Source organism: Sphingomonas sp. Leaf4 (genome assembly GCF_920939515.1).
Classification (GTDB): Bacteria; Pseudomonadota; Alphaproteobacteria; order Sphingomonadales; family Sphingomonadaceae; genus Sphingomonas.
The window spans coordinates 113,350-171,020 of sequence record NZ_CAKLBB010000005.1 but is presented as its reverse complement, the minus strand read 5'-3'; the positions used below and the strand labels follow the sequence as shown (position 1 = coordinate 171,020).

The window sequence follows — 57,671 nt, the reverse complement described above, 5'->3', positions numbered from 1 at the left end:
CCGCGCGCCAGACCGGGCTGGCGCGTGACGATGACGATGAAGAACGCCGCACCGGCGATCAGCCCCAGCGTGAGGAACCCCGCCCCCGCCGCCAGCGGCGACAGGATCGCCAGCGGCACCATCAACGCATATTGCGCCAGCCGCTTGTGCTGGCGCGACACGCGGTACAGGTCGGCCCATTCCGCCATCATGAACAGGCTGCCGATCGCGACCAGCAGCCAGAAGGCGAATTGCCCGAACCACAATGCCAGCGCGGCGACGCCGATCATGCCGATACTCGCCACCGTACGGACGGCAAGGTCCGACTTGCGGCGTTTGACGGGGTCCGGTTCGCTCACAGGCCCCCGAAGCGCCGCTGCCGCTGGCCATAGGCGGCGATGGCATCGGCAAGCGCCTCGCCATCGAAATCAGGCCACAGCGTATCGACGAACAGCAGTTCGGAATAGGCCGCCTGCCACAGCAGGAAATTCGACAGCCGCTGTTCGCCCGAGGTGCGGATCATCAGGTCGAGCGGCGGCAGGTCGTGCGTGTCGAGTTCGCGCTCGATCGCCGCTTCGTCGATCGCGCCGACCGGCATCCCCGCCGCGACCTTTTCCGCCAGTCGCCGCGCGGCGGCGGCCAGTTCGGCCTGCGCGCCGTAGTTGAGCGCGATGGCGAGGATCGGGCCGGTGTTCTCGACGGTCCGCGCGACCGCGTCGTCGATCAACTCGACCAGATCGCCCTTCAGCGCGCGATAATTGCCGAGGATGCGCAACCGCACCCCCTCGCGCACCAGTTCGGCGAGTTCGTTGCGCAGGAAATGGCGCAGCAACCCCATCAGGTCGCCGATCTCTTCCTCCGGGCGACGCCAGTTCTCCGAGGAGAAGGCGTAGAGGGTCAGCGCCTCGATACCCTGCTCGCGCGCGGCGCGGGTGATGCGGCGGACCGCCTCCACCCCCTGGCGATGGCCGGCGATGCGCGGCAGTCGCCGGGCCTTCGCCCAGCGGCCGTTGCCGTCCATGATGATCGCGACGTGGCGGGGAACGGGCAGGCCCGGCTCCGGGCGCTGGACCGAGGGAGCCGAGGCGCGCGCGGCGAACGGCGTCACTTGCCGAGGATTTCCTTTTCCTTCGCGCTCGCCGCCGCATCGAGGTCGGCGATGGTCGCGTCGGTCATCTTCTGCACTTCGGTCTCCAAGCGCTTCCGCTCGTCTTCCGAATAGACGCCCTTCTTCTCGTCGGTCTTCAGGCTCTCCATCCCGTCGCGGCGCACGTTGCGCACCGCGATCCGCGCGGATTCGGCATATTTGCCGGCAAGCTTGGCCAGTTCCTTGCGCCGGTCCTCGGTCAGATCGGGGATTGGCAGACGCAGCGTCTGGCCGTCGACGATCGGGTTGAGGCCGAGACCGGCCGAGCGGATCGCCTTGTCGGCAGGGCCGACGTTCGACTTGTCCCACACCTGCACCGACAACATGCGCGGCTCGGGCACCGAGACGGTGGCGATGGTGTTGAGCGGCATGTGCGAGCCATAGACCTCGACCGTCACCGGATCGAGCAGCGACACCGAGGCGCGACCGGTGCGCAGGCCGCCCAAATCGCCCTTCAGCGATTCGACGGCACCGGCCATGCGGCGCTCCAGATCGGCCTTGTTATAGGCGGCCATAACGATCTTCCTTATCTATCAAGCGTTGTTCTGAACGATCGTCGACGTGCCATCGCCCGCCAAGACGGCGGCAAGGTTGCCCTCGTCACGGATGTTGAAAACGACGATCGGAATATTGTTATCGCGGCACAACGCAACCGCCGATGCGTCCATGACCTTCAGGTCGTCGGCCAGCACTTGGCCGAAGCCGAGCGTGTCGTAGCGGGTCGCGGTCGGCACCTTCTTGGGATCGGCATCGTACACGCCGTCGACGCTGGTACCCTTGAACAGCGCTTCGCAGCCCATTTCGGCGGCGCGCAACGCGGCGGTGGTGTCGGTGGTGAAGAACGGGCTGCCGGTGCCGGCGGCGAAGATCACGACGCGGCCCTTTTCCATATGCCGCACCGCACGACGGCGGATATAGGGCTCGCACACCGATGCCATCGGGATCGCCGACTGGACGCGGGTTTCGACGCCGATCTGCTCGAGCGCATTCTGCATGGCGAGCGCGTTCATCACGGTCGCCAGCATGCCCATGTAATCGGCGCTGGCGCGCTCGAAGCCCTGCGCCGCGCCCGCGACACCACGGAAGATATTGCCGCCGCCGACGACGATGCAGACCTCATGCCCCTCGCTGCGGGCCGCCTGAATCTCGCGCGCGACACGGTCGCACATCGCCGGATCAATGCCGAACTGTTGCGATCCCATCAGGACTTCGCCCGACAATTTCAGGAGGATGCGATTGAAACGGGGACGGGTCATGGAACCTGCAAGATGATCTGTCGGGAGCGCGGCGGACCCTAGACGGGGCCGCCCACAAAGCCAAGCGACGTTATGCCGATGCGAAACGGGCCGCAGGGACGGTCTGTCCCCACGGCCCGCGGCGCGCACGAAAAGCCCGGACCTTATTTGGTCAGGCCGGCCGTTGCGGCGACTTCGGCGGCGAAATCGCTCTCTTCCTTCTCGATGCCTTCACCGAGCTGGAAGCGGACATAGTCCTTGAGCACGATCGTCGTGCCGGCATCCTTGGCGGCGCTGGCGACCACGTCGGCGACCGGCGTCTTGCCGTCCATGACGAACGCCTGCGTCAGCAGCGCGTTCTCTTTCTTGAACTTCTCGATCGGGCCGTTGAGAATCTTCTCGGCGACCTCGGCCGACTTGCCGACGATCTTTTCGGCGTTCTTCTCGCGCAGGATCGCCGCTTCGCGTTCCACGACCTCGGGGTCCAGCGCCTCGACCGACAGCGCCAGCGGGAAGGCAGCCGCGATGTGCATCGCGATCTGCTTGCCGAGCGGTTCGAGCACGTCGACGCCCGCATCCGATTCGAGTGCGACGAGCACGCCGATCTTGCCGAGGCCCGGAGCTGCGGCGTTGTGGACGTACGGGATCACCGCGCCCTGCGACACTTCGACCGCCTTCGCGCGACGCAGCACCTGGTTCTCACCGATCGTCGAGATGCTCGCGACCAGCGCGTCCTCGACGGTGCCGCCGTTCGGCATCGGCTGCGCCTTCAGCGCTTCAATATCGTCGCCCGATTCGAGCGCGATCGCGACGACGCTGCGCACGAAGCCCTGGAACTGCTCGTTCTTGGCGACGAAATCGGTCTGGCTGTTCACTTCGACCGCGACACCCTTGGTGCCGGCAACGGCGAGGCCGACGAGACCTTCGGCGGCGGTGCGGCTCGACTTCTTGGCGACGGCGGCGAGGCCCTTGGTACGCAGCCAGTCGACGGCGGCTTCCATGTCACCGTTGTTCTCGGACAGCGCCTTCTTGCAGTCCATCATGCCGGCGCCCGAGCGCTCACGCAGTTCCTTGACGGCGGCGGCGGTAACTTCTGCCATGGCTTGGCTCCTAGGAATATCAGGTGTTGAATATAGTTGCGGGCGAGGCAGCGCGTGTCCCGCCCTGCCCCGCCCGCACGTCAGTTCCGTGACAGGTCAGGCGTCGATCTGACGCTCGCCCTCACCCGCGGTTTCCGGGGTGGTCGCGGCGGCCGGATGTTCCGGCTCGGCGGTCAGCGCCTCTTCCGCCGGCGGTTCGTCCATCGCACCGAGGTCACGGCCCGAATGCGCCATCGCCTGCTGGCCGCCACGGGTCGCGGCGATCGCGATCGCTTCGCAATACAGGCGGATCGCACGGCTTGCGTCGTCGTTCGCGGGAACCGGGAAGGCGATGCCGTCCGGCGACACGTTCGAATCGAGGATCGCGACGACCGGGATACCGAGCGTGTTGGCTTCCTTGATCGCCAGCTCTTCCTTGTTCGCGTCGATCACGAACATGATGTCGGGAATGCCGCCCAGATCACGGATGCCGCCGAGCGACATCTCGAGCTTGTCCTTCTCGCGCGTCAGGTTCAGCACTTCCTTCTTGGTTAGGCCGTGCGTGTCGCCCGAGAGCTGCTCTTCGAGCGCCTTGAGACGCTTGATCGAGTTGCTGATCGTCTTCCAGTTGGTGAGCATGCCGCCCAGCCAGCGGTGGTTGACGAAATGCTGGCCCGACTTGCGCGCGGACTCGGCGATCGGCTCCTGCGCCTGACGCTTGGTGCCGACGAACAGGACCTTGCCGCCCGACGCCACGGTCGACGACACGAATTCCAGTGCGCGCGCGAACAGCGGCACGGTCTGCGACAGGTCGAGGATGTGAACGCCGTTGCGGTCGCCGAAGATATACGGCTTCATCTTCGGGTTCCAGCGGTGGGTCTGGTGGCCGAAGTGCGCGCCCGATTCGAGCAGGGCCTGCATGGTGACGACAGGTGCCGCCATAGGATAATTCCTTCCGGTTGATCCTCTGGGAAGCAGGAACCCTTGATTGGACCGAAGGTCCGGGCACCGGTATGTGCGCTTCCCATGTGGGGTTGAGGGGAGCGCCCTTAGCGCACGCTGCCGTACCGATCAAGTCTTGACCGATGGAACGATATGAGAACATAAAGCGATCGGAAGCGGATTGCGGAACCCGGGCAGAACCCGGTGGTTCAATCCGCCGCGGGCATGATCGTCAGCCCGCAACTCGGGGAGTTACGAGATGGCCCTGTTTGCCTCGCTGGTTTTCGCCATCGCCTTCTTTATCGCCATTGGCGCGATCGTCGGCACGATCCTTCCCGCTCGCGGGCGCATCATCGACCTGCTGCGTCAGGGATCGGGGCAGACGATGGTCGACCCGCTTCCCTCGGTACGGCTGACCTCGCGGCGCGGCGTTATCCGCCAGCGCGCGGTTACGCCTGCGGCAGTGCGGCTTCGCGCTGCCGCCTGACCTTGGCGAAGCTGCGGATGCTCAAGGGGATCGTCGCCAGATAGGCGACGCACACCAGCGTCAACGTCTGCCAGGGCGCCGATACCAGTGCTGCCGCGACGACGACAACCAGACCTATCGCCTCGAACCGGATGTTCCGGCGCAGTTTCAGCGACGACCAACTATAGGTCGCCACGCTGGACACCATCAGGAACGCGATCAGCGCGATCCATGGCGCGACGATCCACGGCGAGCGGAACAGTTCCTCGCCACTCCAGATCCAGACATAGAGCGGCAGCATCGCCAGACCGGCGCCAGCCGGTGCCGGAATGCCGGTCAGGAACCCCGCCGACTTGTGTGGCTGGTCCGCGATGTCGATCCGGGCGTTGAACCGGGCGAGTCGCAGCGCGGTGAAGACCGCATAGACGAGGCAGACGATCCAGCCGATGCGGGGTTCGGCCAGCAACGCCCATAAATAGATGATGAGCGCCGGCGACACCCCGAACGAAATCGCGTCGGACAGCGAATCGAGCTCGGCGCCGAAGCGGCTTTCGCCGCGCACCATTCGTGCCACTCGCCCGTCGATCCCGTCGAGGACTCCGGCCAGCAGCACCATCAGGACGGCGCGCTCCCAGTCCTGCCCGATGGCGAAGCGGATGCCGGTCAGGCCGGAACACAGCGCGAGTGCGGTGACGGCATTGGGCGCGATCGCGCGCAGCGGGATACCCCGGCCGGGAAGCGGTGGTCGCATGGTTATTGCGCGATCCCGGTCGCGGCGGCGATCCCGGGCCGCCCAAGCACGGTTTCCCCGGCGACGCTGCGCTGGCCGAGCGCCACCTGTGGCTCGATCCCGTCGGGCAGATAGACGTCGACCCGGCTGCCGAAGCGGATCAGGCCGATCCGCTGACCCGCCGCGACGATGTCTCCGGGCTTCACGAAACCGACGATCCGCCGGGCGACGAGGCCCGCGATCTGGGTGAAGCCGACGCGCTGGCCGTTCAGCCCCTCGACCACGATATGCTGGCGTTCGTTCTCGTCGCTCGCCTTGTCGAGATCGGCGTTGAGGAACTTGCCCGAGATATAGACGACCTGCCGGATGGTCCCGGCGATCGGGGTGCGGTTGATATGGACGTCGAACACCGACATGAAGATCGACACGCGCACCAGCGGCGCATCGCCCAGGCCGTTGGCCCCGCGCAGCTCGGGCGGCAGTTCCACCCGCTGGATCATGGTGACGAGCCCGTCGGCCGGCGCCACGATCAATCCCTCGCCCTGCGGGGTGGTACGAACGGGATCGCGGAAGAACGATGCGACCCACAGCGTCACGAGGCCCATCGGCCATGCCAGCGTTTCCCACGCCATGGCGGCGAAGAAGGCGGTGATGCCGGCGGCGATGAGGACGTATTTGTACCCTTCGGGATGAACCGAGGGCCAGCGCCACTTGACGGTCGTGGTGCCGACCGCGGGCTTTTCGAGCGATGCCATGAAGCGTGGTGTACCCAAGGCAAGCCGTGCTGACAACCGCCCCATGGCGCGATGCGGTTGATCGAAGCCGATCCAGTCCGTAAGGCCCGTCCAACTCCAACGAAATCGAGAGAGCTATATGGCGAAGATCAAGGTCAAAACCCCCGTCGTCGAGATCGACGGCGACGAGATGACCCGCATCATCTGGGCATGGATTCGCGAACGCCTGATCCAGCCCTATCTCGAGATCGACCTCGACTATTACGATCTCGGCATCGAGAAGCGCGACGAGACCGACGACAAGATCACCGTCGACAGCGCCAAGGCGATCCAGAAGTATGGCGTGGGCGTGAAGTGCGCCACCATCACCCCCGACGAACAGCGCGTCGAGGAATTCGGCCTGAAGAAGATGTGGCGTTCGCCCAACGGGACGATCCGCAACATCCTCGGCGGCGTGGTCTTCCGCGAGCCGATCGTGATCTCGAACGTGCCGCGCCTGATCCCCGGCTGGACCAAGCCGATCGTCGTCGGCCGTCATGCGTTCGGCGACCAGTACAAGGCAACCGATTTCAAGGTGCCCGGTGCCGGCAAGCTGACCATGAAGTGGGAAGGCACCGACGGACAGGTCATCGAGGAGGAAGTGTTCGACTTCCCCGCCGCCGGCGTCGCCATGGGCATGTACAATCTCGACGAATCGATCCGCGACTTCGCGCGTGCGTCGATGAACTATGGTCTGGGTCGCGGCTGGCCGGTGTATCTGTCGACCAAGAACACGATCCTCAAGGCCTATGACGGCCGCTTCAAGGACATTTTCGAGGAAGTGTTCGCCGCCGAGTTCAAGGACAAGTTCCAGACCGCCGGCATCGAATATCAGCACCGCCTGATCGACGACATGGTCGCATCGGCGCTCAAGTGGCACGGCGAGTTCGTCTGGGCCTGCAAGAACTATGACGGCGACGTGCAGTCGGATCAGGTCGCGCAAGGGTTCGGTTCGCTGGGCCTCATGACCTCGGTGCTCATGTCGCCGGACGGCAAGACGATCGAGGCGGAAGCGGCGCACGGCACCGTCACCCGCCATTATCGCCAGCACCAGCAGGGCAAGGCGACCTCGACCAACCCGATCGCGTCGATCTTCGCATGGACCGGCGGCCTGAAGTATCGCGGCAAGTTCGACGACACGCCTGAGGTGACGAAGTTCGCCGAGACGCTCGAGCGGGTCTGCATCGAGACGGTCGAGGCCGGCCACATGACCAAGGATCTCGCGATCCTGATCGGGCCGAACCAGCCGTGGATGACGACCGAGCAGTTCTTCGAGCAGGTTCGCCTGAACCTCGAAGCGGCGATGGGGTCGCAGGGCTGATCCACACGCCCTGGCGATGACGGCACGGCGTCCACTCCGACGGGGTGGGCGCCGTTCCTGCGTTTGGGCGGTTGCCGCGGCCGTGCCGCATCCGCAACAATGCGCCCATGCCGCTTCCGATCGATTCGACGCCGTTCAGCGATTCGCTGGTCATCCTGGGGGCCGCCGGCCTCGTCATCCCCGCCTTCGCGCGGTTCCGGGTCAATCCGGTTATCGGGTTCATTTTGGTGGGCGTATTGGTCGGCCCGTTCGGGCTGGGCGCGCTGGTGTCGCGTCTGCCGTGGCTCTATCACGTCACCATCACCGATCGCCATTCGATCGAGCCGTTCGCCGAGTTCGGCATCATCCTGTTGTTGTTTTCCATTGGCCTGGAGCTTTCGTTCAAGCGCCTGTTCGCGATGCGGCGGCTGGTTTTCGGGCTGGGCGCGGCCGAACTGATCGGGTCGGGGCTGCTGATCGGCATCGCGCTGATGCTGCTGGGTCAGGGGACCGCCGGGGCGATCGGCCTCGGCCTTGCGCTCGCCTTGTCGTCGACCGCGCTGGTGCTGCCGATGGCGGGGACGACCGGGCCGGTCGGACGCACCGCCTTCGCGATGCTGTTGTTCGAGGATTTGGCGCTGGTGCCGATCATCTTCGCATTGGGCGCGCTGGCCCCGACCGCGAGCGAGGATGGCTGGACCAACCTTGCCACCACCGCGATGTGGGGCGGTTTGAGCGTCGTCGGCCTGTATGTGGCGGGACGGCTGGTGCTGCCCAAGCTGTTCGCGCAGGCGGCGCGGACCAAGAGCCCCGAGCTGTTTCTTTCGGCCAGCCTGCTGGTTGTGATCGTCGCCAGTCTGGTGACGACCGCCGCCGGGCTGTCCCCGATCGTCGGCGCGCTGCTCGCCGGCCTGCTGATCGCCGAGACCGAATATCACAGCGAGGTCGAGGTCATCACCGCGCCGTTCAAGGGGCTGGCGCTGGGCGTGTTCCTCATCACCATCGGCATGAGCCTCGACATCGCGACGATCATCGACAATTGGGGGTCGCTGCTCGGCGCGATCGCCGGGGTCGTGGTGGTCAAGGCGCTGGTGACGAGCGGGCTGTTGTGGCTGAACGGCGTGCGGCCGGGCACCGCGACCGAAACCGGGCTGCTGATGGCGAGTCCCTCGGAAACCACGCTGATCGTGCTGGCGGCGGCGACGCAGGCGCAGCTCATCCTGCCGTCGACCGCCGCCTTCTGGCAGACGGTGACGGCGATCGGCCTGACGATCACCCCGCTGCTGGCGATGATCGGCAAGCGCGCGTCGCGGCGGATCGAGACGCGCACCGGCGGCGAGGAGCCCCCTGCCCCGGAAGCTGCCGGATCGGGCGTGGTCATCATCGGCTTCGGCCGGGTCGGGCGGCTGGTGGCCGAGATGCTCAAGACCCACGGCAAACCGTATATCGCGGTCGATTCGGACATCGACAATGTCGCGCAGGCGCGGGCCGAGGGGCATCCGATCCTGTTCGGCGACGTGTCGCGATCCGAGCTGGTCGACCGGCTCGATCTGGGGCGGGCGACTGCGCTGGTGCTGACGATGGACGATCCGGTGCTGACCGTCCGGCTGACGCGGCGGGTGCGTGGATGGGTGCCGGGGCTGACGATCCTCGCCCGCGCCCGCGATGCGGCGCATGCGGCGGAACTCTATGCCGCCGGAGTCAGCGACGCGGTGCCCGAGACGCTGGAATCATCGCTGCAACTGTCGGAAGCGGTGCTGGTCGATCTGGGCGTGGCGATGGGGCCGGTGATCGCATCGATCCACGAAAAGCGCGACGAATTGCGCCAGTCGATCCGCGCGCAGGCCAGTCTGGAGCGCGAACCGCGGATTCGGCGGTTGCGGCGGGTGGGGGAGAGCTAAGGATACCCTGTGCTGACGGTCCAAAGTTTACAAAGTTTACACTTGCGATGCGAATGTAGGCGAAATTGGGGCAGGTTTCGGGGCTGCGAAATACGACGGTGGGAAAGAGCTGCGGTCAGGATAGCGGCGCTCGGGGGTGTAGGACAGCCACCGTCGTCGGCGGTCGGCCGTGCGCCGGCTTGTTTGCTTGCTGGTCGTAGACCGATCCACCCCAAAGCAGGCGTCATCCCGGCGAAGGCCGGGATCTCCCGGGTGGATACAGGGCAGGAGCCGCTGGAGGCCCCAGCCTTCGCTGGGGCGACGTTTCGGTGCAGGTGAGCCAAAAGCTGGCGCGCATTGAGCGAGCCGAAGGCTCGCGCGCTTGCGATGCAAGCGCCTGCCCCTCTCCCAGCTTCGACTAGGCCTTTGCTTCTGCAAAGACCAAGTCTTCGCATCCCTCTCCCCTTTCGGGGGAGAGGGAAAGGTTAGCCGGTGATCAGGGACTTGATCGCGGCGATCGCTTCGCCGGCCTTGGTGCCGTCAGGACCGCCGCCCTGCGCCATGTCGGGGCGGCCGCCGCCGCCCTGTCCGCCGAGTGCCGCCACCGCCGCCTTGACCAGATCGACCGCGCTGATGCGGGCGGTGAGGTTGCTCGACACGCCGACGCCGACCGAGGCGCGGCCGTCGTTGACCGCGACCAGCGCGACGACGCCGCTGGGCACGCGGGTGCGGGCTTCGTCGATCGTGCCGCGCAGCGCCTTCGCATCGAGGCCGTCGATGACTTGGCCCAAGAACGCCACGTCGCCGACCTGTTCGGGGCCGGCGGGTGCGGCCCCTGCCCCGCCGCCCATGGCGAGCGCCTTTTTGGCATCGGCGAGTTCACGCTCCAGCCGGCGGCGGTCCTCGACGAGTTGCGCGACGCGCGCGGGGACTTCGTCGGGAGTGGCCTTCAAGGCAGCGGCGGCTTCGCGCAGCTTCGCGTCGCGGTTGCCGAGCCACTGGCGCGCGGCTTCGCCGGTCAGCGCCTCGACGCGGCGGATGCCCGAGGACACCGCGCCTTCGGACACGATCTTGAAGACGCCGATCTCGCCCAGCGCGCGGACATGGGTGCCGCCGCACAGTTCGATCGAATAGGTGCCGTCGGCATCCTCGCCCATCGCGACGACGCGAACCTCATCGCCGTATTTCTCGCCGAACAGCGCCATCGCGCCCATCGCGATCGCGTCGTCGGGGGTCATCAGCCGGGTGGTGACGCTGCCGTTGCCGCGCACCTGCGCATTGACGTCGGTTTCGACCAGGGCGAGCGCGTCCGCCGCGATCGGCGAGGGCTGCGAAAAGTCGAAGCGCAGGCGTTCGGGGGCGACCATCGATCCCTTTTGCGCGACATGGGTGCCGAGCCGCTGGCGCAGCGCCTCGTGCAGCAAATGCGTTGCCGAATGGTTGGCGCGGATTGCGGCGCGCCGCTGGGTGTCGATTGTTAGCGCGACGCTGTCGCCGAGCTTCACGCTGCCGGCGCCGATCGTCACGACATGAGCGTGGAGCTTGCCGAGCTGCTTGGCGGTGTCGGTGACGGTCGCCTGCAAGCCGGCGTCGGTGGTCATCGTGCCGGCGTCGCCGACCTGACCGCCGCTTTCGGCGTAGAACGGCGTCTGGTTGGTGAGGATCAGGACCTCGTCGCCCGCCGCCGCGTGCTCGACGCGCTCGCCGTCCTTCAGGATCGCGACGACCTGTCCCTCGCCCGCTTCGACCGAATAGCCGATGAACTCGGTCGGCCCGGCGGTTTCGAGTACGTCGAACCACACCTCGTCGGACGCCTTGGCCCCCGATCCCTTCCATGCCGCGCGCGCGGCGCGCTTCTGTTCGGCCATCGCCGCGTCGAAGCCGGCACGATCGACTGCGAACCCCTGCGCGCGCAGCGCATCCTCGGTCAGATCATAGGGGAAACCGAAGGTGTCATAGAGCTTGAACGCGGTTTCGCCGGCCAGCGTCGCGCCGGGCGCGAAGCCGGTGGTCGCCTCGTCGAGCAGTTTCAGCCCCTTGTCGAGCGTACGGCGGAACTGGGTTTCCTCCTGGTTCAGCGTCGCTTCGATCAGCGGCTGCGCGCGAACCAGCTCGGGATAGGCCGCGCCCATTTCCGACACCAGCGACCCGACGAGGCGGTGCATCAACGGGTCCTTGGCGCCGAGCAGATGGGCATGGCGCATCGCGCGTCGCATGATGCGGCGGAGCACATAGCCCCGGCCATCGGCGGCGGGCAGGACGCCATCGGCGATCAGGAAGCCCGACGCGCGCAGGTGATCGGCGATGACGCGGTGGCTGGCCTGCGTCTCGCCTTGCGCGCGCGTGCCGGTCAATTCGCACGATGCGGCGATCAGCGCCTTGAACGTGTCGGTGTCGTAATTGTCCGAGACGCCCTGCATGACGGCGGCGATGCGCTCCAGCCCCATGCCGGTGTCGATCGACTTCTTGGGCAGTTCGCCGACGATCTCGTTGGCGTCCTGCTCGAACTGCATGAACACGAGGTTCCAGATCTCGACGAAACGGTCGCCGTCCTCGTCGGGGCTGCCCGGAGGACCACCGGGGATGTGGTCGCCGTGGTCGTAGAAGATTTCCGAACACGGGCCGCACGGGCCGCTGTCGCCCATCGCCCAGAAATTGTCCTTGGTGGGGATGCGGATGATCTTGTGATCGGGGAGGCCGGCGATCTTCTTCCACAGGTCGAACGCTTCGTCGTCGGTGTGATAGACGGTCGCGGTCAGCTTCTCCGGGGCCAGCCCCCAGTCGCGGGTGAGCAGCGTCCAGGCGTTCAGGATCGCCTGTTCCTTGAAATAATCGCCGAACGAGAAATTGCCGAGCATCTCGAAGAAGGTGTGATGCCGCGCGGTATAGCCGACATTGTCGAGGTCGTTGTGCTTGCCGCCGGCGCGGACGCATTTCTGCGAAGAGGTGGCGGTGGTGTAGGGCCGGCTTTCGAGGCCGGTGAACACGTTCTTGAACGGCACCATGCCCGCATTGACGAACATCAGCGTCGGATCGTTCTGCGGCACCAGCGGCGCCGAGGGCACGCGGGCATGGCCTTCGCTGGCAAAGAAGTCGAGGAACGAGCGGCGGACATCGTTGGTGGAGGTCATGACCACGCTCGATACGCAGCGGCGGGCGACTTGCCAAGCGGGGGTTGACCTTGGAGCCGCAATCCCGTCCCTTTGCGCGCGACATCGACCGGGAAACCTTTGAATGGCCAAGCGGCTCACGACCTATATCCTCATCGCGCTGGTGGCGGGCCTCGTGCTCGGCTGGGCGCTGAACGCGGGGATCGACGACGGCGGCGGGGCGGGCAGCGCGCGGTTGAAGGAAATCGCGGGCTATTTCTCGATCGTGACGACGCTGTTCCTGCGGCTCATCAAGATGATTATCGCGCCGCTGGTATTCTCGACGCTGGTCGTCGGGATCGCGCATATGGGCGACAGTTCGGCGCTGGGGCGCGTGGGGCTGCGGTCGCTGACGTGGTTCATCGGCGCGAGCCTCGTGTCGCTGACGCTGGGCCTGTTGCTGGTCAATCTGTTGCAGCCGGGCGTGGGCCTGGGGCTGCCGTTGCCGCCGGTAGCAGCGGATGCCGGGGTGGCGAAGGCGGCGTTCAATCTCAAGGACTTCGTGGCGCATCTTGTGCCCGCGTCGAGCTTCGAGGCGATGGCGACCAACGAGATCTTGCAGATCGTCGTCTTTTCGGTGTTCGTCGGCGTTGCGCTGACGGCGGTGGGCGACAAGGGCGCGCCGCTCGTCCGCGCGCTCGAAGGGCTGGTGGCGGTGATGCTCCAGATCACCGACTATGTGATGCGCGTCGCGCCGCTGGCGGTGTTCGCCGCCGTGGCGGGCACGCTGGCCGAGCGCGGGCCGGGGGTGATCGGCGACCTCGCCTATTTCATGGGCAGCTTCTATCTGGGGCTTGCCGTGCTGTGGGCGGCGCTGATCGGCGTCGCGTTCCTCATCATCGGGCCGCGCACGGGGATGTTGCTGCGCTATCTGCGCGATCCGATCCTGCTCGGCTTTTCGACCGCGTCGTCGGAGGCCGCCTATCCGCGCACGCTGGAGGCATTGGACCGGTTCGGGGTGCCGCCGCGCATCGCCAGCTTCGTGCTGCCGCTGGGCTATTCGTTCAACCTCGACGGGTCGATGATGTACATGACGTTCGCGTCGATCTTCATCGCGCAGGCGTACGGCATCGACCTGAGCTGGACGCAGATGATTACCATGCTGCTGGTGCTGATGGTGACGTCCAAGGGCATCGCCGGCGTGCCGCGCGCCAGCCTGGTCGTGATCGCCGCGACCCTGGGCATGTTCAATATCCCCGAGGCGGGGTTGCTGCTGATCCTCGCGGTCGACCACTTCCTCGACATGGGGCGCACCGCGACCAACGTGATCGGCAACGCGATTGCCGCCAGCGTCGTCGCGAAATGGGAGGGCGGGTTCGACAAGCCCGAGAGCGCGGTGATCGAGCCGCTGCCGACCCCCTCGGGCCATCCGCGCACCGACGTGCCCGACAGCTTCCGCGACATCGGTGGGCCGACCGGCCACTGAGATGGAGACCCGCGAAACCGACCGCCCTGCCCCGCCCCGGCAAGGCCCGACCTATTCGAGCTATCTGCGGCTCGACAAGGTGCTGGACGCGCAGGAGCCGCTGTCGGAAACGCATGACGAACTGCTGTTCATCGTTATCCATCAGACGTCCGAACTGTGGATCAAGCTGTGCCTGCACGAGCTGGAGGCGGCGCGGCAGGCGTTGATGCAGGACCGGCTGGGCGCGGCGTTCAAGATGATGGCGCGGGTGGCGCGGGTGCAGCAGCAGTTGATCCAGAGCTGGGACGTGCTGGCCACGATCACCCCGGCGGATTATTCGGCGATGCGCGGGCGACTGGGCGGCAGTTCGGGGTTCCAGTCGGTGCAGTACCGGCTGCTCGAATATATGCTGGGGGCCAAGAACGCAGCGATGCTGGCGGCACATGACGGCGACGTCCCCGCGCAGGAGGTGTTGCGGGAGGCGCTCACGCGGACCAGCCTGTATGACGAGGCATTGCGGCTGCTCGCGCGGCGGGGGTTCGGGGTTCCGGCCGACCGGCTGGAGCGCGACTTCACCCTGCCCTATCAGGCATCGGCCGAGGTCGAGGCGGCGTGGGCGCAGGTCTATGGCCAGTCGGAACGCTATTGGGACCTGTACGAGCTGGCCGAGAAGCTGGTCGACCTCGAATACCGGGTGCAATTGTGGCGCTTCGGGCATTTGAAGACGATCGAGCGGATCATCGGCTTCAAGCGCGGCACCGGCGGGAGCGCGGGTGTCCCCTATCTGGCGAAGGTGGTCGGCGAGGTGTTTTTTCCCGAACTCCTGAGTGTCAGGCAGGCATTGTGATCCACGACGATTTCCTTGCGCACGATGCCGCCGATCCGCTGCGGACGATGCGGGCGCGGTTCGCCCTTCCCGATGGGCTGGTGTATCTCAACGGCAATTCGCTGGGCGCGCTGCCCACGGCGACGCCCGAGCGGATGCAGGCGGTGGTGACGCGCGAATGGGGCGAAGGGCTGATCCGAAGCTGGAACAGCCACGACTGGATCGGCGCGGCAAAGCGGGTGGGGGCAAAGATCGCGCCGCTGATCGGGGCCAGGGCCGACGAGGTGCTGGTGGCCGATTCGACCTCGGTCAATCTTTACAAGCTGCTGGTCGCGGGACTGAAGGCGCAGGGCGGGCGCAACGTCATCCTGTCCGAACCGGGCAATTTCCCGACCGACCTGTATGTTGCCGAAGGGGCGGCGTGGAGCGTGGGCGACGCCGAACTGCGCACCGTGCCGGCGGATCAGATCGTCGCGGCGATCGACGAGCGGGTCGCGGTGGTGATGCTGACCCATGTCCATTACAAGACCGGCCGGATGCTCGACATGGCGGCGATCACCGCCGCTGCGCAGGCCAACGGCGCGCTGGTGCTGTGGGATTTGAGCCATAGCGTCGGCGGGGTGCCGGTAGACCTGAACGGGTGCAACGCCGATCTGGCGGTCGGGTGCGGCTATAAATATCTGAACGGCGGACCCGGCGCGCCGGCGTTCCTGTATGTCGCTGGGCGGCATCAGGCGGCGTTGCAGTCGCCCTTGTCGGGGTGGATGGGGCATGCCGCGCCGTTCGCGTTCGACGACGACTATCGCCCGGCGGGCGACATCGGACGCTTCCAGTGCGGGACGCCGTCGATCCTCGGGCTGGCCGCGCTGGAGAGCGGGGTCGATGTGTTCGGACCGGTCGATTTCACCGCGTTGGTCGCCAAGTCGCGGGCGCTGGGCGATGCGTGTATCGCGCTGGTCGAGGCGCGGTGCGAAGGGCTGGAACTGGTGTCGCCGCGCGCCGCCGGGTCGCGGGGGAGCCATGTGTCGTTCCGCCACCCTTCTGCCTACGGCATTGCGCAGGCGTTGATCGCCGAACAGGTGATCGTCGATTTCCGCGCGCCCGACGTGATCCGGCTGGGCTTCGCGCCGCTCTACAACAGTTTCGGCGACCTGTGGCGCGCGGTCGAGGTGCTGGCGGCGATCATGGCTGAACGGCGCTACGACGACCCGGCGTACCGGGTGCGCAACGCGGTGACGTGACGGGAACGAAAACCGAACGTCCGGGGTTGGGCATGGCGAAAGGAACCTGCCCATGTCCGAGCAACAGAACCCCAAGAGCGAACCCTTTTCGAACGCGGAAAAGGACCCCGACGACTGGACCACCGGTGACGAGGCGATGACCGGGGCGCAGGCGTCGTACCTGAAAACGCTGAGCGAGGAAGCGGGCGAGCCGTTCGATGATTCGCTGACCAAGGCCGATGCGTCGAAGCGGATCGATGCGTTGCAGGAGAAGACCGGGCGCGGGAAGGAATGAGGTAAAGTAAGGTTGGTTCGCGCGGAGGCGCGGAGGGGTTGGAGATGCGGCACCACCTTCGCGTTCGGGAGACCCCTGCGCTCACGGTTGCCGACAATGACAGGCCGCTGGCGCGGGTGACGTGGCATCAAGCACGACATCTCCGCGCCTCCGCGCCTCCGCGCGAACCAAACTTCTTCTGAACGCTCCGCCATCCGCCCCGAACCGTCACCCCGGCGAAAGCTGGAGTCTCTCGCGGCTCGCGTCGCGCGATTGCTCCATGAGATCCCAGCCTTCGCTGGGATGACGTGTTTTACAAGGTTGTAACGAGACGGACAGGTCAGGAGCTGACCTACCGACCCTTCTGCATCGCCATCAGCCGGTCGAGCAACACCAGCCGCACCGCCAAATCCTCACGATAGCTGGCGTCGCGCCGTGTCCGCGCCAGTGACGCCAGCCATGCGCGCTTCGCACCGGGCAGGTCGCCGGTTTGCATCAGCGCCATGCCGTAATAGAAATACGGCGCGGGATGGTCCGGGGCGAGCGTCAGCCCGCGATCGAACGCGAGGCGGGCGGCGGGCGACAGGACCCGGCCGCCGTCGTGCGCGAGGATCGCGCTGCCGAGCCGGGTCCACAGCCGCGCGCTTTGCGGTGCGCCCTGCAACCCGCCGAGCAGCGCGCCGACCGCCGCCTCGTTCGCGCCCGATTTGGCAAGGCCGTCGGCGGCGACGGCATAGGCATAGTCGTAGGTGAAGCGGCCCCACATCGCGTCGCGCAGATCGTCGGCGGCGAGATCGTCGGGCAGGCGCGCGCGTGCCGCTTCGCGCGGGGCACCGGCGAGCGAAGGACGCCCCTGCCACGCATAGCCCGCCGCGCCCAGCATCAGCGCCGCGCCGACGAAGCTCCACAGCGGACGGCCGACGCGCAGGGCCGCTAGGATGGCGAAGACGCCGCCGCCGAGCGCAGCGAGGATCAGCCAGCCGCTCATCGCCGCCGCCGGAAACTGCGCGAGGCGAGCCAGCCGCCAAGCGCGACCAGCACGAGCGGCGCGATCCACAGCGGTCCGGTGGCGGACGACAGCGGCGGATCGTAGCTCACATAGTCGCCATAGCGTTCGATCAGCCAGTCGCGCACCGCGACCGGGCGGTCGCCCGCCGCGATGCGGCCACGGACCAGCGCGCGCATGTCGGCGGCCATGTCGGCATCGCTGTCGGCGATTGACTGGCCCTGACAGACGAGGCAGCGCAGCGTTTCCATCAGCGCCTTCGCCTCCGCCTCGCGCGCCGGATCGGGCAGTTGCGTGTCGGCGAGCGCGGGGGGCGGCACGCGCGACTGGGCGGCGGCGGGGCCGGCGATCAACAGCGCGACGGGGGCGAGGAAGCGGATCATTCGGCTTCCTTCAGTTTCGCAAGCAGGACCGGTACATCCTCGTCGCGGATCGCGCCGATATGCTGATGGGCGATGCGCCCCTGCCCGTCGATCACGAAGGTTTCGGGGACGCCCGACGATCCGAGTGCGAGCTGGACCGCGCTCGCCTTGTCGTCGCCGATCGCGGCATAGGGATCGCCATAGTCGGCGAGGAAGCGGGCGATCTCGGCGGGCGTGTCGCGGATGGCGATGGCGTCGATCGTCGCCCCGGCGGCGCGCAGTTTCGCCAGTTGCGGGGCTTCGGCGGCGCAGGGCACGCACCAGCTTGCGAACACGTTGAGCAGGCGGGGTTGCCCGCGCAGACCGGTGTTCGACAGGCCCGGCTTGCCGGGAACGGCGGGCGCGAGAGTGAAGGCGGGCAAGGGCTTGCCGATCAGGCGCGAGCGTACCTGGCCCTGCGGTCCGTGCGGCAGCGCCCACGCGAACAGCGCGGCCAGCACGACGAACGCCAGCAGCGGCACCCACAGGATGCGGCGAGTCATGCGTAACGCTCGCGCTGGACCGGGCGGCGGCGGCGGACACGGCCGATGAGCGACAACAGCCCGCCCAATGCGATCAGCCCGCCGCCGGCCCAGATGAGCGTCACGAACGGCTTCCACCACAGCCGGAGCTGTCGCCGCCCCGCCCCGTCGCCGCGCCCCAGTACGACATAGAGCTGGCCGTCGGCGAAGGTGGTGATCGCCGCCTCGCTCGTCTCGGTCGGGGGATTGGCGAAGAAGCGCTGTTCGGGGCGCAGCACGAACGGTGCCCCCTCCCCGCGCGTCGCGACCAGCCGGCCCTGCACCGCCGACCAGTTGGGGCCGACGACCGGCTTGATCCCGTCGAAGCGGATCGCGAACGGGCCGATCGCGGTGGTGATGCCGGGGCTGGCGGCGACGAGGCGTTCGGCGGTGAACGCGCTGTCGGCGGCCATGCCGGCAAGCGAGACCGCCACGCCGAAGTGCGCGACGACCATGCCCCAGGTGAACAGTGGCGTGCGCCACGGCACGCGGCCGACGATCGGCAGGACGCTGGCGACGGCGAGGCCGGCGGCGAGCGACAGGCCGAGCACCGGCAGCACGCCGGCATCAGTCGAGAAAATCAGCACGAGCAGCGTCAGCAGCGCGGCACCGCCGGGCAGCGCCATCCGTCGCGCGACCGCGCGGCCCTTGTCACGCCGCCAGCGCAGGCTGGGGCCGAGCGCGGTGGCGGCGACCAGCGCCAGCGCCACCGGCCCCGCCGCCTTGTTGAAGAACGGCGGGCCGACCGACAATTGCACCCCGAACGCCTGCGCCACCAGTGGATAAAGCGTCCCGATCAGCACGATGCCGAGGATGACCGACAGCAGCAGGTTGTTGAGAACGAGTGCGCCTTCGCGGCTGACGGGGTCGAAGAGCGTCCCCTGCCGCACCGTGCCGATGCGTGCCCCGAACAGCGCCAGCGCGCCACCAATGTAGAGCAGCAACAGCGCGAGGATGAAGCTGCCCCGGCTCGGATCGACCGCAAAGGCATGGACGCTGGTCAGGATACCCGAGCGGACGAGGAAGGTGCCGACCATCGACATCGAGAAGGCGACGACCGCCAGCATGATCGTCCATGCACGCAGGCCATCGCGGGTCGCCAGCACCGTCACCGAATGAAGCAGCGCGGTGGCGGCGAGCCACGGCATCAGCGAGGCGTTCTCGACCGGGTCCCAGAACCACCAGCCGCCCCAGCCCAGCTCATAATAGGCCCAGTAGCTGCCCGCGGTGATGCCGATCGTCAGGAATACCCATGCGCCGAGCACCCATGGCCGCATCGCGCGCGCGAAATCGCGGCCGACGTCGCGCGTCACCAGCGCGCCGATCGCGAAGGAGAAGGCGACCGACAGCCCGACATAGCCGAGGTAGAGCGTCGGCGGGTGGAAGGCGAGGCCGGGGTCCTGCAACAATGGGTTCAGCCCCAGCCCTTCCGGCGCGGCGGGCGACAGCCGGGCGAACGGGTTGGAGGCGAACAGCAGGAACGCATAGAAGCCGAGCGCGATCGCCGCCTGCCCGCCCAAGGTCGCGACATGGGTGCGCACCGCCAGCAGCCGTTCGAACAGCGCGATGCCGCCGCCCGCCAGCGCCAGCACCGTCACCCACAGCAGCATCGACCCTTCATGATTGCCCCATGTCGCGGCGATCTTGTAGAGCATCGGCTTGGCGGTGTGGCTGTTCTCGGCGACCAGCAGCACCGACAAGTCGGTGCGCGCGAAGACGGCGAGGAGCGCGGCGAAGGCTCCGGCGGCAAGCAGCGCCTGCACCATCGCCACCGGGCGGACGGCGGCGAGGAGCTGCGCCGCGATCGGTGGCGGATCGTCATGACGCGCCGAGAGGCCGATCGCCGCCATCGCCAGTTGCAGCAGCGCCATCGCCGCCGCCAGCCACAGCGCGGCGAGGCCGGCCTCGGCGATCATCGCTTCAGGCTTTCGGTCTTGTGCATCGCGCCGGCGGCCTGCGGCGGCATGTAGCGCTCGTCATGCTTGGCCAGCAGATTGTCGGCGACGAAGCCGCCGCCGGCGACGAAGCGCCCCTCGGCGACCACGCCCGATCCTTCACGGAACAGGTCCGGCGCGATACCGGCGAAGCGGACCGGGATCGATGCCGTGCCGTCGGTGACGGTGAAGGTAATCGTGACCCCGTCGGCGGCATGGGCGACCGATCCGGCGGCGACCATGCCACCCAGCCGCACCGGCTTGTCGATCGGCGCGGCCTTCGCATCGGCGGGGGCGTAGAAGAAGGCGGCTTCCTCGCCCAGCGCCGACATGGCGAGCAGCACCGCGCCGACGACCGCGACGATGGCGAGGACGACGAGCATCAGCCGCTGGTTCTTGGCCCTCACGGCCGCTCCGCGCGGCGCATCGCAATCCATGAGGTGACGGCGAGCACAGCGAGCGCGCCGACGCCCAGCCCATAGGCGGCGAGGATGAACGGCCAGTGGTTCACGGCATCGCCGCCCGCCGGCGCAGCCGCGCCTCGGCCTTGATCCGGGCGAGGTCGGTGCGCATCCGCATCAGCACGATCGCGCCGAACAACAGGCTCGCCCCGCCGGCGGTGAAGCCCAGCGGCCACAGGATCGCCGGATCGATCGTCGATTTGGTCAGCGTGATGCTCGGCCCCTGATGCAGCGTGTTCCACCACAGCACCGAATAGCGGATGACCGGCAGCAGCGCGGTGCCGGCGATGCCGAACAGCGCGGGGATGCGCCCGTCGCCATCGCGCTCGGCATCGGCGCGGGCGAGCGCGAGATAGGCGAGATAGACGAAGAACAGCAGCAGCATCGAGGTCAGCCGCCCATCCCATTGCCACCACGTCCCCCATGTCGGCCGGCCCCAGATCGATCCGGTGGCAAGGCAGACGGCGGCGAACACCGCGCCGGGCAGCGCGATGGCGCGCGCGGCGACATTGGCCAGCGGATGGCGCCACACCAGATAGACGATGCTGGCGATGGCAAGGCCCGACCAGCCGCCCATCCCCAGCCATGCGGCGGGGACGTGGATGTAGAGGATGCGGACGCTTTCGCCCTGTAGATAGTCGGGCGGCGTCTGCGTCAGCCCCGCCCAGCAACCGATCGCGAACAGCACCGCCCCGCCCCACAGCAGCAGCGGCGTCAGCGGCTTCGCGATCGACAGGAACCGTCGGGGATTGGCAAGGGCGTGGAGGCTGGACACGGTCGTCGCCTGTCTAGGGCGCGGGGACGTGGAGGGCAATGGGATGCGCGACTTGTCTCTCACTCGTCATTCCCGCGCAGGCGGGAATCCATAGACGCCGACGTTGCGCTTCTATCGAATGCGCTGCGTGTATGGATTCCTGCCTTCGCGGGAATGACGAAGTGGGGGGCTCAGCCCCGACCGATCAGCCGCTTGGCGATGCTGTCGGCGACTTCGGCGTTGGAGCGGCCGGTGGCGTCGCTCTCGTCCCATACCTCGACCAGCCGGTCGGGGATGCGGGCGATGCGCGCCTCGACCTCGGCACGGTCGCCGTGGCCGAGATATTCGAGCGCGACGTTGATGATGCCGCCGGCGTTGATGACGTAATCGGGCGCATAGAGGATGCCGCGCTCCTGCAACCGGACACCGTCCGCCGCCGTCGCGAGCTGGTTGTTGGCGCCGCCCGCCACCGCCTTCGCCTTCAGCGACGCGATCGTCGCGGCGTCGAGCACCGCGCCCAGCGCATTGGGGCTGACGATGTCGGCGTCGATGGTCAGGACGCCCGCCGGATCGGCGGTCGCCGCGCCCAGTTCGCTCGCCAGCGCCTCGGCCTTCGCCTCGTTCACGTCGGCCAGCGTCAGCACCGCGCCGTCCTTCGCCAGCAGCCGGGCAAGCCCGCCGCCGACCGAGCCCACGCCCTGGATCGCGACTCGCACGCCGCGCATCTCGTCGCTGCCCAGCGCACGCTTCGCCGCCGCGCGGACGCCGAGATACACGCCCATGGCGGTGAACGGCCCCGGATCGCCGCCGGCATTGCCCGCCGCGACCGGCAGGCCGGAGACGTACTTGGTGGCACCCGAAATGGTAATCATGTCGGCTTCGGACATGCCGACGTCCTCGGCGGTGACGTAGCGCCCGCCGAGCGATTCGACCGCGCGGCCGAACGCGGCGAGCAGTTCGGGGGTCTTGGCCGCACCCTCGGGCGCCAGCACCACGCCCTTGCCGCCGCCCATCGGCAGCCCGGCCATCGCGTTCTTGAAGCTCATGCCGCGCGACAGGCGCAGCGCGTCGGTGATCGCCGCACCGCTGTCGGCATAACGCCAGAAGCGCACGCCGCCCGCCGCCGGGCCGAGCGCAGTCGAATGCACCGCGATGACGCAGCGCAGGCCGGTGACATGATCGGAGAAGAGATGAACGCCCTCGTGGTCGTCGAAGTCGGGATAGCCCCAATCGGTCTGCACGGCGCGGTTCCAGCTCTGAGAAAGGATGGGGCGACCGACGGGACTTGAACCCGCAACTTCCGGCATCACAAGCCGGCGCTCTAACCAATTGAACTACGGTCGCCGTGAGAAGGGCGCGCTTAGCGGGGAGAAACGCGGTGGTCAAGCGGTGGCGTGCGGCGAAACGATCTGGCAGGAGCGGCGGCGATGGAAGCACATCCCGCCCCCCGCCCCGGCTTCGGTTCGGGTTTTCCGGCCGAGCCGGTGATCGACCATATGCTGGCGCAGGCCGGCGTGCAGCGCGTGCCAAGCCCTAAGCTGACGCTGTTCATCCGCCGGGCGATGGTGCCGCCTGAGCTGTGTGCCGCACTGATCGAGCGAATCGATGCGAAGCGCCGCCCCTCGACCATCGCCGACGCGAACGGCGACCCGACGTTTCGTACCAGCGAAACCTGCGATCTCGATTCGAGCGATCCAGTCGTCGCGGCGGCCGAGGCGCTAATCCACGGGTTCAGCGGGCTCGACCCGGCGCATGGCGAGCCGCTCCAAGGGCAACGCTATGCGGTGGGGCAGGAGTTCAAGGCACATACCGATTATTTCGATCCGCAGGGCCGCGACTTCGCGCGCTACTGCTCGGTCGCGGGGCAGCGGACGTGGACGGTGATGCTCTATCTGAACGAACCCGGTGCGGGCGGGGCCACGCGGTTCAAGGGCATCGACAAGATCGTCCAGCCCGAGACGGGCAAGCTGCTGGCGTGGAACAACCTACGCAGCGACGGGACGCCGAACCCGGCGACGCTGCATCATGGGATGAAGGTGCGCGAAGGCGCGAAATATGTACTGACGAAGTGGTTTCGCGAGCGGGTTTGGGGGTGAGGCACCGCTAGCCCCTCCCTGACAGGGAGGGGTTGGGGTGGGTCGGTCCGTGACGAAACGGAGCGCCCGCCACGACCCTACCCACCCCCGGCCCCTCCCTTGTCAGGGAGGGGAGTTGGTTGCGTCCTCCATCACCAACCGCCGCCTGGGCAGCGCCTCGGGCATCTCGTCGCGGATATAGGCCAGCATTCCTTCACGCAGCGAGCAGCGCAGGTCGAAGGCGCGGGCGGCGTCCGAGGCGGTGGCGAGGATGCGGACCTCGATCGCGTCGGGCTTGGTATCGGTCACTTGCAGGACGTGGGCGCGACCGTCCCACAGCGGATCGGCCTGCACCAGTTCCTCGAACTTCGCGCGCAGGCGAGGGATGTTGACGGTCGGGTCGAGCCAGAAGAACGCCGATCCGAGCAACCCGCTGGTGGTGCGCGTCCAGTTCTGGAAACTCGATTCGAGGAATTTCGATACCGGCACCACCAGCCGCCGTTCGTCCCACAGCCGGACGACGACATAGGTCAGGCGGATTTCCTCGATCCGGCCCCATTCGTTTTCGATGATGACCACGTCGTCGATGCGGATCGGTTCGGTGAACGCCATCTGCACGCCGGCGATGATGTTCTTGAGCGCGGGCTGCGCGGCGGCACCGACCGCGAGGCCAGCGAGACCCGCCGACGCCATCAGCGTGACGCCGATCGAGCGGATGCTGGGGATCGACAACAGCATCAGGCAGACGGTGATGAAGCCGATCGCGATGATCGCGATCCGGCCGAGGATCGCGCTGCGCGTCCGCCGCCGCCTTGCGCGCAGATTGTCGGCGACGGTGATGTCGGTCGCGATCTCGATCGCCGTGACCGAGGCGCGGATCATCGCGATCGCGAACCAGCCCATCAGCAGCGGTACGATCAGCCCCGCGCCCTGCGTCCACAGATCGTCCCACCGGTCGGGCAGGCGCAGCGGACGGCGGACGCTGGCCAGCGCCATCGCGACGAGGATCCAGCGCATCGGCCGCCACGCATGGTCGACATAGGTGTCGTCGACCGACCCCGGCGTGCGCGCGGCAAAGCGGCGCAGCACGCGAAAGGCGACGGCGTGGAGCAACAACGCGGCGATCACCGCGACGGCGATCGTCGTCAGATCGACGGCGGCGGGCGGCAGGTCGCGCAGCAGGCGTTGGAAATCGCGCATCCCCCGCCAACCGCCCGCGCCGCGCCATGTTCCCGGTTTCGCCCGTGATGCTTGGCTTTCGCTGGCTGACCGGCTAGGCTGCCATGCAATCGAAACATTCCCCGAAAGCCTGTAAATTGACCGAAGCGACGCTGCTCGCCGACCCCTCCGATATTGCTCCCATTTCGATCGTCGAGGAGATGCGGTCGAGCTATCTCGACTATGCCATGAGCGTGATCGTGGCGCGGGCGCTGCCCGACGTGCGCGACGGGTTGAAGCCCGTTCACCGCCGCATCCTGTTCTCCGCGCAGGAAAGCGGCTTCGTGCCGGGCAAGGCGTACCGCAAATCGGCGCGCATCGTCGGCGACGTGATGGGTAAATATCACCCGCACGGCGACAGCGCGATCTATGAGGCGCTGGCGCGCATGGCGCAGCCATGGTCGATGCGGCTGCCGCTGATCGACGGTCAGGGCAATTTCGGATCGATGGACCCCGATCCGCCCGCCGCGATGCGCTATACCGAGGCGCGCCTCGCCAAGTCGGCGATGGCGCTGCTCGACGATCTCGACAAGGATACCGTCGATTTCGTGCCGAACTACGACGGATCGGAACGCGAGCCCGCCGTGCTGCCGGCGCGCTTCCCCAATCTGCTGGTCAACGGCGCGGGCGGCATCGCCGTTGGCATGGCGACCAACATTCCGCCGCACAATCTGGGCGAGGTGGTCGACGCCTGTCTTGCCACGATCGACCGGCGCGTGGAGGGCGGCGAGCCGCTGACGCATGAGGAACTGTGCGAGATCGTCCCCGGACCGGACTTCCCTACGGGCGCGCTGATGCTCGGCCGGGCGGGCGCGCGCGCGGCCTATGCCGGCGGGCGCGGATCGGTGATCCTGCGCTCGCGTCACACCGTCGAGGCGCGCGGCGAGCGCCGCTCGATCGTGCTGACCGAAATCCCGTTCCAGGTCGGCAAATCGGGGCTGGTCGAAAAGATCGCCGAGGCTGCCAAGGACAAGCGGATCGAGGGCGTCAGCGACATTCGCGACGAATCGAACCGCGAAGGCGTGCGGATCGTGATCGACCTGAAGCGCGACGCGACCCCCGACGTGGTGCTCAACCAGTTGTGGCGGCACACTCCGGCGCAGTCGAGCTTCGCCGCCAACATGCTGGCCATTCGCGGCGGGCGGCCCGAACTGCTCAACCTTGGCGAGATCATCGACGCCTTCGTCGGCTTCCGCGAGGAGGTCATCACCCGGCGATCGAAGTATGAACTGGCCAAGGCGCGCGACCGGGCGCATCTGTTGCTCGGCCTCGTCATCGCCGTCACCAACCTCGACGAAGTGGTGCGGATGATCCGCGGATCGGCAAGCCCTGCCGCCGCGCGCGCCGCGCTGCTGACGCGCGAATGGCCGGTCGCCGAGATCGCGCCCTATCTGAAGCTGGTCGAGGCGGTCGAGGCCGATCACGTCGGCGACTATTACCGGCTGTCCGACCTTCAGGTCCGTGCGATCCTCGACCTGCGGCTCCACCGCCTGACCGCGCTGGGCCGCGACGAGATCGGCGACGAGCTGAAGGAACTGGCCGGTTCGATCACCCATCTGCTCGACATCCTCGCCGACCGCGCCAAGCTGTATGCGGTGATGCGGCAGGAACTGGTCGAGGTCCGCGCCGAATTCGCGACGCCGCGGCGGACCGAGATCGCCGGTGCCGCCGACGGCATCGAGGACGAGGACCTGATCGAGCGCGAGGAGATGGTCGTCACCGTGACGGTGCAGGGCTATATCAAGCGCACGCCGCTCGACGCCTTCCGCGCGCAGAAACGTGGTGGCAAGGGCCGCGCCGGCATGGCGACCAAGGACGAGGATGCGATCACCAACCTGTTCGTGACGAGCACCCACACGCCGGTCCTGTTCTTCTCGACCGCCGGCAAGGTGTATCGCATGAAGGTGTGGCGTCTGCCCGAAGGCGGACCGGCGACGCGCGGGCGGCCGATGGTCAACCTGCTGCCGCTGGCGGCGGGCGAGACGATCTCGACCGTGTTGCCGCTGCCCGAGGACGAGGAGCGCTGGGCCGACCTGCACGTCATGTTCGCGACTGCCAACGGCACGGTGCGGCGCAATTCGATGGATGCCTTCGCCAACATCCCCACGGCGGGCAAGATCGCGATGCGGTTCGAGGATGACAGCCCAGACCGGCTGATCGGCGTCGCGCTGCTGACCGAAACCGACGACGTGCTGCTGGCGACGCGGGCGGGCAAGGCGATCCGCTTCGCCGCCACCGACGTGCGCGAGTTCCAGAGCCGCACCTCTACGGGCGTGCGCGGCATCAATCTCGCAAGCGGCGACGAGGTGATCTCGCTGTCGATCCTCGGCGGGTTCGACGCGACGTCCGAGGAGCGCGAGCAATATCTCAAGGCTGCCCCCTGGAAGGAAGGCGACCGCGAGGTGACGCTCGACGCCGACCGCATGGCGGCGTTCGAGGCGGCGGAGGAGTTCATCCTCACCGTCACCGCCAACGGTTTCGGCAAGCGCACCTCGGCCTATGAATATCGCCGGACCAATCGCGGGGGTCAGGGGATCACCAACATCGTCACCTCCGATCGCAACGGTCCGGTGGTGGCGAGCTTCCCGGCGCATAACGGCGAGCAACTGATGCTCGTGACCGATCAGGCCAAGCTGATCCGCACCACCGTCGGCGACATCCGCGTGGCGGGGCGCAATACGCAGGGGATCACCATCTTCCGCGTCGGGATGGGCGAACAGGTCGTCTCCGCCGCCAAGATCGACGAGGGCGAAACTCCGGAGAATCCGGCGGAAGCGATGATCGCCGAGGAAGTGGCGGCGGCGCCGGGCATCGCGCCCGGGGACGGCATCATGCTCGACGACGGCACCGGCCCGGACACGATCAGCGAAGGCGATGTCGAGGAATGAGTCACCCCGCGACCGCCTACAAGGTGCTGACCGCCGGCCAGATGGCGGCGCTGGAGGCCGACGGCAGCTTTGCCGGCGCGCCGGTCGATCTGGCCGACGGCTATATACATCTGTCGACCTTTGCCCAGTTGACCGAGACGGTCGATAAGCACTTCGCGGGGCAGAATGCGTTGCATGTTGCCGAGGTCGATCTCGACGCGCTGGGTGACGCGGTGAAGTGGGAACCCTCGCGCGGCGGGCAGTTGTTTCCGCACCTGTATGCGCCGCTGCCGCTGGATGTCGTGGTGGCCTATGGGCCGCTGCACCGCGATGAGAACGGACGGGTGCAGCGGCCGGTGACGGGCTAAGGCTCGATACTCCCCTCTTTGGTCAGGGAGGGGAGGACGATAGGCGCGTAGGGACGCTAATCCAGTCCGGCCGGCCGATCGTTCATTGCCCGTTACGGTCCGACGCCCTAAGCGCATTGCCATGCAATATGACGTACATATCATCGGCGGCGGCCTCGCCGGGTCCGAAGCGGCGTGGCAGTTGGCGCAGGCCGGGGCGAAGGTCCGCCTGTCGGAAATGCGTGGTGGCGGCGATACCACGCCCGCGCATCAGGGGGATTCGCTGGCCGAGCTGGTGTGTTCGAACAGCTTCCGCTCGGACGATGCCGAATCGAATGCGGTCGGGCTGCTCCATTCGGAGATGCGCGCGCTGGGGTCGCTCATCATGGCCAAGGGCGACGAATACAAGGTGCCCGCCGGATCGGCGCTGGCAGTCGACCGCGACGGGTTTTCGGCCGGGGTGACGGCGGCGCTCGCCGCGCATCCCAATATCACCATCGTGCGCGAACGGGTCGACACGCTGCCCGAACAGGGCATGACGATCGTCGCCACCGGGCCGCTGACCGCCCCTGCCCTTGCCGGCGACATCGGCGGGGCGACCGGCGCGGAGGCGCTCGCCTTCTTCGATGCGATCGCGCCGATCGTCCATTTCGAGTCGATCGACATGGAGCAGGCGTGGTTCCAGAGCCGCTGGAACAAGGGCGACGGCAAAGACTACATCAACTGCGCGATGAACCGCGAGCAGTATGAGGCCTTCCATGCCGGGCTGATGGCCGGCGAAAAGGCCGAGTTCCGCGAATGGGAGAACGTGCCCTATTTCGAGGGCTGCATGCCGATCGAGGTGATGGCCGAGCGCGGGCTCGATACGCTGCGCTTCGGGCCGATGAAGCCGGTCGGCCTCGACGATCCGCGCACCGGGCGCTGGCCGCACGCGGTCGTGCAGTTGCGGCAGGACAATGCGTCGGCCACACTGTGGAACATCGTCGGCTTCCAGACCAAGCTGAAACATGGCGAGCAGGTTCGGTTGTTCCGCACTATTCCCGGCCTCGAGAATGCCGAGTTCGCGCGGCTGGGCGGCTTGCACCGTAACACCTTCATCCGCTCGCCCGAACTGCTCGACCCGACACTGCGGTTGAAGGCGCGGCCGCATCTGCGCTTCGCCGGGCAGATGACCGGGTGCGAGGGTTATGTCGAAAGCGCGGCGGTCGGGCTGATGGCCGGGCGGTTCGCCGCCGCCGAACTGGCCGGGCGCGAGCTTGGGAGCCCGCCGGTCGAGACGGCGCTCGGCGCGCTGCTACATCACATCACCGGCGCGGCGGTGGCGGAGACGTATCAGCCGATGAACGTCAATTTCGGGCTGATGCCGCCGATCCCCGGTCGCACCAAGAAGGCCGACCGCAAGAAGCTGTACACCGCCCGCGCGCGCGACGCCTTCGCCGACTGGCGGGCGCTCACCGCCGCGTGAGGTTGAGCGCGAGCAGGTTCGCGCCTGCCGCAAGCATCAGCAGCCCCATGCCGCCGATAGCGCCATAGACCGGCCCCCATGCGCCGAACGCGGCGGCGAGCGACAGCGCGATCAGCGCCCAACCCGCCGGCCGCCGCCACTGGCGCGTGCCGCCCAGCCGGTCGCCGTGACGGTGGGTGGCGAGCGCCAGCAGCGCGAAGCCGGCGAGTGCGGCGAGCAATGCGACGATCATCATTCGGCCGGTGCCCATGCGTCGGAGGAAATGGCAGGCGCGCTACGCACCCGTTTCGGTTTCGGGCGGAAGCGATGCACCCGCCATGCGGCGAAGCCGAAGCCAGCGCCCAGCGCCACGAAGGTCAGGTCGGCCCCGGCCAGCACCCAGTCGCCGCGCGCGATGCTGGCGAACAGGCCGGTCGGCAGCAGGGCGATATTGTACAGCGGCAGCGCGATCAGCAATCCCGCCTGTAGCGCCAGCAGTTCGACCCACGCCCGCGCCGGCCGCCGGGTGAGCGCATAGGCGAACAGGATCGCCCAGCCGGCGAACATCGCGTTGATCTCACCGTCGGCGCGCTTGGCCATGTCGACCGGCAGCAGCCGGTTGGCCCATAGATACAGCGTCATCGCGATGGGGAAACCGGCGACGAAGCCGATGTTCAGCCGCTCGACCAGCCGGAAACCGAACGGCGCGCGGGCGGGATCGGGCAGCCGCTCGCGCCGCTTGACCGTCCACAGGACGAGTCCGCTGGCGACCATCAGCGACCCCGCGATCCCGCACAGGAAATACAGCCAGCGCAGCGGATAATCGCCGAACCGCCCGGCGTGGAGGCCGACCATCGCCCCCTGCGTCACCACCGCGCCATTGGGGGCCGGGGCCTGCCACAACAGCCGGCCGGTCGTCCCGTCATAGCCGATCGCCGGGGCGCGCGCCGACAGCATCGACGTGCCGCCGCGCGTCATCGTCACCCGCGCCGCCGCGTCGCCGGGATTGAACACGGTGACATAGCCGACCTCGCCGCCCAGCCGCCGCTCGCCATCCTTGAGCAATACCGCCAGATCGACCAGCGGCTTCGCAACCTTTGCCCGTTCGGCGACCGGGGCCTGCGGGAATACGTCGGCGAACAGCTTGGCCTCGTCGCTGTAATTGGCGGTGACGGCCCATGGCATCAGCATCGCCATCAGCGTGACGAGGCCGGTGTAGGTAATCATCAGGTGGAACGGCAGCGCCAGCACGGCGCTGGCGTTATGGCCGTCGAGCCATGATCGCTGCCCCTTGCCGCGTCGCAGCGTGAAGAAATCCTTGAAGATCTTCTTGTGCGTCACGATCCCGGTCAGGATCGCGACCAGCATGAACATCGCGGCGATGCCGACGATCCAGCGCGCCCAGAACACCGGCATATAGTGCAGGTCGAAATGGAAACGGTAGAAGAAGTCGCCGCCGCGCGTCTCGCGGGCGGTGCCCTCAACGCCGTCCGCCCCGATGAAGGCGCTGGTGTCGCGCCGGCCGCGGCGGCGTTGCTTGCCCTCGCCTTCCTTGGCGGCTGGCACCCAAAACACGCTTGCCCCCGCGCTGTCGCGGGTCGGCACGGTGATGAACCAGCTTTGCGCGTCGGGGGCTTTGCGCTGAAGCACGGCGGCCGCGCTGCTCACGACCTGCGCCGGATCGGCGATCTGCGTCAGTTCGGGCCGGGCCCAGCGGTTGAGCGCCTCGCGCCAATAGGCCGAGGTGCCGGCTACGAACACCGCGAACAGCACCCAGCCGAGCAGCAGCCCCGACCAGGTATGGAGCGTCGATTGCGACTGGCGGAACCCCTTGCTCACAGCCGTCCTCCGATCGCGATCGAACCCCAGGTGATTGCCGCCGCGACTCCGCCCAAAACGCACAACGTCCACAGCGCCCGCCAGCCGCTGCGCGCGGCATAGGCCCACATCACCGCCGCCGCGCACAGCACGAACGCGATCAGCGTCGCGGTGATGGTCGCCGCCGATCGTTCACCGGGCAGGATGCGGGCGAGCGCCATCGCCCACAGGCTGGCGACGCCATAGCCGACCGGCATCGCCGCGACGATCCGCAGCAGATTGTCGATCCCCCGCCGCCACAGGATGTGGCGTGCCTGCCCGGCGCTCGTCACAGGCCGACGCGCACGCTGGCGAACACGGTGCGCGGCGTCCCGTAATAATTGCCACGCCCGGTCGACGAGATGCGCGCGTAATACTCACGATCGAACAGGTTGTTGACGTTCACCGCCAGCGTCACCTTGTCGTTGATCGCATAGCCGGCGCGCAGGTCGGCGACGGCATAGGCCCCCTGCCGCACGATCGTCGACGGGCGGAACGAACCGTTGGCATTGGTGCCCGCCGCCGTGCCGCTCCATGTTTTGTCGAACCACGTCACGCCCGCACCGACGCTGGCCCCAGCCAGCGGTCCGTCGACCGGGGCGTAGTTGGTGAACAGCTTGACCATATGTTCGGGGATCACCGGCAGCAGGCTGAGGCCCTCCAACGTGGTGTTGGCATCCTCCAGATATTTGGTGCGGGTGAAGCTGTAGCCGCCGTTGATCCGCCAGCCCGGCAGGATCTCGCCGCTCGCTTCCGCCTCGATCCCGCGCGCGCGGACCTTGCCGATCTGATAGACGACGTCGATCAGATTGGGGTCGTTGAACAGGCGGTTGTCCTGCGTGATCTGATAGACGGCGGTCGAAAGCAACAGTCGGTCGTTCATCAGCGACAGCTTGGTTCCCGCTTCATATTGCGCGCCCATCAACGGCTCGATCGCCTCGCCGTCGGGGCGGAAGCGGCCAGCGGGCGGCGGCTGCGGGGTGAAGCTGTCGGCGTAGCTCGCATAGACGTTCAACTGCGGCGTGACGTCCCACACCACCCCGGCATAGGGAGTGAAGCGCCCGTCGAAGCTGTAGGTCGAAGGAAGGCCCCGTACAAGCTGTGCCGAGGTCGTGACATTGGTCGTGTCCCACCACGTCATTCGCCCGCCGCCGACGAGCGTCAGCCCCTTGAGCAAGTTGAGGCGCGTCTGACCATAGATGCCATATTGTTCGGTTTCTGCATCGCTTCCGCCGACGACCTTGCCCGTCGCCAGCGCATAGGGATCGAGATCGGGTTCGGCGGGCGACACCGGATTATACACGTTGATCTGGGCATAATTCGACCGCCGCGAAAAGGCGGAGGTGGTCGACAGCGCCTGATAATCGACTCCGAGGATCAGCGTATGCTCGCGCCCGAACGCCGGGAAGCTGCCCACCCCGTTGAAGTCGAACGAGCGGGTCTGCATCGTGCTGTCGCCGCGATAGGCGATGTGGCTGGTCACGCCGTTGGTCGCGGTGACCGGCTGGTTGCCGATATAGCTGTAGATGTCGATGCGATCGACGTCGGTGAGCAGGCCGGTGGCGCGCAGCGTCCAGCGGTCGCTGATCCGGTGCGCGACCTCGACGAAGCCCGACCAGCTTTCCGAACGGAAGCGGTTCCAGTCGGCGCCGAGATAGGTCGAGCGGTCGATGTCGAGCAACTGCCCGTCGCTGCCATCAGCCCCGCCGATGATGCCGGGCAGGCCCGACTGGATCGCCGGCTTGAACAGCTCGTAATTGCCGCCGACGGTGATCGTCGTGTTCTCGCCGATCCGCGTATCCGCCACGCCGAACGCGCCGACGCGATAGCGGTGCGCCACGTCGAAGAACTGGTCCTGATCGTGGATGAACGCGCCCAGCCGCAACCCCGAGCGGTCGTCGAGCGGTGTGGACACGTCCACCTCGCCCCGGAAGTTATTATAGCTGCCATAGCCGGCCAACGCGCTTACCCGGAGATCATCGAACGGACGCTTGCGCACCAGATTGATGCTCCCCGCCGGATTGCCGGCACCGCTGAACAGCCCCGCCGGCCCACGCAGCACCTCCACCCGGTCGTATAGGAACAGGTCGGGGACGACGGCAGGAAAGCCGAAGCCGAGCGTCGGCACGCCGTCGACCAGATAATTGTTGATGGTGAAGCCGCGCGACAGGAACGACGGGTCCTCGCTGCCGACGCCGGTGATCGTCACGCCGTTGGTGACGGTCAGCACGTCCTCAAGGGTGAACAGGTTGCGCTGCTGCAACTGTTCCTGATCGATCACGGTGATGGTGTTGGGCACGTCCTTGAGCGGCGTGACCGTTTTCCCGACCGCTTGGCCATAGCTCTTGCCCAGAACGATAATATCGTCGCCGCGCTGCGCCGCTTCCTCATCGGTTTCCGCCTCCGCCGTGGCCTCGACCACCGGTTCGGCCCATGCCGGGGCCGCCAGCGCCAGCGTGGCCACACTCGCGGCCCATGCCGTCGATCGGTTCCAACGCGCCATCATTCCCCCTTATGCGATTCACTCTCAATATGAAGCGCATCTATCGGCACAATTCGGACAATGCAACGCTATTGCGACCTATTCGCATTCTTACTATGCCAGCGGCAATCGCGGACGCCCTTGTCCGCCCCGGGAGATTATCATGCGAACGCTGGCGCTTATCCTTGCCCTTACCCTGCCCACCGTCGCGCAGGCGCACGAAGTCTGGGTCGAGCGCGACGGCGCGGGGCCGGCGCGCATCTACCTCGGCGAACCGGCCGAGCCGATGCCGGCGGGCGGCGATCCCGAGTTCAAGCGGCTGGTCGCGCCGAAGTTCGTCGGCACCACCGCCACCCGCAGCGATCGCCGGGCGGGCTATATCGAGGCGATGGTGCCAGCGAAGGGCGACCTGCGCGTGACCGACGATACGGTGTTCGCGCCATGGGGCGCGGAGGGTGCGAAGGAAGCGGTGATCTATTATGCGCGCGCCGGGCGCAGCGATACCAGCACCGCCATGCCGTATGAGATCGCGCCGCTCACCGCCAACGGCAATCGCTTCGCGCTGATGCAGGGCGGCAAGCCGGTCGCCGATGCCAAGGTGACGGTGGTGTCGCCCGATAAATGGACGAAGGTGCTGAGCGCCGACGCGAACGGTATCGTCACCGTGCCGCTGCGTGGGGGAGGCCGCTATCTGTTGAGCGCGACCAAGGAGGAAACCGGCCAGTTGGCGGTGCCCGCAGGACCGGTCGCCAAAATCTATCACACCGCCACCACGACCTTCGTGGCGAAATAGGGATACTCTCCGATCGACGCCGGTGCTTCAATCGAAACACCGGCGTCTATGGATTCCCGCCTTCGCGGGAATGACGACGCGGAGAAGCCTACTTCACCGGCAACACGAACGGCGCGGCCGGGAGGTCGGCCTTGTCGAACAGGTTGACGAACGGCGCGTCGGCCCACGCATAGCGCACCCGCGTCACCCCGGGCCGGTTGGCGCCGGGCAGCACCACCGTCTCGCCGCGCGGCACGGCGGTGGCATAGCTGCACGTCTCGCCCGCGCACGTTTCGAACCCGATCGCCTGCGCGCCGCTGTAGCTTTGCAATCCGCCCAGTGCGTTGCGATAGCGCACGACCAGATCGGCCCCGGCGCGGGTCACGTCGACCGCTTCCGGCCCCGATCGCGTGCCCGGTTTGCCATAGGCGATGACGCTCGCCAGCCGGGCCAGCCGCTCGCCGACCAGCGTCTTCTGCGTCGGATGGATGTCGAACCGGTCGCCGACGTCGATCGTCACCGCCAGCCCCGCATCGGCATCGGCCGCGACCGCTTCTGCCTGCGCCTGGCGCAATTCGGCCCAGCTCGACTGGCCGGGCGTCGTCATCGGCTTGCCGTAGGAAGTGAGCTGCACGACGAAGAACGGCAGTTTCGGCGCATCGAACGCCCGCCGCCAGTCGGCCATCAGCAGCGGCAGCAACCGGCGATAGGCGCCGGCTTCCGCCGCGTTCGATTCCCCCTGATACCATGCCGCCAGTTTCAGCCCGTAGCCGGCGAACGGCGCGATCATGCCGTTGTAGAGCGTAGTCAGGCTGTTGGGCGTATCCCATGGTGGCGGGGCGATCCACTTGTCCTTGAGCGGCGTACCCTTGGCATAGCGCCACGGCCCCTTGAACGGGACGAGCGTGCCATCGGCCAGTTCGACCCCGCGCGGTGCGGGGCTGGCGAAGCCGCCGCCGTTGGCGCCGCCCAGCACGCGGATCGCCACGACGTTGCGCCCGGCATGAAGCCTGCCCGCCGGGATCGCATAGCCGCGCCATGCCCATTCGATGCTGCCACCGCCGACATAGGTGCCGTTGACATAGCTTTCGTCGAACTTGTCGATCGGCCCCAGCCGCAGCGTCCTGGCGGCGGCGGCCTGTTCGGGGGTCAGCTCGATCGTGGTGCGCAGCCACACCGCGCCCTCGAAATCGGCCAGCGCGGGAATTCCCGCCTGCCGCCATGCCGCTTCCTTGATCGTGCCCCAGGCCGCGTCGTCGAAGCCCTCGGTCCGCCATGCGCGCTGGCCGGTCGCGGCGGGATCGTTCGCCTGCCACCATGCCTCGCGTCGTTCGCCATCGGCGAGGATCGCCGCCGCCGGATCGCGCCCATATTGCGCCACCGCCGCCACGCCGGCGCGCAGGTCGGGAACGGTCGACAGCGCGGGCGCGCTGATCCAGCTTTCGATCCGCGTGCCGCCCCATTCGGACGAGATGAAGCCGATCGGCACCTTCTCCGACTGGCGCAGCGAGCGGGCCATGTAATAGCAGACCGCCGAGGCATCGCCGACCGTCTCGGGCGAGACCTGGGCCCATTTCGCGCGCTTGTCGAGGTCGCGGGCGACGTTCGGCCGGTTGGCGTCGTCGATCACGACGAAGCGCAGCCCGGTATCGGCCGACGAACGGGTCGTGCCCCAGGCGTTGGTCGAGGCCGACACCTTGAACTCCATGTTCGACTGGCCGCCGCACAGGAACACGTCGCCGACCATGATGTCGCTCAGCGTCTGCGCGGCCGCGCCGGCGCTGCCGACCGACAGCGTGTACGGCCCGCCCGCCGGCATTGCCGGGAGCGTGGCGCGCCAGTTGCCGTCGCTGCCGACCTTCGCGCTCACCCAACGATCGCCCAGTTGCACGCTGACCGTACCGCCGGGTGTGCCGGTGCCCCAGACAGCGATCGGCCGGTCGCGCTGCACCACCGCATGATCGGCGAAGATGTTTGCGAACTGCGCGCCTGTCGGCGGCACCGCCGTCGCCTGGCCGAAGGCCGGCACGGCCGCCCCCAACATCGCCGCGCCCGCCAACCATTGCATCGCCCGCCGTCTGGCCATCATCCGCATCCCACTCCCCGACTCACAAATTGACATCGCTATCATGGCGCAGGTCATCGGCCCGCGCCACGGCCGATCCTTTAGCGGCGTGGATGTAAAAAGCGCGTTGACGCTCCCTGGTCAGACAAATACGCCGATCCGAACGCCGCAAAGGCCGGGATCGAACGGGGAGAGTAGCATGGCATCGTGGAGACGCTGGACCGGAGGGCTGTTGCTCGCCGCCGCCGCCCTGCCCGCCGTCGCGGCGGGACAGGCGCTTGCCCCCACTGGTCGCTGGAGCGCCAACACCGCCGGCCGCGCCAGTTTGCCGCCGATGGGCTGGAATAGCTGGAACGCCTTCTACACCGATGTCGACGAGGAGAAGGTGCTCGCCTCGGCGAAGAGCATCGTCGATTCCGGTCTTGCCGCCAAAGGCTATCGCTACGTCAACATCGACGACGGCTGGTGGCTGCAACGCCGCCAGCGCGACGGGCGGGTGCTGATCCGCACCGCCACCTTCCCCTCGGCACGGACCGCCGACGGCGCCACCAGCTTTCGCCCGCTGACCGACCGGCTGCACGCCATGGGGCTGAAGGCCGGCATCTATACCGACATCGGCCGCAATTCGTGCGGGCAGGCCTATACCGCCAACGGCCCGAACCAGCCCGAAGGCAGCATGGCCGAGCGCGAGATCGGGCTGTACGACCATGTCGATGGCGATATTCGCGCCTATTTCGCCGAATGGGGCTTCGATTACATCAAGGTCGATGGCTGCGGCATCCGCGCGCTCGGCCCCGACAGCAAGATGGTGCAGGGTGGCCGCTACCGTGCGCTGGGGCCGATCGTCGACGTCGATTCGCTCGGCCGGACCGACATTGCGGCGGTGCGCGGGCTGTACCAGCAGGTCGCCGACGCGCTGAAGCGCCACAATCCCGATGGCGACTATATCTTTTCGGTCTGCCTGTGGGGATCGGCCGACGTCCGCTCTTGGGGGCGGTTCATCGGCGGCACGTCGCGCACCAGCGAGGACATCACCGCGTCGTGGACGCGGATGCTCCACAATCTCGACAGCACGTCGCGCCGCGCGCTCTATGGCCATCCCGGTTCGTGGAACGATCCCGACATGCTGTTCATCGGCACCGGCGATTTCGACAAGGATCACCTGACCGAAGCGCGCGCGCATTTCTCGCTGTGGGCGATGGTCAACGCGCCGCTGCTGATCGGCTATGATCTGCGCAAGGCGGGGCCGGAGCTGATGGCGATCCTCGGCAACGAGCGGATCATCGCGCTCAACCAGGACCCGGCCGGCAACCAGGCGACGTTGGCGTTCGATAGCGAGGACGTGCAGATCTACGTCAAGGCGCTGGCCGACGGGACCAAGGCGGTGGCGATCCTCAACCGTCGCGACAAGCCGTTCGACGCGACGCTGACCGCCGATCACCTGAAACTGCGCGCCGATGCCGACATCAGCCTCGACGATCTGTGGACCGGCACGCGGACCAGCTTCCGCGACGAACGGAAGTTCACGCTCGCCGCGCATCAGGCGCTGGTGTTCCGCGCGCGGGGCGGCCGGCAGTTGCCGAACGGGCTGTATCTCTCCGAACTGCCCGGGCGGGTGAACCCGGCGGTCGATGGCATCACGGTGCCGGAGAACGAACCGATGATCCACCGTGGCATCCTCCATTGGAACAGCACGCGCGGCGGCGGCGAGCGGCCGCGCTATGCCGGCTGGGGCGGCGCGCAGGTCGACGCCACGCCCTATGGCGAGACGCTGGGTATCGCCGGCAAGCGCTATGCGACCGGCCTTGGCGTGCTCGCCAATTCGCGGCTGGAGGTTCGCGCGGGCGATGCGAAGCGCTTCACCGCCTCGGTCGGGGTCGACGACACCGCGCGCGACCGCAGCCATCCGGTCCGCTTCCTCGTCTATGGCGACGGCCGGCTGCTCGCCCGGTCGAAACCGATGCGTTTCGGCGAGGCGGCGGTCCCGATCGCCGCCGATGTCGCCGGGGTGAAGCTGGTCGAGCTGGTCGCGGAAGGGAAAACCGGCGAACGCTTCCCCGATCCGGTGGTGTGGGCCGATGCCGCGTTGGTGACGCAGTGACCCGCCTGTCGCGCCGCACGCTGATCGCCGCCGGCGGCATCGCGCCCGCCGCCGCCGCCGGCATCGCCCGTGCCGCCCCGCGCAAGGGCGCGCCGCTCGCCCCCACCCCGCCGATGGGCTGGAATAGCTGGAACAGCTTCGCCACCACGATTACCGAGGCGCAGGCGCTGGAAACCGCGACGATCCAGCGCGACCGGCTGCTGCCGGCGGGCTATTCGATCTTCACCATCGATATACAATGGTACGAACCCGGCGCGACCGGATACGAATATCGCGCCGATGCGGTGCCGGTGCTCGACGGGCACGGCCGGTTGCAGCCCGACCCGAAGCGCTTTCCTTCCGCCGCCGACGGTCGCGGTTTTCGCAGCATCGCCGACCGGGTCCATGCGATGGGCCTGAAATTCGGCATCCACCTGATGCGCGGCATCCCGCGCGAGGCGGTGCGACGCAACCTGCCGATCCTCGGCACCCGGTATCGCGCGCAGGACATCGCCGACCCGACCAGCATCTGTTCGTGGAACAGCGACATGGTCGGTGTCGACATGCGCCGGCCCGGTGCGCAGGCCTATTACGACAGTGTGTTCGCGCAATATGCCGACTGGGGCGTCGACCTCGTCAAGATGGACGACATGAGCCGCCCGTATGATTCGCATGCGCCCGAGATCGAGGCGGCCGCCGCCGCGATCCGCCGCTCGGGCCGGCCGATCCTGCTGAGCCTGTCGCCGGGCGAAACGCCGTTGTCCTCGGCCGACCACGTCCGCGCGCATGCGCAGATGTGGCGGATCAGCGACGATTTCTGGGACGAATGGGCGCTGCTCGACGCACAGTTCACCCGGCTGGAAAACTGGCAGCGCTATGCGGGGCCGGGCGGCTGGCCCGATGCCGACATGCTCCCGCTCGGCCGGCTGGCGCTGGGGCAGCGCGACACGAAGTTCACGCCGCCCGAACAGCGCACGCTGATGACCTTGTGGTCGATCGCCCGATCGCCGCTCATCATGGGCGGCGACCTGCGCCATCTCGACGCGGCGACGCTGGCGTTGCTGACCAACCCGGAAGTGATCGCGGTCAATCAGGCGAGTTCGCGCAACCGCCCGCTCCACGTTCAGGACGGGATGCGCGCGTGGGAAGCGCGTGCGGCGAACGGCGATACCTATCTCGCGCTGTTTAACCCGACACCCAAGGCGGCCCGGATCGGGATCGATCCGCGCTGGCTGAACCTCGCCGGGCGGCTGCGCGTCCGCGACCTGTGGGCGCGTGCCGACCTGCCACCCGTAACCGGCCGGATCGAGGCCGACCTGCCGTCGCACGGTGCGGCGCTCTATCGGCTGGCGGCGGCGTGATGCGGATGCTGCTCGCCACGCTCGCGCTGTTCGGGACGGCTGCTGTCGCCAGCGAACCGGCGCGCTTCAGCGAATTCCGCTATACCGGTCGCACGATCGATCGCGCGGTGCCCGGCCCCGACCAGTATCGCAACCCGATCCTAGCGGGCTATTATCCCGATCCGTCGATCGTGCGCGTCGGCGAGGAGTATTACCTCGCCAATTCGTCGTTCGCGCATTTTCCCAGCATCCCGATCTTCCATTCGCGCGATCTGGTCCACTGGACGCAGATCGCCAACGCGATCGACCGGCCGACCCAGCTCGATTTCAGCAGGCGGCGTGTGTCCGAAGCGGTGTTCGCGCCCGATATTTCCTATCACGCCGGCACCTTCTACATCGTCAACACCTGTGTCGAATGCGGCGGCAATTTCGTCATCACCGCGCGCGATCCCAAGGGGCCGTGGTCCGACCCGGTGTGGCTGCCGTTCGAGGGGATCGATCCGTCGATCCACTGGGAAGGCGAGCGCGCATGGATCGTCAACAACCGCGCCCCCGCCGGACCTGCCCGGTACGAGGGGCATCGCGCGCTGTGGATTCAGGAATTCGACTGGCGCGCGGGCAGGATGATCGGTCCATCGACCCAGATCGTCGACGGCGGGGTCGACATCACCAGGCAGCCGGTGTGGATCGAAGGACCGCATATCCTGCGGAAAGACGGCTATTATTACCTGACCGCCGCCGAGGGCGGGACCGAGGTCAATCATTCCCAGGTCGTGTTCCGATCGCGCGCGTTGCTCGGGCCGTATGTGCCGTTCGCCGGCAATCCGATCCTGACGCAGCGTGATTTGCCCGCCGACCGGGCGAACCCGATCACCTCGGCCGGCCATGCCAAATTCGTCCAGACGCAGCGCGGCGACTGGTGGGCGACCTTCCTTGCCGTGCAGCCCTATGCCGGTGATTATTACAACACCGGGCGCGAGACGTTCCTGCTGCCGGTGACATGGGTCGACGGCTGGCCGGTGATCCTGCCCAAGGGCCAGCCGATCCCGCATGTCGCCGGCCGCCCCGCGCTGCCGCGCCAGCCCGCGCCGGCGCGGCCGACGACCGGCGACTTCGCCTATGTCGACCGGTTCGACACGCCGAGGCTGGGTCTGGCGTGGGTCGGCATCCGCACGCCACGCACGCCGGTGTACAGCATCGCGGGCGGCGAGCTGATCGTTCCCGGCGGAGCGGCGCTTGGCGACCAGAACGGCGTGCCGGGCTTCGTCGGCCGGCGGCAGCAGCATGCGACGGCGACGGTGTCGACGACGGTGCGCTTCGCCCCGACCGGCGACGGTGATCGCGCCGGGCTGGTCGCGTTGCAGAGCGACCGGAGCTATCTGTTCTTCGGCGCCACGCGGATCGCCGGCCGACCGGCGATCGCGCTGTTCACCCGCGACAAGGGCGACGAACGCCTCATCGCCTCCACGCCATGGAACGGCACCGGCCCGGTCACGCTGACGCTGCGGATCGACGGCGGCACGATCGCGGTCGACTATCGCGCCGGTGGCAGGGCCGCGACGCTGAAAACCGGGCTCGACGCCCGGTTCCTGAGCACGGCGACGGCGGGCGGCTTCACCGGCACGGTCATCGGCCCCTATGCCTGGCGCAAATAGGTGTCCCCGGACCAGTGCCATAGCACTGGCCCGGGGACAGGCGTTACGGACGGCGTTCCGCGCTCAGTAGCTGTAGCCGACGCGCACCATGAACTGGCGCGGTGCGCCCGGCAGCGTCCACAGCCGCGAATAGGAGCTGGGGAAATACTGCTTGTCGAACAGATTTGTGACTTCGCCCGACACGCGGATGCGGTCGGTCGGTTCGAACGCGGCGGTCAGCCGGGTCAGCGTATAGCCCGGCAGATAGTAGAAGTCGCCGTTCGGGAAGCGATAGCCGGTCTCGCCCAGCCGTCGCCCGACATAATTCACCCCCGCGCCCAGCGTCAGCCGGCTGCTGCCGATGTCGAAATCCTTGAAGATCAGCGCGCTGCCGCTGTTCTTGGCGATGTTGAGCAGCGGATCGCCCTTGCGCAGCCCGAACCCGAAATTGGGGTCGAGCGCGTCCTGCGCCACCGTCGCGTCGATATAGGCGTAATTGAACTGGACGCGGAACCCGGCGGGTAGATTGCCCGACAGTTCGGCCTCGACGCCCTTGCTCTGCGCCCTGCCCACCGCCAGCGAGAAGTTGGCGTTGACCGGGTCGGCGGTCAGCACGTTGCTCTTGGTCGTGCGGAACAGCGCGACTGTGCCGGTCAGCCGGTTGTGGAACAGCGCGACCTTGGCCCCTGCCTCGTAGGATTCGGTGCGTTCGGGAAGGAACGGGTTGTTGTTCGCATCGGTGCCGTTGTTCGGGCGGAAGCCGCGCCCGTAATTGGCATAGATCGAGAGCGCATCGCCGATCAGATAGGTCGCGCCGACCGAGGGGCTGAACGCGGTCTTGAACTGCTGGGTCCGGCGCCCGCCGACACGCTCGTCGATCACCTGTTCGAATTCGTCGTAGCGCCCGCCGAAGCGGACCTTCAGCGCATCGGTCACATCGACCTGATCCTGAAGATAGCCACCCCAACTGAACTGCCGTTCCAGATAGCTCTGGAAGGTGCCGGTCGCGGGCTGCTTGCCATAGACCGGGTTGAAGATGTCGACGCGGTTGCCCGCCACCAGATTGCCCGCCGCCTGCGACGCGACCAGCGGCGGACGATAACGGTTCTGGATCACGTCCAGCTCATACTGGTCCCAGTCGGCACCGACGATCATGTGGTGGGTGAGCGATCCGGTGGCGAATTCGCCGCTCAGCTCGCCGCGGAACGTAAGATCGGTGGTCGAATAGTCGCGGGCGCGGCGCTGGCGCGACAGGGTGGTGCCGTCGGTATAGAGCCGCTGGCGACCGGCGGCCAGTTCCGCCTCGGTCGAGGTGCCCTTGAAGAAGGTGTCGCGATAGCCGACGCCCAGCACCAGCGACCAGTCGGAACTGAAATCATGCTGCAATTGCGCCTGATGCCCCTTGGCGCGGACATGGACCGGACCGTCGCCCGGTTCGCCGAAGAACCGTTCGCGCGGAACCAGCGACAGATTGCCGCCCGGCGCGACGATGCCGCGATCGAACATCACCTTCTGGTCGATATATTCGAATTCATAGCTGGCCGAGCTGTCGCGCCCGAGCTTCACCAGTACCGACGGCGTCACCGTCACCTTCTGGCTCGATATGAAATCGCGGAAGCTGTCGGCGGATTCGGCGGCGCCGGTCACGCGCACCGCGATCTTGCTCGACAGCGGCACGTTCACATCGCCCTCGCTGCGATAGTTGTTGAAGCTGCCCGCCGACAGGATCGCGCCGCCGTGCAGGTCGAACCCCGGCTTCTTGGTGATGATGTTGACGGTACAGCCCGGTTCGCCCCGCCCGAACAGCGACGAGTTGGGGCCTTTGAGCACCTGTACCTGTTCGACGTTCGACATGTCGCGCGATCCGCCATAGCCGCGCGCGCCGTTGAACCCGTTCACCAGATAGTTGCTGGCCGTTCCCTCATCGCCGGTGAAGCCGCGACAGGCGAACACGTCGAACAGCCCGCCGAAATTATTCTGCCGCGCGATTCCGGTCGCGAAGTCGAGGGCGTTGTCCAGCCGGGTGATCCCGGCATCCTTCAGCGTCGCGGCGGACAGGATCTGGATGCTCTGCGGCACTTCGATGGTGGGGACGTTGGCGACATATTGCTGACGCTGACCCTGCACCACGATGTCGGCCTGCTGGTCGGGTTCGGCGTCGGCCGTCGCGGCGGCAGCAACACCGGCGGTCGCGGCGACATCCTGTGCGGTGGCGGCGACGGGCATGGTGAACGCCAGAGCGGCGGCACTGAGGAAAAGCAGTTGTCGGTTGCGCATAAGAACCCCCCAAGCATGAAACGGCTGTCGCATCGTCCTCAACCTGGCGGCGTCCCGATCTTCGCTTCCGGTCCTTTGCGGACCGGCGGACCGGTGTAGCGCCGCCTCTGCGGCACCTGGATAATGCGCGAGGGGTTCAAGCATTTTGTTGCGAAGCCGTGACAGGATCGGAACGAAATGCAGCGTTGTGCGTGGCGTTGCCACGCGATCATGCCGTCAGCCGGCGGGAAGCTCCCGCCGGGCCAGTTCGGCGAACCACGCGATGCCGATCGGGGTCGCGGCATCGTTGAAGTCATAGGCGGGGTGATGCAGCGGCGCGGTGTGCGATTCGTCGCGCTGGCCGAGCCACAGATAGGCGCCGGGCCGCGCGCGCAGCATGAACGCGAAATCCTCCGAGGTGAATGCGGGTGCTGGCGCTTCGCCGGCGTCGTCGCACACCGCCTGCGCGGCGGCCAGCGCGATCGCGGCGCTGGCGGGATCATTCACGGTCGCGGGATAATAGCGGACATAGTCGATGGCGATCACGGTTTCGCTCGCATGTGCCACCCCGTCGCAGATCGCGCGCACCGATTGTTCGATGCGGTCCTGCACCGCGCCCGAAAAGGTGCGGACCGTGCCGGTCAGCGTGACCTTGGCGGGCAGCACGTTGTGCGAATCGCCCCCGGCGACCTTCGTGACAGAGAGTACCGCGCTCTCGGTCGGGGGGATGCGCCGGGCGACGATCGTGTTGAGCTGTGCGATCAGCGTCGCGGCGGCGAGGATCGCGTCCGGGGTCTGGTGCGGCATCGCCGCATGGCCGCCGCGCCCGGTGATGGTGATGTCGAACCGGTCGGCCGCCGCCATGATCGGACCCGGCCGGGTCCGCGCGCTGCCCAGCGGCAGGTCAGGCCAGTTGTGCAGTGCGAACACCCGGTCGCAGGGAAAGCGATCGAACAGGCCGTCGCGCACCATCGCGTCCGCCCCGCCCTGCCCTTCCTCGGCGGGCTGGAAGATGAAATGGATCGTGCCGGAAAACTCGCGGGTGCGCGCGAGATGCCGTGCCGCGCCGATCAGCGTCGCGCTGTGCCCGTCATGGCCGCAGCCGTGGAACACGCCGGGCGTCGTGCTGGCATATTCCAGCCCGGTTTCCTCGGCAAAGGGCAGCGCGTCCATGTCGGCACGAAATCCGATCGCGCCGTTGCTGGGGCCATTGCGCAGCGTGCCGACCACCCCGGTCCCGCCGATGCCGGTCGTCACCTCCAGCCCGGCATCGCGCAGCGCAGCGGCGATGATCCCGGCAGTACGGTGCTCGGCGAAGCCCAGTTCGGGATGAGCGTGCAGGTCGCGGCGCAGCGCGGCGAGGTCGGCGAGGTCGTGGGCATCGATACGCATCGGCGGGGCCTTCCGGGCTAGGGGTTCAGCCGCGATCCTCGAACAGCGCCTCGATCGGGTCGTAGCGTTTCACGATCGGCGACTTCAGGACGATGTAGCTGAAATATTTCTCGATCCCGAAATCGCTTTCGAGGATCGATTCGATCAGTTCCTGATATTGCGACACATTGCGGGTGATGAACTTCACCAGATAGTCGTAGCCGCCGCTGACGAGGTGGCATTCGACGATCTCGGGCAGGTTGCGCGCGCGCTGTTCGAACCGGGAAAAATCGCCGGTGCGATGGTCCTTCAGCGTCACCTCGGTAAAGACGGTCAGCGTCTCGCCCAGCTTGGCAAGCGCGACATGCGCGCCATAGCCGGTGATATACCCGGCCTTTTCCAGCCGCTTGACCCGCGACAGGCACGGGCTGGGCGACAGGCCGACCGCATCGGCCAGATCGACGTTGGTGATCCGCCCGTTGCGCTGCAACTGCGCGAGGATGCGGAAATCCAGTCGGTCGAGTTTGGGCGATGGGGTCATGGTCGCAAGTCTATCCCGTCCTGCCGGATTGATGGCGTCTATCGCAATGCCGCACGAACATCCGGCCGGTCCAGCACGTCGTCAAGCGTGGCGGTGAGCCGTGCGAGCAGTTCGTCCATGTCGGCTTCGTCGCAACTGATCGCGGGCGCAAGGCCGATCGTGCCGTCTGCAAAGGCGCGGAAGATGATCCGGTTGGCATGCGCCGCGCGGGTCAGCAGATCGGGAAGGCGAAGCGCGGGGTCGAACCGCGCCTTGGTCGCGCGATCGGCGACCAGTTCGATCCCCGCCAGCATCCCCGCCTGCCGCACGTCGCCGACCAGCGGATGACCGGCGATCGTCGCCAGCCCCGCCGCCAGTTGCGGCGCGCGGGCGATGCCGTTGTCGAGGATGCCGTCTTCGTACAGGTCGAGCACCGCCATGCCGACCGCCGCCGACACCGGATGCCCCGAATAGGTCGCACCATGCCCGATCGGCAGGTGGTTGTCCGGCCCGTCGGCGATCCCGGCATAGATTTCTTCGGACAGGAGCAGCGCCCCCATCGGCGCGTATCCGGCGGTCAGCCCCTTGGCCAGCGTCATCAGGTCGGGCGAGACGCCTTCGTGCTCGCACGCGAACATCGGCCCCGTCCGCCCGAACCCGGTGATGACCTCGTCGACGACCAGCAGGATGCCCAGCTCGGTGCAGGTGGCGCGCATCGCCGCCAGCCAGCCCTTCGGCGGCACGAGGACGCCGGCCGATCCCTGCACCGGCTCGGCAAAGAACGCCGCGACATTTTCGGCGCCCAGCGCCGCGACCTTGTCGCGCAGCGACGCGACGCTGGCGGCGATCACCGCCTGCGGATCGTCACCCGCCGCGTGGCGATAGCCGTAGGGCGCCGGAATATGGTGCTGCCAGCCATGCGGCAGATCGAACAGCCGGTGGAACGCGGGCAGCCCGGTGATCCCCGCGCCGTTCGACGACGACCCGTGATAGCCCTTGTCGAGCGCGATGACGTGTTTCCGGGTCGGCTGCCCCTTGGCGTTCCAGTAATGGACGATGAAGCGCAGCGCGGAATCGATCGAATCCGATCCGCCCTGGGTGAAATAGACCCGGTCCAGCCCGGCGGGGGCCAGCGTGGCCAGCCGCTCGGCCAGCCGGATCGCCGGTTCGCTGGCATAGGAGAAATAGCCGGTGGCATAGGGCAGCCGCCGCATCTGTTCGGCCGCCGCCTCGACCACGTTCTCGTGACCATAGCCGATGTTGACGCACCACAGCCCGGAAAAGGCGTCGAGCAGGTCGCGACCGTCGCCGTCGGTCAGATACATGCCCTGCCCGCGCGTCAGCACGGTTGCGCCGCGTGCCTCGTGCCCGCGCCATGCGGTGACGGGATGGATGAGGTGACGGCGGTCGGCCTCGATCAGCGAATTGGAGAACATGGCAGCCCCGTTGGTAGTGATGCCGCATCCTACCGCGCGGAGGGCGGCGGCGGGACGATCAACCCGCCGCCGCCACCGCACCGGACTGCCGAAGTTGGCGATCCTGCGGCAGATTATGCCGTGCCCCGCGTCTAGCCGATCGCCGCCGCCACCGCCTTGCCGCAGTCGATGGTCGAGGCGGTGCCCTTCAGATCACGGGTCCGGCCGGTTTCGCTCGCCAGCACGGTTTCGATCGCGGTGACGATCGACGCGGCGGCGGTATGTTCGCCGACGTGGTCGAGCAGCATCGCCGCGCACCAGATCTGGCCGATCGGGTTGGCGATCCCCTGCCCCGCGATGTCGGGAGCGGACCCATGGACCGGCTCGAACAGCGAGGGGACCGACCGGTCGGGGTTGATGTTGCCGCACGGCGCGATGCCGATGGTGCCGGTACATGCGGGGCCGAGGTCGGAGAGGATGTCGCCGAACAGGTTGGATGCGACCACCACGTCGAACCGGTCGGGGTTCATCACGAACTGCGCGGCGAGGATGTCGATATGATATTTGTCGGTCCGCACGTCCGGGTAGCGTGCCGCCATCTCCACCACGCGGCTGTCCCACCACGGCATGGTGATGGCGATGCCGTTGGATTTGGTCGCCGACGTCAGATGTTTGGCGGGCCGCTGCTGCGCGAGGTCGAAGGCATAGCGCAGGATGCGGTCGGTGCCGGTGCGGGTCATGATCGTTTCCTGCAACACCACCTCGCGGTCGGTGCCGGGAAAGGCGGTGCCGCCGATCGCGGAATATTCGCCCTCGGTATTCTCGCGCACGATCATCATGTCGATGTCGCCCGGCTTGCGCCCGGCCAGCGGACACGGCACGCCCGGCATCAGCCGCGCGGGGCGCAGATTGACGTACTGGTCATATTCGCGACGGAACTGGATCAGCGAATCCCACAGCGAGATATGGTCGGGCACCGTATCGGGCCAGCCGACCGCGCCGAAGAAGATCGCATCGACATCGCCGATCCGCGCCTTCCAGTCCTCGGGCATCATTCGTCCGTGGCGGACGTAATAGTCGCAGCTCGCGAAATCATGCCATTGCTGCTCGACGGTGAACCCGTACGCGGCGGCAGCGGCTTCGAGCGCGCGAATCCCCTCGGGCACGACTTCCTTGCCAATCCCGTCGCCGGGAATCACCGCGATCCGATAGTTTTTCACGAGCCTTGCAACCCTCCCCAGTGAAACGCCTTGGTTTCCAGATATTCGTCGATGCCTTCGCGCCCGCCCTCGCGGCCGAGACCCGAGGCCTTGATCCCGCCGAACGGGGCCATTTCCATCGCCAGCGTGCCGGTGTTCAGCCCGACCATGCCGAACTCCAGCGCCTCGCCGACGCGCCATGCGCGGTGCAGGTCGTTGGTGTAGAAATAGCTGGCGAGGCCGAACGGCGTGGCATTGGCCAGCGCCACCGCCTCCGCTTCGTGAGTGAAGCGGAACACCGGGGCGACCGGGCCGAACGTCTCCTCCGACGCCAGCCGCATGTCGGCGGTGGCCCCGGTCAGCACGACCGGACGCGCGAAGCGATCGTCGTCGCGCGCATCGTCGGGCGCGGCGGCGATCCGCGCGCCCTTGTCCAGCGCGTCGGCGACATGATCGGCGACCTTGGCACAGGCGGCGGCGTTGATGAGCGGTCCGATCGTCACCCCCGCCGTCCGCCCGTCGCCGACCGTGAGCGCGCGCACCGCCTCGCCCAGCTTCGCGACGAAGGCGTCGTGGATGCCGTTCTGCACCAGCAGGCGGTTGGCGCAGACGCAGGTCTGCCCGGCGTTGCGGAACTTGCTGAGCATCGCGCCCGCCACCGCCGCATCGACATCGGCGTCGTCGAACACGATGAACGGCGCGTTGCCACCCAGTTCGAGGCTGAGCCGCTTGAGCGTATCGGCCGATTGCCGCATCAGCAGCGATCCGACCCGCGTCGATCCGGTGAACGACAGCTTGCGCACGACCGGCGACGCGGTCAGCGCCGCGCCGATCGCTTGCGGCAATCCGGTGACGATGTTGACGACGCCCGGCGGCATCCCCGCACGTTCGGCCAGCCGGACCAGCGCCAGCGCGGTGAACGGGGTCAGTTCGGACGGCTTGATGACGACGGTGCAGCCCGCCGCCAGCGCGGGCGCTACCTTGCGGGTAATCATCGCCGCCGGGAAATTCCATGGGGTGATCGCCGCGCAGACGCCGACCGGTTCGCGCGTCGCGAGGATACGGCGGTCGCCGCTCGGCGCCGGGATCATGTGCCCCGCGATCCGCCGGCCTTCGCCCGCGAACCATTTGACGAAGCTGGCGGCATAGCCGATCTCGCCCTTGGCCTCGGCGATCGGCTTGCCCTGTTCGGCGGTCATGATCGCCGCCAGCCCATCGGCATGGGCGAGGATCGCCGCATGCCATGCTTCGAGCAGCGTCGCGCGGTCGTCGGCGGTGCGTCGCCGCCATGCCGGCAGCGCCGCGGCGGCGGCGGCGATCGCCGCATCGGTATCGACCGTGCCCGCCGCCGGAACGGTGCCGATCGTCGCGCCGGTCGCGGGATCGGTGACGTCGAGCGTGCCACCGTCCGCCGCGCCGCACCAGCGATCGCCGATCCGCATCGCCTCGACCAGCAGCCCGCTCGCGCGCAGGTCCGCGATGCTCAGCATAGCGCCTGGCTCACGATCGCGAACGACGTGGCGGGCGCGGCGGCGGCCGGCTCGCCGCCCCGGACCATCGTCACCACGCGCCCGACCCGAACCAGCCCCAGTTCCTCCAGCCACGGCCCCAGCCCGCTGTCGCCATGGATGTCGAGGCGGATGAACTCGCCGCTGCGCGACCCGATCCACTGGGCGATCAGCGCCTTGGCGCGGGTCACGTCAGGCGCGATCACCGGCCCCACGACATAGCCCCGGCCGAACCGGCGGAACAGCGCGACCCCGCTTACCTCGTCACCGTGCGTCAGCACCACGCCATGCGCCTTGTCGCGCAGCACGGTCATCACCGCCGGACGGTCCAGCCCGCTGCCCGCGCGGACCAGCGCATCGACCACCGCGCCGTCGCGCTCGCCCATCGGGCGCAGCCGCTCGCCCGGCCCCAGCGGGACCAGCGGCGCCTGAAACGCCGCGCCTTGATGCTGGAGGATTTCCCCCACCCCCGAAAAGCCCAGCTTGCGATAGAGCGGCAACCCGTCCTCGGTCGCGTTGAGCTGGATCGCGGCATCGGGGCCGAGCGCGGCGGCGATCTGGTCGAGCACCGCGTCCATCATGATCCGGCCGATTCCCGCGCCCCGGTGCCGACGCGACACGATCACCATGCCCAGCGTCGCGATCGCCGGTCCCGCGCGCCACCACATCGTCGTGGCGACGACCTCGCCGTTCAGTTCGGCGACGGTGCCGGTGCCGACCGCCAGCATGTCGGCCAGATCCTCGACGCGGTGCGGCCATTGCTCGCCCTTCGACAACCGGTGGACGCCGTCGATGTCCTCCTGCGTCATCGGGCGCAACCGCATGGTGCGGCTCTCCGCCGGGGCGGGCTCGGGGGCGGCACTTGTCTGCATCGTCTCGCGTTCCATCGCTGTCTCTCTCGCCCTGCTATAGCCCGTGCCCCGGCGCAGGAGGTGCCGCGCGAGGGAAGCGACGGCATCATATCGCGCGGAAACGCCGCTCCGCCCGGAATATCCTGCCGCACGTCCGGCTGCGCCAGTGGTTTCATCACCATTGCAGGCCGATGCTGCCCCGATCCGCGAACGGGTCGCGAACCCGGAGGGCGCGGTACGCTGTGCGGTCCCGTGGGGAAGGTTCGGCATAGATGACCGACGACCGGCACAACTATCCCCTATCGATGCCGGTGCGGTTCGAGCAGATTATGCCGCAACGGGGTGCTGGTGCCCCGGCGGGGGAAGCCGGACACGCGATGAAGCTGGAATCCTATTGGCTGGACAGCGGCGAGCGCTTCGCACGGGCCGAACCGGGCCCGCTGCCGACGCGCGCATCGGTGGTGGTCGTGGGCGGCGGCTTCACCGGGATGGCGGCGGCGCGAACGCTGGCGCTGGCGGGCACCGACGTCGTGGTGATCGAGGCGGGCCGCATCGCGGGCGAAGCTTCGGGGCGCAACGGCGGGCAATGCAACAACGGCATCGCCGGTGACATGGCGGCGCTGATCTCCCGGTTCGGGATCGAGCGCGCCACCGCGCTTTACCGCGCGTTCGACGCCGGGGTCGACCGGGTCGAGGCGATCGTGACCGAAGAGCACATCGCCTGCGACTTCACCCGCAACGGCAAGCTGAAGCTGGCCGACAAGCCCGAACACGCCGCCAAGCTGGCCCGCGCCGCCGAAGTGCTGGCGCAGACGGTCGAACCCGACCTGCGACTGTTGTCGCGCGCGGAGCTTGCCGGCGAGATCGGATCGGACGCCTTTCACGGGGGGCTGGTATTCCCGCGCAGCGCGTCGCTCCACATGGGACGGTTCGCCGCCGGGCTGGCCGACGCGGCGGTGCGCCACGGCGCGAGACTGTTCGAGGATGCGCCGCTGACCGCGATGACGCGGCTGTCCGGCGGCCGCCACCGGCTGACGACCCCGCGCGGCACGATCGAGGCGGACGCGGTACTGCTGGCGACCGGCGCGTCGATGGCCGGGCCGTTCGCGTGGCTGCGCCGGCGGATCGTCCCGATCGGCAGCTTCATCGTCGCGACCGAGCCGCTGGGCGCGCTGGCACGCACCATCCTGCCGGGGCGGCGCAACGGGACGACGACCCGCAACATCGGCAATTATTTCCGGCTTACCGCCGACGACCGGCTGATCTTCGGCGGGCGAGCGCGCTTCGCCCTTTCCAGCCCGCGCAGCGACCTGCGCAGCGGCGAAGTCCTGCAAGCCGGGATGCGGCGCATCTTTCCGCAACTGGCCGATACCCGCATCACCCACACCTGGGGCGGTATCGTCGACCTGACCGCCGACCGGCTGCCGCGCGCGGGGGAACGCGACGGCGTATTCTATGCGCTGGGCTATAGCGGGCACGGCACGCAGATGTCGGTGCTGATGGGCGAAACCATGGCGCGGATCATCGGCGGCGCGCGCTCCGTGGACGAAAATCCGTTCCATGCCCTGTCGTGGCCCGCCGTGCCGGGGCATTTCGGACCGCCATGGTTCCTGCCCGCGGTCGGCGCCTATTACCGGTATCAGGACTGGCGGCATTGATCGCGCGGCGTGACGCGATCCGCCTGCTCGGCGGCGGCGGGCTGTCGCTCGGCCTCGGCGCGTGCGGATTCGAACCGGCGAAACCCGAACCTGCCGGCGGGCGGCTGCGCGTCGCCGTCGCGGTCAGCTCGACCGCCGACACGATGGACCCGGCGCGCCAGACGGTCGTCACCGATTTCTGCCGCTGCGCGATGGTCTATGACGGGCTGACCCGGCTCGACGCGCAGTTCCGCCCGGAACCGGCACTGGCCGAGGCGATCGAGACGGCCGACGCGCGCGACTGGTCGATCCGGTTGCGCAAGGGCGTGCGCTTCCACGACGGGTCGCCGCTCACCGTCGCCGATGTCGTCTATTCGCTGCGCCGTCACCTCGACCCCGGTGTCGGATCGAAGGCGCGGGTGTTCGCCGAGCAGTTCGCCTCGGTTGTCGCCGACGGTCCCGACCGGGTGCGCGTGGTGCTGAAAAGCCCCAACGCCGACCTGCCGACGATCCTTGGCATCCAGCAGTTTCAGATCATCCGCGACGGTACGCGCGAGTTTCACCGCCCGATCGGCACCGGGCCGATGCGGATGATCGAATTCGCTCCCGGCGTCCGCTCAATCGCGGCGCGGTTCGAAGACTATTGGCGCGGCCCGGTTCGGCTGGGCGAGGTCGAGCTGTTCGCGATCCCCGACGACAGCGCGCGGATCAACGCGCTGCTGTCGGGCGATGTCGACCTGATCCATGCAATCAACCCGCGCATGGCGCGCCATCTGACTGGCGCGGGGTTCGAGCTTCTGGAAACCAAGTCGAGCGGCTACACCAACCTGATCGTCCGGGTCGACCGGGCACCGGGCAACAACCCCGATTTCGTCGCAGGGATGAAACTGCTGCTCGACCGCGAGACGATGCGCACCGCGATCTTTCGCGGCTATGCCACGATCGGCAACGATCAGCCGATCGCCCCGACCAACCCCTATTACGACCCCAGCGTGCCGCAACGCCCGTTCGATCCTGAGCGCGCCCGGTTCCATTTCCGCCGGGCCGGGCTGATCGGCGCGCAGGTGCCGATCGTCACCTCGACCGCCGCCGACAAATCGGACGACATGGCGGTGCTGATCCAGGACGCGGGCCGCCGCGCGGGCATCGGCTTCGACATACGCCGGGTGCCGTCCGACGGTTATTGGACCAACAGTTGGATGAAGGTCCCGCTGGGGTTCGGCAACACCAACCCGCGCCCGACCGCCGACATCAGCTTCACCCAGTTCTTCGCGTCCGACGCCGCGTGGAACGAAAGCGGGTGGCGCAATGCGCGGTTCGACCGCCTGCTGGTCGAAGCGCGTGGGGAAACCGACGAAGCGCGCCGCAAGTCGCTGTACGGCGAGATGCAGCATCTGGTCCACGACCATGCCGGGGTCGGCATTCCGCTGTTCCTCAGCCTGCTCGACGCGCACAGCCCGCGCGTGAAGGGGCTGCGCCCGATGCCGCAGGGGGGATTGATGGGGTTCGATTTCGCCGCGCATGTCTGGCTGGAAGGCGCATGACCGTGCCGCCGCTCGTATCGCTGACCGCGCGCCGGATCGGTGCGTCGCTGGTAACGCTGTTCTTCGTGTCGCTGGCGGTGTTCGGCATCGCTCAGCTCATGGAAGGCGACGTGGCCGAAGCCATTCTGGGGCAGAGCGCCACGCCCGAGGCGCTGGCGGGGCTTCGCGCCGCGATGCACCTCGACCAACCGGCATGGGCGCGCTACCTCGACTGGGCAGGCGGCGTGCTCGTCGGCGATCCGGGACGCTCGCTCATCACCGGACTGCCGGTCTGGGAGATGATCGCGGCGCGGCTCGGCAATTCGCTGACGCTCGCTGGGCTGACCGCGCTGGTATCGGTGCCGCTCGCGCTATTGCTCGGCATCGTCGCGGCGGTGAAGCGCGGGACCGCGTTCGACCGCGCGATCAGCATCGCGACGATCGGCGTCGTGTCGGTCCCCGAATTCCTGATCGCGACACTGGCGGTGATGCTGTTCGCGGTCACGCTGCGCTGGCTGCCCGCGCTGTCGTCGACGCGCGACGTGCATTCGATGTGGGATTTGCTGCGGGTGTTCGCCCTGCCGGTGTTCAGCCTTGCGTGTTTTGTGATGGCGCAGATGGTGCGGATGACCCGCGCGGCGGTGATCGACGCGCTCGACACCTCCTATGCCGAAGCGGCGCGGCTGAAGGGGTGTTCGCCCGCCCGCGTCGTGCTGCGCCATGCGCTGCCCAATGCCGTCGGGCCGATCGCCAATGCGATCGCGCTCAGCCTGTCGACCTTGCTGGGGGGCGTGATCGTGGTCGAAATCATCTTCAACTATCCGGGGGTCGCGCGACTGATGGTCGATGCGGTGGCCACCCGCGACCTGCCGCTGGTGCAGACGGTGGCGATCATCTTCTGCATCGCCTATCTGCTGCTGGTGACGACCGCCGACGTCGTCGCGATCCTCGCCAATCCGCGATTGCGCCACCGGTGAGGGGTCTGGGACCAAGCGGCCGGATCGGGCTGGTGCTGGTGGCGCTGTGGCTGGCGGTGGCGCTGGTCGGCCCGGCCATCGCGCCGCATGGCGTGGGTGAGGTCGTCGATCTCGACGTGTTCGGCGGGATCAGCCGCGCCTTTCCGCTGGGGACCGACTATCTCGGTCGCGACATGCTCAGCCGGTTGCTGGTCGGTGCGCGCTACACGGTGTTCGTCGCGTTCGTCGCGACCGCCATCGCGGCGGCGACCGGCATCCTGCTGGGCCTCGCGGCGGCGGCGGGCGGGTGGATCGACGTGCTGCTCTCGCGCGCGTTCGACATCGTGATCGCGATCCCCAGCCTGATGTTCGCATTGGTGGTGATCGCCGCCACCGGCGCGTCGATCCCGGTGCTGATCGGCACGCTGGCGGTGATCTACACCCCCGGCGCGTTCCGCACCGCACGGTCGCTGGCGATGGGGGTCATGGCGCTCGACTTCGTCGCCGCCGCCCGCGCGCGCGGCGAACGCCTGCCCTATATCGTGGTGCGCGAGGTGCTGCCCAACGTCACCGGGCCGCTCGCCGCCGATTTCGGGTTGCGCTTCGTCTTCGTCGTGCTGCTGCTCAGCGGACTGTCGTTCCTGGGGTTGGGCGTGCAGCCGCCGCAGGCCGATCTGGGCGCGCTGGTCCGCGAGAATATCGCCGGGCTGGGGTTCGGCGCGGCGGCCGTACTGTTTCCGGCGGTGGCGATCGCCTCTCTTACCATCGGGATGAACCTGTTGATCGATTCCCTTCCCGGACGGCGGCGGCGATGACCGCGCCACTCGCGCGTATCGAGCATCTGCGCATCACCGCCACCGGCGACGACGGGCGCGAGATCGTGATCGTTCCCGACGCCACCCTGTCGGTGGCACCGGGCGAGGTGCTGGCGCTGATCGGTGAGTCGGGGTCGGGCAAGACGACGATCGCGCTGTCGCTGATGGGCTATGCCCGCCCCGGCTGCCACATCGCGGGCGGCGAGATCGAGGTCGCAGGGATACGGCTCGACGGCGCCGATGCCGATACGCTGCGGGGGTTGCGCGGGCGCACCGTCGCCTATGTCGCGCAGAGCGCCGCCGCAGCGTTCAACCCGTCGCTGACGATCATGGCGCAGGTGATCGAACCCGCGCTGATCCACGGCACGCTCGACCGCGCCGCCGCCGAGGAAAAGGCGAAGGCGTTGTTCCGCCGCCTCGCGCTGCCCGATCCCGACGGGGTCGGCGCGCGCTATCCGCACCAGGTCTCGGGCGGACAGCTCCAGCGGCTGATGGCGGCGATGGCGCTCATCACCGATCCCAAGCTGGTGATCTTCGACGAGCCGACCACCGCGCTCGACGTGACGACCCAGATCGAGGTGCTCAAAGCGTTCAAGGATGCGGTGCGCGATCTTGGCACCACCGCCGTCTATGTCACCCACGACCTGTCGGTGGTCGCGCAGATCGCGGATCGCATCGCGGTGCTGCGCGGCGGCGAGGTGCAGGAACTGGGACCGACCGACCAGATCCTGTTCGCGCCACGCCACGACTATAGCCGCGCACTCGTCGCCGCCGCCGCGCCGCGCGCGCCCGCCGTGGCGCCGGCGGTGGTCGACGACCGCCCGCTGCTCGAACTGTGGGGCGTGGTCGCGGGCTATGGCGGCACCAACCACGACGGCACCCCGCGCACCCGTATCCTCGACGGGATCGACGTGTCGATCCGGCGCGGACAGGTGCTGGGCGTGATCGGCGAATCGGGGTGCGGCAAGAGCACGCTGGCGCGCGTCGCCGCCGGGCTGCATCCGCCGACCGCCGGGCGTATCCTGCTCGACGGGCGGCCGCTCTCGCCGATCGTGCGGCGGCGGTCGCGCGACGAGTTGCGCCGGGTGCAGATGGTGTTCCAGAGCGCCGACACCGCGCTGAACCCGGCGGTCAGCGTGGGCGCGGCGATTGCCCGCCCCCTCGCCTTCTATCACGGGCTGGACCGCCGGTCGGCGCGGGCGGAAGTCGCGCGCCTGCTCGACCTCGTCCGGCTGCCCGCCGCGCTGGCGGGGCGGCTGCCGGGCGAATTGTCGGGCGGCCAGAAGCAGCGCGTGAACCTTGCCCGGGCGCTTGCCGCGCGGCCCGACCTGCTGCTGTGCGACGAAGTGACCTCGGCGCTGGACCCGGTGGTCGCCGAAGCGGTGCTCGACCTGCTGATCGAGCTGCGCCGCGAACTCGGCCTCGCCTATATGTTCATCACCCATGACCTGGAGATCGTGCGCGCGATCAGCGACGACGTGCTGGTGCTCTATGCCGGGCGGGTCGCCGAACGGGTGACGCGGGACGGACTGGGGCATGGCGCCCACCATCCCTATACCCGGTTGCTGACCGCGTCGGTGCCCGAACTGCGCCCCGGCTGGCTGGAGGAAACACCCGCGCGCGACGCGGGTGCCGCCGGCGGGGCGCGCATGCGCGCGCAAGGGTGCAGTTTTCAGCCGCGCTGCCCGATGGCGATCGACGCCTGTGCCGCCGAAATGCCGCCGATGCTGATCGAGGACGACCGGCGTGTCTTCTGCCACCGGTCGGCGGAGATGCTGACGCCCGCCTGACCACCGGAACGGGGGTGCCGGAACCACCGACACCCCCTTGCCGGCCGGCGGGGACCGATCGACATTCGACCAGACGCCAGCGCATGCCCCTCCCCTCCCTGACAAGGGAGGGGCCGGGGGTGGGTCGGCCCGAGAGGAAACGCAAGCGCTCCACAACCGGCCAACCC

General features: G+C 68.0%; 50 protein-coding genes and 1 tRNA gene (1 of these 51 running past the window's edge). 20 read left to right on the top strand and 31 right to left on the bottom strand.

What is annotated here, in order from left to right; genetic code table 11:
- From LRA89_RS09075 to rpsB, 6 genes are all read right to left on the bottom strand, one after another.
- Positions 1–338 carry the beginning of a phosphatidate cytidylyltransferase gene (locus LRA89_RS09075; protein WP_230769895.1) on the bottom strand. The gene continues 457 nt to the left of window position 1, outside the view, so the window shows 338 of its 795 coding nt (coding positions 1–338); the start codon lies at positions 336–338; its stop codon lies beyond the left edge, outside the window.
- Positions 335–1,087 (bottom strand): isoprenyl transferase, encoded by a 753-nt coding sequence (locus LRA89_RS09070; protein WP_230769894.1) that lies wholly within the window; start codon positions 1,085–1,087, stop codon positions 335–337. Before LRA89_RS09070 ends, LRA89_RS09075 begins: the two co-directional genes overlap by 4 nt.
- Positions 1,084–1,641 carry a ribosome recycling factor gene (gene frr / locus LRA89_RS09065; RefSeq protein ID WP_055756349.1) on the bottom strand — a complete coding sequence of 186 codons (558 nt, stop codon included), beginning with the start codon at positions 1,639–1,641 and terminating at the stop codon, positions 1,084–1,086. Before frr ends, LRA89_RS09070 begins: the two co-directional genes overlap by 4 nt.
- A gap of 18 nt (positions 1,642–1,659) precedes the next feature.
- Positions 1,660–2,382, bottom strand: a complete 723-nt coding sequence (gene pyrH, locus LRA89_RS09060; protein WP_055756351.1) for a UMP kinase — start codon at positions 2,380–2,382, stop codon at positions 1,660–1,662.
- Positions 2,383–2,525: 143 nt separating this feature from the next.
- A complete protein-coding gene (gene tsf / locus LRA89_RS09055; protein WP_055756353.1) occupies positions 2,526–3,461 on the bottom strand; it encodes a translation elongation factor Ts in 936 nt (311 codons plus the stop codon).
- A 96-nt stretch (positions 3,462–3,557) separates the two neighbouring features.
- Positions 3,558–4,382 carry a 30S ribosomal protein S2 gene (gene rpsB / locus LRA89_RS09050; RefSeq protein ID WP_055756355.1) on the bottom strand — a complete coding sequence of 275 codons (825 nt, stop codon included), beginning with the start codon at positions 4,380–4,382 and terminating at the stop codon, positions 3,558–3,560.
- 259 nt (positions 4,383–4,641) lie between these two features.
- Here rpsB and LRA89_RS09045 point away from each other — a divergent pair, with 259 nt between their 5' ends.
- The gene (locus LRA89_RS09045) at positions 4,642–4,869 is read left to right on the top strand and encodes a hypothetical protein (RefSeq protein ID WP_230769893.1); all 228 of its coding nucleotides are present in this window, start codon (positions 4,642–4,644) and stop codon (positions 4,867–4,869) included.
- On the opposite strand, the gene LRA89_RS09040 is transcribed toward LRA89_RS09045, so the two are convergent.
- On the bottom strand, positions 4,832–5,599 hold the full coding sequence (locus LRA89_RS09040; RefSeq protein ID WP_055756360.1) for a CDP-alcohol phosphatidyltransferase family protein: 768 nt from the start codon (positions 5,597–5,599) through the stop codon (positions 4,832–4,834). The genes LRA89_RS09045 and LRA89_RS09040 overlap by 38 nt on opposite strands.
- A 2-nt stretch (positions 5,600–5,601) precedes the next feature.
- Positions 5,602–6,333 (bottom strand): phosphatidylserine decarboxylase, encoded by a 732-nt coding sequence (locus tag LRA89_RS09035; protein ID WP_230769892.1) that lies wholly within the window; start codon positions 6,331–6,333, stop codon positions 5,602–5,604.
- Between the two features lie 118 nt (positions 6,334–6,451).
- Here LRA89_RS09035 and LRA89_RS09030 point away from each other — a divergent pair, with 118 nt between their 5' ends.
- On the top strand, positions 6,452–7,672 hold the full coding sequence (locus LRA89_RS09030; protein WP_055756363.1) for an NADP-dependent isocitrate dehydrogenase: 1,221 nt from the start codon (positions 6,452–6,454) through the stop codon (positions 7,670–7,672).
- A gap of 107 nt (positions 7,673–7,779) precedes the next feature.
- Positions 7,780–9,552, top strand: coding sequence for a cation:proton antiporter domain-containing protein (locus tag LRA89_RS09025; RefSeq protein WP_230769891.1), 1,773 nt, complete (start codon positions 7,780–7,782; stop codon positions 9,550–9,552).
- 464 nt (positions 9,553–10,016) lie between these two features.
- Here the strand turns inward: LRA89_RS09025 and alaS are convergent, their stop codons facing one another.
- Positions 10,017–12,662, bottom strand: a complete 2,646-nt coding sequence (alaS, locus tag LRA89_RS09020) for an alanine--tRNA ligase (RefSeq protein ID WP_230769890.1) — start codon at positions 12,660–12,662, stop codon at positions 10,017–10,019.
- A gap of 103 nt (positions 12,663–12,765) precedes the next feature.
- Here alaS and LRA89_RS09015 point away from each other — a divergent pair, with 103 nt between their 5' ends.
- The 4 genes from LRA89_RS09015 to LRA89_RS09000 are packed head-to-tail and all read left to right on the top strand — an operon-like array spanning position 12,766 to position 16,426.
- Entirely contained in the window at positions 12,766–14,106 is a 1,341-nt protein-coding gene (locus LRA89_RS09015) for a dicarboxylate/amino acid:cation symporter (RefSeq protein ID WP_055756369.1), read from the top strand.
- 1 nt (position 14,107) lies between these two features.
- Complete coding sequence (locus LRA89_RS09010; protein ID WP_230769889.1) at positions 14,108–14,932, top strand: tryptophan 2,3-dioxygenase; 825 nt, start codon at positions 14,108–14,110, stop codon at positions 14,930–14,932.
- Positions 14,929–16,152 carry a kynureninase gene (kynU, locus tag LRA89_RS09005; protein WP_230769888.1) on the top strand — a complete coding sequence of 408 codons (1,224 nt, stop codon included), beginning with the start codon at positions 14,929–14,931 and terminating at the stop codon, positions 16,150–16,152. Before LRA89_RS09010 ends, kynU begins: the two co-directional genes overlap by 4 nt.
- A 52-nt stretch (positions 16,153–16,204) precedes the next feature.
- Positions 16,205–16,426, top strand: coding sequence for a DUF3072 domain-containing protein (locus tag LRA89_RS09000; RefSeq protein ID WP_055756376.1), 222 nt, complete (start codon positions 16,205–16,207; stop codon positions 16,424–16,426).
- A 331-nt stretch (positions 16,427–16,757) separates the two neighbouring features.
- On the opposite strand, the gene LRA89_RS08995 is transcribed toward LRA89_RS09000, so the two are convergent.
- The 9 genes from LRA89_RS08995 to LRA89_RS08955 all read right to left on the bottom strand — a co-directional run bounded on the left by LRA89_RS08995 (position 16,758) and on the right by LRA89_RS08955 (position 22,826).
- Positions 16,758–17,393: a tetratricopeptide repeat protein gene (locus LRA89_RS08995; RefSeq protein ID WP_230769887.1), complete on the bottom strand. Its 636-nt coding sequence runs from the start codon at positions 17,391–17,393 to the stop codon at positions 16,758–16,760.
- Positions 17,390–17,794, bottom strand: a complete 405-nt coding sequence (locus LRA89_RS08990) for a cytochrome c-type biogenesis protein (RefSeq protein WP_230769886.1) — start codon at positions 17,792–17,794, stop codon at positions 17,390–17,392. Before LRA89_RS08990 ends, LRA89_RS08995 begins: the two co-directional genes overlap by 4 nt.
- Positions 17,791–18,315, bottom strand: coding sequence for a redoxin family protein (locus tag LRA89_RS08985; protein WP_230769885.1), 525 nt, complete (start codon positions 18,313–18,315; stop codon positions 17,791–17,793). The genes LRA89_RS08990 and LRA89_RS08985 overlap by 4 nt, the downstream gene beginning before the upstream one ends.
- On the bottom strand, positions 18,312–20,249 hold the full coding sequence (locus LRA89_RS08980) for a heme lyase CcmF/NrfE family subunit (protein WP_230769884.1): 1,938 nt from the start codon (positions 20,247–20,249) through the stop codon (positions 18,312–18,314). The genes LRA89_RS08985 and LRA89_RS08980 overlap by 4 nt, the downstream gene beginning before the upstream one ends.
- On the bottom strand, positions 20,246–20,674 hold the full coding sequence (ccmE, locus tag LRA89_RS08975) for a cytochrome c maturation protein CcmE (protein WP_230769883.1): 429 nt from the start codon (positions 20,672–20,674) through the stop codon (positions 20,246–20,248). The genes LRA89_RS08980 and ccmE overlap by 4 nt, the downstream gene beginning before the upstream one ends.
- Positions 20,671–20,778, bottom strand: a complete 108-nt coding sequence (gene ccmD / locus LRA89_RS08970) for a heme exporter protein CcmD (protein WP_230769882.1) — start codon at positions 20,776–20,778, stop codon at positions 20,671–20,673. The genes ccmE and ccmD overlap by 4 nt, the downstream gene beginning before the upstream one ends.
- Entirely contained in the window at positions 20,775–21,503 is a 729-nt protein-coding gene (ccmC, locus tag LRA89_RS08965; protein ID WP_230769881.1) for a heme ABC transporter permease CcmC, read from the bottom strand. The genes ccmD and ccmC overlap by 4 nt, the downstream gene beginning before the upstream one ends.
- Before the next feature lie 170 nt (positions 21,504–21,673).
- On the bottom strand, positions 21,674–22,723 hold the full coding sequence (locus LRA89_RS08960; RefSeq protein WP_230769880.1) for a Glu/Leu/Phe/Val family dehydrogenase: 1,050 nt from the start codon (positions 22,721–22,723) through the stop codon (positions 21,674–21,676).
- Positions 22,724–22,749: 26 nt separating this feature from the next.
- A tRNA-His gene (locus LRA89_RS08955) sits at positions 22,750–22,826 on the bottom strand.
- An 83-nt stretch (positions 22,827–22,909) separates the two neighbouring features.
- Between LRA89_RS08955 and LRA89_RS08950 the strand changes: the two genes are divergently transcribed.
- Positions 22,910–23,578 carry a prolyl hydroxylase family protein gene (locus tag LRA89_RS08950; protein WP_056494727.1) on the top strand — a complete coding sequence of 223 codons (669 nt, stop codon included), beginning with the start codon at positions 22,910–22,912 and terminating at the stop codon, positions 23,576–23,578.
- Positions 23,579–23,680: 102 nt separating this feature from the next.
- Here the strand turns inward: LRA89_RS08950 and LRA89_RS08945 are convergent, their stop codons facing one another.
- Positions 23,681–24,757: a mechanosensitive ion channel family protein gene (locus LRA89_RS08945; protein WP_230769879.1), complete on the bottom strand. Its 1,077-nt coding sequence runs from the start codon at positions 24,755–24,757 to the stop codon at positions 23,681–23,683.
- Between the two features lie 116 nt (positions 24,758–24,873).
- On the opposite strand from LRA89_RS08945, the gene gyrA reads away from it, so the two are divergent.
- From gyrA to trmFO, 3 genes are all read left to right on the top strand, one after another.
- The gene (gene gyrA, locus LRA89_RS08940) at positions 24,874–27,663 is read left to right on the top strand and encodes a DNA gyrase subunit A (RefSeq protein ID WP_268934906.1); all 2,790 of its coding nucleotides are present in this window, start codon (positions 24,874–24,876) and stop codon (positions 27,661–27,663) included.
- Entirely contained in the window at positions 27,660–28,010 is a 351-nt protein-coding gene (locus LRA89_RS08935; protein ID WP_230769878.1) for a DUF952 domain-containing protein, read from the top strand. Before gyrA ends, LRA89_RS08935 begins: the two co-directional genes overlap by 4 nt.
- 121 nt (positions 28,011–28,131) lie before the next feature.
- Positions 28,132–29,454 (top strand): methylenetetrahydrofolate--tRNA-(uracil(54)-C(5))-methyltransferase (FADH(2)-oxidizing) TrmFO, encoded by a 1,323-nt coding sequence (trmFO, locus tag LRA89_RS08930; RefSeq protein WP_230769877.1) that lies wholly within the window; start codon positions 28,132–28,134, stop codon positions 29,452–29,454.
- Here trmFO and LRA89_RS08925 read toward each other — a convergent pair.
- From LRA89_RS08925 to LRA89_RS08910, 4 genes are read right to left on the bottom strand one after another with little or no spacing between them, the layout of a single operon-like run.
- A complete protein-coding gene (locus tag LRA89_RS08925) occupies positions 29,441–29,689 on the bottom strand; it encodes a DUF3325 family protein (RefSeq protein ID WP_230769876.1) in 249 nt (82 codons plus the stop codon). The genes trmFO and LRA89_RS08925 overlap by 14 nt on opposite strands.
- Positions 29,686–31,272: a PepSY-associated TM helix domain-containing protein gene (locus LRA89_RS08920; protein WP_230769875.1), complete on the bottom strand. Its 1,587-nt coding sequence runs from the start codon at positions 31,270–31,272 to the stop codon at positions 29,686–29,688. The genes LRA89_RS08925 and LRA89_RS08920 overlap by 4 nt, the downstream gene beginning before the upstream one ends.
- On the bottom strand, positions 31,269–31,583 hold the full coding sequence (locus LRA89_RS08915; protein WP_230769874.1) for a hypothetical protein: 315 nt from the start codon (positions 31,581–31,583) through the stop codon (positions 31,269–31,271). Before LRA89_RS08915 ends, LRA89_RS08920 begins: the two co-directional genes overlap by 4 nt.
- Positions 31,580–33,793, bottom strand: a complete 2,214-nt coding sequence (locus tag LRA89_RS08910) for a TonB-dependent siderophore receptor (protein ID WP_230769873.1) — start codon at positions 33,791–33,793, stop codon at positions 31,580–31,582. Before LRA89_RS08910 ends, LRA89_RS08915 begins: the two co-directional genes overlap by 4 nt.
- A gap of 142 nt (positions 33,794–33,935) precedes the next feature.
- Here LRA89_RS08910 and LRA89_RS08905 point away from each other — a divergent pair, with 142 nt between their 5' ends.
- A complete protein-coding gene (locus LRA89_RS08905) occupies positions 33,936–34,565 on the top strand; it encodes a DUF4198 domain-containing protein (protein ID WP_230769872.1) in 630 nt (209 codons plus the stop codon).
- An 88-nt stretch (positions 34,566–34,653) separates the two neighbouring features.
- Here the strand turns inward: LRA89_RS08905 and LRA89_RS08900 are convergent, their stop codons facing one another.
- The gene (locus LRA89_RS08900; RefSeq protein WP_230769871.1) at positions 34,654–36,630 is read right to left on the bottom strand and encodes a sialate O-acetylesterase; all 1,977 of its coding nucleotides are present in this window, start codon (positions 36,628–36,630) and stop codon (positions 34,654–34,656) included.
- Positions 36,631–36,808: 178 nt separating this feature from the next.
- Between LRA89_RS08900 and LRA89_RS08895 the strand changes: the two genes are divergently transcribed.
- The 3 genes from LRA89_RS08895 to LRA89_RS08885 are packed head-to-tail and all read left to right on the top strand — an operon-like array spanning position 36,809 to position 41,684.
- Complete coding sequence (locus LRA89_RS08895; protein WP_230769870.1) at positions 36,809–38,710, top strand: NPCBM/NEW2 domain-containing protein; 1,902 nt, start codon at positions 36,809–36,811, stop codon at positions 38,708–38,710.
- Positions 38,707–40,050: a glycoside hydrolase family 27 protein gene (locus LRA89_RS08890; protein ID WP_230769869.1), complete on the top strand. Its 1,344-nt coding sequence runs from the start codon at positions 38,707–38,709 to the stop codon at positions 40,048–40,050. The genes LRA89_RS08895 and LRA89_RS08890 overlap by 4 nt, the downstream gene beginning before the upstream one ends.
- Complete coding sequence (locus LRA89_RS08885; RefSeq protein ID WP_230770010.1) at positions 40,050–41,684, top strand: glycoside hydrolase family 43 protein; 1,635 nt, start codon at positions 40,050–40,052, stop codon at positions 41,682–41,684. Before LRA89_RS08890 ends, LRA89_RS08885 begins: the two co-directional genes overlap by 1 nt.
- A gap of 63 nt (positions 41,685–41,747) precedes the next feature.
- Here the strand turns inward: LRA89_RS08885 and LRA89_RS08880 are convergent, their stop codons facing one another.
- From LRA89_RS08880 to LRA89_RS08850, 7 genes are all read right to left on the bottom strand, one after another.
- Positions 41,748–43,940, bottom strand: a complete 2,193-nt coding sequence (locus LRA89_RS08880; protein WP_230769868.1) for a TonB-dependent siderophore receptor — start codon at positions 43,938–43,940, stop codon at positions 41,748–41,750.
- Between the two features lie 216 nt (positions 43,941–44,156).
- Positions 44,157–45,311, bottom strand: a complete 1,155-nt coding sequence (locus LRA89_RS08875) for an amidohydrolase (protein WP_230769867.1) — start codon at positions 45,309–45,311, stop codon at positions 44,157–44,159.
- A 25-nt stretch (positions 45,312–45,336) separates the two neighbouring features.
- Positions 45,337–45,831, bottom strand: coding sequence for an Lrp/AsnC family transcriptional regulator (locus tag LRA89_RS08870; RefSeq protein ID WP_055756417.1), 495 nt, complete (start codon positions 45,829–45,831; stop codon positions 45,337–45,339).
- A gap of 38 nt (positions 45,832–45,869) precedes the next feature.
- Positions 45,870–47,246, bottom strand: a complete 1,377-nt coding sequence (locus tag LRA89_RS08865; protein WP_230769866.1) for an aminotransferase class III-fold pyridoxal phosphate-dependent enzyme — start codon at positions 47,244–47,246, stop codon at positions 45,870–45,872.
- 131 nt (positions 47,247–47,377) lie between these two features.
- Complete coding sequence (locus tag LRA89_RS08860) at positions 47,378–48,445, bottom strand: tartrate dehydrogenase (protein ID WP_055756421.1); 1,068 nt, start codon at positions 48,443–48,445, stop codon at positions 47,378–47,380.
- Positions 48,442–49,914 (bottom strand): NAD-dependent succinate-semialdehyde dehydrogenase, encoded by a 1,473-nt coding sequence (locus LRA89_RS08855; protein ID WP_055756423.1) that lies wholly within the window; start codon positions 49,912–49,914, stop codon positions 48,442–48,444. The genes LRA89_RS08860 and LRA89_RS08855 overlap by 4 nt, the downstream gene beginning before the upstream one ends.
- Positions 49,908–50,819 carry a GNAT family N-acetyltransferase gene (locus tag LRA89_RS08850; protein WP_162236469.1) on the bottom strand — a complete coding sequence of 304 codons (912 nt, stop codon included), beginning with the start codon at positions 50,817–50,819 and terminating at the stop codon, positions 49,908–49,910. The genes LRA89_RS08855 and LRA89_RS08850 overlap by 7 nt, the downstream gene beginning before the upstream one ends.
- Before the next feature lie 236 nt (positions 50,820–51,055).
- On the opposite strand from LRA89_RS08850, the gene LRA89_RS08845 reads away from it, so the two are divergent.
- The 5 genes from LRA89_RS08845 to LRA89_RS08825 are packed head-to-tail and all read left to right on the top strand — an operon-like array spanning position 51,056 to position 57,504.
- Entirely contained in the window at positions 51,056–52,441 is a 1,386-nt protein-coding gene (locus LRA89_RS08845) for an NAD(P)/FAD-dependent oxidoreductase (protein WP_230769865.1), read from the top strand.
- Entirely contained in the window at positions 52,438–53,964 is a 1,527-nt protein-coding gene (locus LRA89_RS08840; RefSeq protein ID WP_230769864.1) for an ABC transporter substrate-binding protein, read from the top strand. Before LRA89_RS08845 ends, LRA89_RS08840 begins: the two co-directional genes overlap by 4 nt.
- Positions 53,961–54,920 carry an ABC transporter permease gene (locus tag LRA89_RS08835; protein WP_056494678.1) on the top strand — a complete coding sequence of 320 codons (960 nt, stop codon included), beginning with the start codon at positions 53,961–53,963 and terminating at the stop codon, positions 54,918–54,920. Before LRA89_RS08840 ends, LRA89_RS08835 begins: the two co-directional genes overlap by 4 nt.
- A complete protein-coding gene (locus tag LRA89_RS08830; RefSeq protein WP_230769863.1) occupies positions 54,917–55,714 on the top strand; it encodes an ABC transporter permease in 798 nt (265 codons plus the stop codon). The genes LRA89_RS08835 and LRA89_RS08830 overlap by 4 nt, the downstream gene beginning before the upstream one ends.
- Positions 55,711–57,504, top strand: coding sequence for an ABC transporter ATP-binding protein (locus LRA89_RS08825; protein WP_230769862.1), 1,794 nt, complete (start codon positions 55,711–55,713; stop codon positions 57,502–57,504). Before LRA89_RS08830 ends, LRA89_RS08825 begins: the two co-directional genes overlap by 4 nt.
- Positions 57,505–57,671 lie beyond the last annotated feature (167 nt).

Coding starts and splice junctions, on each gene's coding strand:
- frr (WP_055756349.1), bottom strand. CDS start 1,641: ATGGCCGCCTATAACAAGGCCGATCTGGAGCGCCGCATGGCCGGTGCC.
- pyrH (WP_055756351.1), bottom strand. CDS start 2,382: ATGACCCGTCCCCGTTTCAATCGCATCCTCCTGAAATTGTCGGGCGAA.
- tsf (WP_055756353.1), bottom strand. CDS start 3,461: ATGGCAGAAGTTACCGCCGCCGCCGTCAAGGAACTGCGTGAGCGCTCG.
- rpsB (WP_055756355.1), bottom strand. CDS start 4,382: ATGGCGGCACCTGTCGTCACCATGCAGGCCCTGCTCGAATCGGGCGCG.
- LRA89_RS09045 (WP_230769893.1), top strand. CDS start 4,642: ATGGCCCTGTTTGCCTCGCTGGTTTTCGCCATCGCCTTCTTTATCGCC.
- LRA89_RS09040 (WP_055756360.1), bottom strand. CDS start 5,599: ATGCGACCACCGCTTCCCGGCCGGGGTATCCCGCTGCGCGCGATCGCG.
- LRA89_RS09035 (WP_230769892.1), bottom strand. CDS start 6,333: ATGGCATCGCTCGAAAAGCCCGCGGTCGGCACCACGACCGTCAAGTGG.
- LRA89_RS09030 (WP_055756363.1), top strand. CDS start 6,452: ATGGCGAAGATCAAGGTCAAAACCCCCGTCGTCGAGATCGACGGCGAC.
- LRA89_RS09025 (WP_230769891.1), top strand. CDS start 7,780: ATGCCGCTTCCGATCGATTCGACGCCGTTCAGCGATTCGCTGGTCATC.
- alaS (WP_230769890.1), bottom strand. CDS start 12,662: ATGACCTCCACCAACGATGTCCGCCGCTCGTTCCTCGACTTCTTTGCC.
- LRA89_RS09015 (WP_055756369.1), top strand. CDS start 12,766: ATGGCCAAGCGGCTCACGACCTATATCCTCATCGCGCTGGTGGCGGGC.
- LRA89_RS09010 (WP_230769889.1), top strand. CDS start 14,108: ATGGAGACCCGCGAAACCGACCGCCCTGCCCCGCCCCGGCAAGGCCCG.
- LRA89_RS09000 (WP_055756376.1), top strand. CDS start 16,205: ATGTCCGAGCAACAGAACCCCAAGAGCGAACCCTTTTCGAACGCGGAA.
- LRA89_RS08995 (WP_230769887.1), bottom strand. CDS start 17,393: ATGAGCGGCTGGCTGATCCTCGCTGCGCTCGGCGGCGGCGTCTTCGCC.
- LRA89_RS08990 (WP_230769886.1), bottom strand. CDS start 17,794: ATGATCCGCTTCCTCGCCCCCGTCGCGCTGTTGATCGCCGGCCCCGCC.
- LRA89_RS08985 (WP_230769885.1), bottom strand. CDS start 18,315: ATGACTCGCCGCATCCTGTGGGTGCCGCTGCTGGCGTTCGTCGTGCTG.
- LRA89_RS08980 (WP_230769884.1), bottom strand. CDS start 20,249: ATGATCGCCGAGGCCGGCCTCGCCGCGCTGTGGCTGGCGGCGGCGATG.
- LRA89_RS08950 (WP_056494727.1), top strand. CDS start 22,910: ATGGAAGCACATCCCGCCCCCCGCCCCGGCTTCGGTTCGGGTTTTCCG.
- LRA89_RS08945 (WP_230769879.1), bottom strand. CDS start 24,757: ATGCGCGATTTCCAACGCCTGCTGCGCGACCTGCCGCCCGCCGCCGTC.
- LRA89_RS08935 (WP_230769878.1), top strand. CDS start 27,660: ATGAGTCACCCCGCGACCGCCTACAAGGTGCTGACCGCCGGCCAGATG.
- trmFO (WP_230769877.1), top strand. CDS start 28,132: ATGCAATATGACGTACATATCATCGGCGGCGGCCTCGCCGGGTCCGAA.
- LRA89_RS08925 (WP_230769876.1), bottom strand. CDS start 29,689: ATGATGATCGTCGCATTGCTCGCCGCACTCGCCGGCTTCGCGCTGCTG.
- LRA89_RS08910 (WP_230769873.1), bottom strand. CDS start 33,793: ATGGCGCGTTGGAACCGATCGACGGCATGGGCCGCGAGTGTGGCCACG.
- LRA89_RS08905 (WP_230769872.1), top strand. CDS start 33,936: ATGCGAACGCTGGCGCTTATCCTTGCCCTTACCCTGCCCACCGTCGCG.
- LRA89_RS08900 (WP_230769871.1), bottom strand. CDS start 36,630: ATGGCCAGACGGCGGGCGATGCAATGGTTGGCGGGCGCGGCGATGTTG.
- LRA89_RS08895 (WP_230769870.1), top strand. CDS start 36,809: ATGGCATCGTGGAGACGCTGGACCGGAGGGCTGTTGCTCGCCGCCGCC.
- LRA89_RS08885 (WP_230770010.1), top strand. CDS start 40,050: ATGCGGATGCTGCTCGCCACGCTCGCGCTGTTCGGGACGGCTGCTGTC.
- LRA89_RS08880 (WP_230769868.1), bottom strand. CDS start 43,940: ATGCGCAACCGACAACTGCTTTTCCTCAGTGCCGCCGCTCTGGCGTTC.
- LRA89_RS08875 (WP_230769867.1), bottom strand. CDS start 45,311: ATGCGTATCGATGCCCACGACCTCGCCGACCTCGCCGCGCTGCGCCGC.
- LRA89_RS08870 (WP_055756417.1), bottom strand. CDS start 45,831: ATGACCCCATCGCCCAAACTCGACCGACTGGATTTCCGCATCCTCGCG.
- LRA89_RS08865 (WP_230769866.1), bottom strand. CDS start 47,246: ATGTTCTCCAATTCGCTGATCGAGGCCGACCGCCGTCACCTCATCCAT.
- LRA89_RS08855 (WP_055756423.1), bottom strand. CDS start 49,914: ATGCTGAGCATCGCGGACCTGCGCGCGAGCGGGCTGCTGGTCGAGGCG.
- LRA89_RS08850 (WP_162236469.1), bottom strand. CDS start 50,819: ATGGAACGCGAGACGATGCAGACAAGTGCCGCCCCCGAGCCCGCCCCG.
- LRA89_RS08845 (WP_230769865.1), top strand. CDS start 51,056: ATGACCGACGACCGGCACAACTATCCCCTATCGATGCCGGTGCGGTTC.
- LRA89_RS08835 (WP_056494678.1), top strand. CDS start 53,961: ATGACCGTGCCGCCGCTCGTATCGCTGACCGCGCGCCGGATCGGTGCG.
- LRA89_RS08825 (WP_230769862.1), top strand. CDS start 55,711: ATGACCGCGCCACTCGCGCGTATCGAGCATCTGCGCATCACCGCCACC.